Annotated in this window: 57 protein-coding genes and 1 tRNA gene (2 of these 58 cut by a window edge); 33 read left to right on the forward strand and 25 right to left on the reverse strand. The window is 60.1% G+C overall.

The window, feature by feature from the left end; genetic code table 11:
• The 3 genes from RLW55_RS19265 to RLW55_RS19275 all read right to left on the reverse strand — a co-directional run.
• Positions 1-708, reverse strand: the start of a protein-coding gene (locus RLW55_RS19265) for a molybdopterin cofactor-binding domain-containing protein (protein ID WP_423415103.1). The gene continues 1,443 nt to the left of window position 1, outside the view; only the first 708 of its 2,151 coding nucleotides appear in the window; its start codon is at positions 706-708; its stop codon lies beyond the left edge, outside the window.
• A gap of 11 nt (positions 709-719) precedes the next feature.
• Entirely contained in the window at positions 720-1,172 is a 453-nt protein-coding gene (locus RLW55_RS19270) for a (2Fe-2S)-binding protein (protein WP_013946796.1), read from the reverse strand.
• Positions 1,173-1,341: 169 nt separating this feature from the next.
• Positions 1,342-2,265 (reverse strand): alpha/beta hydrolase, encoded by a 924-nt coding sequence (locus RLW55_RS19275; protein WP_409562744.1) that lies wholly within the window; start codon positions 2,263-2,265, stop codon positions 1,342-1,344.
• 317 nt (positions 2,266-2,582) lie between these two features.
• Here RLW55_RS19275 and RLW55_RS19280 point away from each other — a divergent pair, with 317 nt between their 5' ends.
• From RLW55_RS19280 to RLW55_RS19295, 4 genes are all read left to right on the forward strand, one after another.
• Complete coding sequence (locus tag RLW55_RS19280) at positions 2,583-3,233, forward strand: DedA family protein (RefSeq protein ID WP_409562743.1); 651 nt, start codon at positions 2,583-2,585, stop codon at positions 3,231-3,233.
• A gap of 270 nt (positions 3,234-3,503) precedes the next feature.
• Positions 3,504-4,937, forward strand: coding sequence for a phenylacetate--CoA ligase family protein (locus RLW55_RS19285; RefSeq protein ID WP_423415104.1), 1,434 nt, complete (start codon positions 3,504-3,506; stop codon positions 4,935-4,937).
• 344 nt (positions 4,938-5,281) lie between these two features.
• On the forward strand, positions 5,282-6,742 hold the full coding sequence (locus RLW55_RS19290) for a two-component system sensor histidine kinase NtrB (protein WP_423415105.1): 1,461 nt from the start codon (positions 5,282-5,284) through the stop codon (positions 6,740-6,742).
• On the forward strand, positions 6,739-7,389 hold the full coding sequence (locus RLW55_RS19295) for a response regulator transcription factor (RefSeq protein WP_409562740.1): 651 nt from the start codon (positions 6,739-6,741) through the stop codon (positions 7,387-7,389). The genes RLW55_RS19290 and RLW55_RS19295 overlap by 4 nt, the downstream gene beginning before the upstream one ends.
• 328 nt (positions 7,390-7,717) lie before the next feature.
• Here RLW55_RS19295 and RLW55_RS19300 read toward each other — a convergent pair whose 3' ends face one another.
• Together RLW55_RS19300 and RLW55_RS19305 are read right to left on the reverse strand one after the other, a co-directional pair.
• Positions 7,718-8,062: a hypothetical protein gene (locus RLW55_RS19300; protein WP_024275563.1), complete on the reverse strand. Its 345-nt coding sequence runs from the start codon at positions 8,060-8,062 to the stop codon at positions 7,718-7,720.
• Between the two features lie 239 nt (positions 8,063-8,301).
• Positions 8,302-8,394: transfer RNA gene (locus RLW55_RS19305), tRNA-Ser, on the reverse strand.
• A 158-nt stretch (positions 8,395-8,552) separates the two neighbouring features.
• Here RLW55_RS19305 and RLW55_RS19310 point away from each other — a divergent pair.
• Positions 8,553-9,191, forward strand: coding sequence for a hypothetical protein (locus RLW55_RS19310; RefSeq protein ID WP_423415106.1), 639 nt, complete (start codon positions 8,553-8,555; stop codon positions 9,189-9,191).
• Positions 9,192-9,232: 41 nt separating this feature from the next.
• Here the strand turns inward: RLW55_RS19310 and RLW55_RS19315 are convergent, their stop codons facing one another.
• A complete protein-coding gene (locus tag RLW55_RS19315) occupies positions 9,233-9,505 on the reverse strand; it encodes a sel1 repeat family protein (protein ID WP_013946786.1) in 273 nt (90 codons plus the stop codon).
• A 423-nt stretch (positions 9,506-9,928) separates the two neighbouring features.
• Here RLW55_RS19315 and RLW55_RS19320 point away from each other — a divergent pair, with 423 nt between their 5' ends.
• Positions 9,929-10,201, forward strand: coding sequence for a hypothetical protein (locus RLW55_RS19320; RefSeq protein ID WP_013946785.1), 273 nt, complete (start codon positions 9,929-9,931; stop codon positions 10,199-10,201).
• A gap of 37 nt (positions 10,202-10,238) precedes the next feature.
• Here RLW55_RS19320 and RLW55_RS19325 read toward each other — a convergent pair whose 3' ends face one another.
• Positions 10,239-10,883 carry a glutathione S-transferase family protein gene (locus RLW55_RS19325; protein ID WP_423415107.1) on the reverse strand — a complete coding sequence of 215 codons (645 nt, stop codon included), beginning with the start codon at positions 10,881-10,883 and terminating at the stop codon, positions 10,239-10,241.
• An 8-nt stretch (positions 10,884-10,891) separates the two neighbouring features.
• On the reverse strand, positions 10,892-11,860 hold the full coding sequence (locus tag RLW55_RS19330) for a quinone oxidoreductase family protein (RefSeq protein ID WP_423415108.1): 969 nt from the start codon (positions 11,858-11,860) through the stop codon (positions 10,892-10,894).
• A gap of 157 nt (positions 11,861-12,017) precedes the next feature.
• Here RLW55_RS19330 and RLW55_RS19335 point away from each other — a divergent pair, with 157 nt between their 5' ends.
• From RLW55_RS19335 to RLW55_RS19355, 5 genes are all read left to right on the forward strand, one after another.
• Positions 12,018-12,476: a hypothetical protein gene (locus tag RLW55_RS19335; protein ID WP_414462120.1), complete on the forward strand. Its 459-nt coding sequence runs from the start codon at positions 12,018-12,020 to the stop codon at positions 12,474-12,476.
• 96 nt (positions 12,477-12,572) lie between these two features.
• Positions 12,573-13,127 (forward strand): DedA family protein, encoded by a 555-nt coding sequence (locus tag RLW55_RS19340; protein ID WP_414462119.1) that lies wholly within the window; start codon positions 12,573-12,575, stop codon positions 13,125-13,127.
• A 111-nt stretch (positions 13,128-13,238) separates the two neighbouring features.
• Positions 13,239-13,403: a hypothetical protein gene (locus RLW55_RS19345; protein ID WP_013946780.1), complete on the forward strand. Its 165-nt coding sequence runs from the start codon at positions 13,239-13,241 to the stop codon at positions 13,401-13,403.
• Positions 13,404-13,475: 72 nt separating this feature from the next.
• A complete protein-coding gene (locus tag RLW55_RS19350; protein WP_423415109.1) occupies positions 13,476-14,840 on the forward strand; it encodes a cytochrome P450 in 1,365 nt (454 codons plus the stop codon).
• A 161-nt stretch (positions 14,841-15,001) separates the two neighbouring features.
• Positions 15,002-15,160, forward strand: coding sequence for a hypothetical protein (locus RLW55_RS19355; RefSeq protein WP_409562629.1), 159 nt, complete (start codon positions 15,002-15,004; stop codon positions 15,158-15,160).
• Here RLW55_RS19355 and gatB read toward each other — a convergent pair.
• The 6 genes from gatB to gatC are packed head-to-tail and all read right to left on the reverse strand — an operon-like array spanning position 15,157 to position 19,495.
• Positions 15,157-16,638, reverse strand: coding sequence for an Asp-tRNA(Asn)/Glu-tRNA(Gln) amidotransferase subunit GatB (gatB, locus tag RLW55_RS19360; RefSeq protein WP_423415110.1), 1,482 nt, complete (start codon positions 16,636-16,638; stop codon positions 15,157-15,159). The two genes, RLW55_RS19355 and gatB, sit on opposite strands and share 4 nt — an antisense overlap.
• A complete protein-coding gene (locus RLW55_RS19365; protein WP_409562627.1) occupies positions 16,635-16,946 on the reverse strand; it encodes a hypothetical protein in 312 nt (103 codons plus the stop codon). Before RLW55_RS19365 ends, gatB begins: the two co-directional genes overlap by 4 nt.
• Positions 16,936-17,286, reverse strand: a complete 351-nt coding sequence (locus RLW55_RS19370) for a chorismate mutase (protein WP_409562626.1) — start codon at positions 17,284-17,286, stop codon at positions 16,936-16,938. Before RLW55_RS19370 ends, RLW55_RS19365 begins: the two co-directional genes overlap by 11 nt.
• 4 nt (positions 17,287-17,290) lie before the next feature.
• Positions 17,291-18,790 (reverse strand): Asp-tRNA(Asn)/Glu-tRNA(Gln) amidotransferase subunit GatA, encoded by a 1,500-nt coding sequence (gene gatA / locus RLW55_RS19375; protein ID WP_423415111.1) that lies wholly within the window; start codon positions 18,788-18,790, stop codon positions 17,291-17,293.
• On the reverse strand, positions 18,787-19,203 hold the full coding sequence (locus tag RLW55_RS19380) for a hypothetical protein (protein WP_414462115.1): 417 nt from the start codon (positions 19,201-19,203) through the stop codon (positions 18,787-18,789). The genes gatA and RLW55_RS19380 overlap by 4 nt, the downstream gene beginning before the upstream one ends.
• Positions 19,204-19,207: 4 nt before the next feature.
• Positions 19,208-19,495: an Asp-tRNA(Asn)/Glu-tRNA(Gln) amidotransferase subunit GatC gene (gene gatC, locus RLW55_RS19385; protein ID WP_013946772.1), complete on the reverse strand. Its 288-nt coding sequence runs from the start codon at positions 19,493-19,495 to the stop codon at positions 19,208-19,210.
• Between the two features lie 208 nt (positions 19,496-19,703).
• Between gatC and ruvX the strand changes: the two genes are divergently transcribed.
• From ruvX to rpmG, 10 genes are all read left to right on the forward strand, one after another.
• A complete protein-coding gene (gene ruvX / locus RLW55_RS19390; RefSeq protein WP_024275552.1) occupies positions 19,704-20,204 on the forward strand; it encodes a Holliday junction resolvase RuvX in 501 nt (166 codons plus the stop codon).
• 211 nt (positions 20,205-20,415) lie between these two features.
• Entirely contained in the window at positions 20,416-21,390 is a 975-nt protein-coding gene (locus tag RLW55_RS19395) for an aspartate carbamoyltransferase catalytic subunit (protein WP_013946769.1), read from the forward strand.
• Positions 21,387-22,718, forward strand: coding sequence for a dihydroorotase (locus RLW55_RS19400; RefSeq protein WP_414462114.1), 1,332 nt, complete (start codon positions 21,387-21,389; stop codon positions 22,716-22,718). Before RLW55_RS19395 ends, RLW55_RS19400 begins: the two co-directional genes overlap by 4 nt.
• A gap of 50 nt (positions 22,719-22,768) precedes the next feature.
• Complete coding sequence (gene plsY / locus RLW55_RS19405; protein ID WP_414462113.1) at positions 22,769-23,401, forward strand: glycerol-3-phosphate 1-O-acyltransferase PlsY; 633 nt, start codon at positions 22,769-22,771, stop codon at positions 23,399-23,401.
• Positions 23,385-24,572: a DNA-processing protein DprA gene (dprA, locus tag RLW55_RS19410; RefSeq protein ID WP_423415112.1), complete on the forward strand. Its 1,188-nt coding sequence runs from the start codon at positions 23,385-23,387 to the stop codon at positions 24,570-24,572. Before plsY ends, dprA begins: the two co-directional genes overlap by 17 nt.
• Before the next feature lie 434 nt (positions 24,573-25,006).
• Positions 25,007-27,799, forward strand: coding sequence for a type I DNA topoisomerase (gene topA, locus RLW55_RS19415; protein WP_423415113.1), 2,793 nt, complete (start codon positions 25,007-25,009; stop codon positions 27,797-27,799).
• 23 nt (positions 27,800-27,822) lie between these two features.
• Positions 27,823-30,099: a ribonuclease R gene (rnr, locus tag RLW55_RS19420; RefSeq protein WP_423415114.1), complete on the forward strand. Its 2,277-nt coding sequence runs from the start codon at positions 27,823-27,825 to the stop codon at positions 30,097-30,099.
• Positions 30,100-30,156: 57 nt separating this feature from the next.
• On the forward strand, positions 30,157-30,615 hold the full coding sequence (locus tag RLW55_RS19425) for a DUF983 domain-containing protein (protein ID WP_423415115.1): 459 nt from the start codon (positions 30,157-30,159) through the stop codon (positions 30,613-30,615).
• 6 nt (positions 30,616-30,621) lie between these two features.
• On the forward strand, positions 30,622-31,326 hold the full coding sequence (locus RLW55_RS19430) for an NUDIX hydrolase (protein WP_423415116.1): 705 nt from the start codon (positions 30,622-30,624) through the stop codon (positions 31,324-31,326).
• Positions 31,327-31,402: 76 nt separating this feature from the next.
• Positions 31,403-31,570, forward strand: a complete 168-nt coding sequence (rpmG, locus tag RLW55_RS19435) for a 50S ribosomal protein L33 (RefSeq protein ID WP_013946760.1) — start codon at positions 31,403-31,405, stop codon at positions 31,568-31,570.
• Between the two features lie 578 nt (positions 31,571-32,148).
• On the opposite strand, the gene RLW55_RS19440 is transcribed toward rpmG, so the two are convergent.
• Together RLW55_RS19440 and RLW55_RS19445 are read right to left on the reverse strand one after the other, a co-directional pair.
• On the reverse strand, positions 32,149-33,519 hold the full coding sequence (locus RLW55_RS19440) for a PleD family two-component system response regulator (RefSeq protein WP_409562617.1): 1,371 nt from the start codon (positions 33,517-33,519) through the stop codon (positions 32,149-32,151).
• Positions 33,520-33,543: 24 nt separating this feature from the next.
• Positions 33,544-33,978, reverse strand: coding sequence for a response regulator (locus RLW55_RS19445; protein ID WP_409562616.1), 435 nt, complete (start codon positions 33,976-33,978; stop codon positions 33,544-33,546).
• Between the two features lie 143 nt (positions 33,979-34,121).
• On the opposite strand from RLW55_RS19445, the gene RLW55_RS19450 reads away from it, so the two are divergent.
• Positions 34,122-34,391 carry a DUF3572 domain-containing protein gene (locus RLW55_RS19450; RefSeq protein ID WP_409562615.1) on the forward strand — a complete coding sequence of 90 codons (270 nt, stop codon included), beginning with the start codon at positions 34,122-34,124 and terminating at the stop codon, positions 34,389-34,391.
• Positions 34,392-34,398: 7 nt separating this feature from the next.
• Here the strand turns inward: RLW55_RS19450 and RLW55_RS19455 are convergent, their stop codons facing one another.
• Positions 34,399-35,283, reverse strand: a complete 885-nt coding sequence (locus RLW55_RS19455; RefSeq protein ID WP_013946756.1) for a cell envelope integrity EipB family protein — start codon at positions 35,281-35,283, stop codon at positions 34,399-34,401.
• A 130-nt stretch (positions 35,284-35,413) separates the two neighbouring features.
• Between RLW55_RS19455 and RLW55_RS19460 the strand changes: the two genes are divergently transcribed.
• The 5 genes from RLW55_RS19460 to RLW55_RS19480 all read left to right on the forward strand — a co-directional run bounded on the left by RLW55_RS19460 (position 35,414) and on the right by RLW55_RS19480 (position 39,112).
• Positions 35,414-35,875 carry a RidA family protein gene (locus RLW55_RS19460; protein ID WP_423415117.1) on the forward strand — a complete coding sequence of 154 codons (462 nt, stop codon included), beginning with the start codon at positions 35,414-35,416 and terminating at the stop codon, positions 35,873-35,875.
• A 4-nt stretch (positions 35,876-35,879) separates the two neighbouring features.
• Positions 35,880-36,632 (forward strand): glycerophosphodiester phosphodiesterase family protein, encoded by a 753-nt coding sequence (locus RLW55_RS19465; RefSeq protein ID WP_423415118.1) that lies wholly within the window; start codon positions 35,880-35,882, stop codon positions 36,630-36,632.
• Positions 36,633-36,749: 117 nt separating this feature from the next.
• On the forward strand, positions 36,750-37,922 hold the full coding sequence (locus RLW55_RS19470; RefSeq protein ID WP_423415119.1) for a GNAT family N-acetyltransferase: 1,173 nt from the start codon (positions 36,750-36,752) through the stop codon (positions 37,920-37,922).
• 44 nt (positions 37,923-37,966) lie between these two features.
• Positions 37,967-38,386, forward strand: coding sequence for an HIT family protein (locus RLW55_RS19475; RefSeq protein WP_414462106.1), 420 nt, complete (start codon positions 37,967-37,969; stop codon positions 38,384-38,386).
• 84 nt (positions 38,387-38,470) lie between these two features.
• Positions 38,471-39,112: an NAD(P)-dependent oxidoreductase gene (locus tag RLW55_RS19480; protein WP_423415120.1), complete on the forward strand. Its 642-nt coding sequence runs from the start codon at positions 38,471-38,473 to the stop codon at positions 39,110-39,112.
• Between the two features lie 71 nt (positions 39,113-39,183).
• On the opposite strand, the gene clpA is transcribed toward RLW55_RS19480, so the two are convergent.
• Positions 39,184-41,637, reverse strand: coding sequence for an ATP-dependent Clp protease ATP-binding subunit ClpA (clpA, locus tag RLW55_RS19485; protein WP_013946750.1), 2,454 nt, complete (start codon positions 41,635-41,637; stop codon positions 39,184-39,186).
• 7 nt (positions 41,638-41,644) lie between these two features.
• Positions 41,645-41,992, reverse strand: coding sequence for an ATP-dependent Clp protease adapter ClpS (gene clpS, locus RLW55_RS19490; protein WP_029670871.1), 348 nt, complete (start codon positions 41,990-41,992; stop codon positions 41,645-41,647).
• A gap of 661 nt (positions 41,993-42,653) precedes the next feature.
• Between clpS and RLW55_RS19495 the strand changes: the two genes are divergently transcribed.
• Positions 42,654-44,315 carry a serine hydrolase gene (locus RLW55_RS19495; RefSeq protein WP_423415121.1) on the forward strand — a complete coding sequence of 554 codons (1,662 nt, stop codon included), beginning with the start codon at positions 42,654-42,656 and terminating at the stop codon, positions 44,313-44,315.
• Between the two features lie 65 nt (positions 44,316-44,380).
• A complete protein-coding gene (locus RLW55_RS19500) occupies positions 44,381-44,746 on the forward strand; it encodes a cupin domain-containing protein (protein ID WP_423415122.1) in 366 nt (121 codons plus the stop codon).
• A 9-nt stretch (positions 44,747-44,755) separates the two neighbouring features.
• Here RLW55_RS19500 and putA read toward each other — a convergent pair whose 3' ends face one another.
• The gene (putA, locus tag RLW55_RS19505) at positions 44,756-47,938 is read right to left on the reverse strand and encodes a bifunctional proline dehydrogenase/L-glutamate gamma-semialdehyde dehydrogenase PutA (RefSeq protein WP_423415123.1); all 3,183 of its coding nucleotides are present in this window, start codon (positions 47,936-47,938) and stop codon (positions 44,756-44,758) included.
• Positions 47,939-48,107: 169 nt separating this feature from the next.
• On the opposite strand from putA, the gene panC reads away from it, so the two are divergent.
• Entirely contained in the window at positions 48,108-48,959 is an 852-nt protein-coding gene (gene panC, locus RLW55_RS19510; RefSeq protein ID WP_423415124.1) for a pantoate--beta-alanine ligase, read from the forward strand.
• Positions 48,960-49,130: 171 nt separating this feature from the next.
• Entirely contained in the window at positions 49,131-51,137 is a 2,007-nt protein-coding gene (gene parE / locus RLW55_RS19515; RefSeq protein WP_013946743.1) for a DNA topoisomerase IV subunit B, read from the forward strand.
• 78 nt (positions 51,138-51,215) lie between these two features.
• Here parE and RLW55_RS19520 read toward each other — a convergent pair whose 3' ends face one another.
• Positions 51,216-52,619, reverse strand: coding sequence for a fatty acid desaturase family protein (locus tag RLW55_RS19520; RefSeq protein WP_423415125.1), 1,404 nt, complete (start codon positions 52,617-52,619; stop codon positions 51,216-51,218).
• 366 nt (positions 52,620-52,985) lie between these two features.
• Between RLW55_RS19520 and RLW55_RS19525 the strand changes: the two genes are divergently transcribed.
• Positions 52,986-53,657 (forward strand): aquaporin, encoded by a 672-nt coding sequence (locus RLW55_RS19525; protein WP_013946741.1) that lies wholly within the window; start codon positions 52,986-52,988, stop codon positions 53,655-53,657.
• Positions 53,658-53,958: 301 nt separating this feature from the next.
• Positions 53,959-55,581, forward strand: coding sequence for a DEAD/DEAH box helicase (locus tag RLW55_RS19530; RefSeq protein WP_423415126.1), 1,623 nt, complete (start codon positions 53,959-53,961; stop codon positions 55,579-55,581).
• Positions 55,582-55,733: 152 nt separating this feature from the next.
• Here RLW55_RS19530 and RLW55_RS19535 read toward each other — a convergent pair whose 3' ends face one another.
• The 4 genes from RLW55_RS19535 to RLW55_RS19550 form a co-directional block, all read right to left on the reverse strand.
• On the reverse strand, positions 55,734-56,147 hold the full coding sequence (locus RLW55_RS19535) for a TfoX/Sxy family protein (protein WP_423415127.1): 414 nt from the start codon (positions 56,145-56,147) through the stop codon (positions 55,734-55,736).
• A gap of 33 nt (positions 56,148-56,180) precedes the next feature.
• Positions 56,181-56,534: a HesB/IscA family protein gene (locus RLW55_RS19540; protein ID WP_041300732.1), complete on the reverse strand. Its 354-nt coding sequence runs from the start codon at positions 56,532-56,534 to the stop codon at positions 56,181-56,183.
• 98 nt (positions 56,535-56,632) lie between these two features.
• The gene (locus tag RLW55_RS19545) at positions 56,633-57,115 is read right to left on the reverse strand and encodes an SUF system Fe-S cluster assembly protein (RefSeq protein ID WP_409562601.1); all 483 of its coding nucleotides are present in this window, start codon (positions 57,113-57,115) and stop codon (positions 56,633-56,635) included.
• Positions 57,116-57,127: 12 nt separating this feature from the next.
• Positions 57,128-57,465 carry the final stretch of a cysteine desulfurase gene (locus RLW55_RS19550; protein ID WP_423415128.1) on the reverse strand. 946 nt of this gene lie beyond the right edge of the window, so only the last 338 of its 1,284 coding nucleotides appear in the window; its start codon lies off the right edge, out of view; its stop codon occupies positions 57,128-57,130.

Here is a 57,465-nt window from a genome sequence, read left to right on the forward strand (position 1 = left end):
GACCTTTCCGCCGAACACCGGGCACTGCGCGATGGCCGCAAACTTGACGCCTGCCGGCATCGCATCGATACCGTACTTCGAGGCGCCAGTTGTCTTGTCCGGCGTGTCTTTGCGCTTCACCGGCTTGCCGATAAGCGTGTAATCCTTGGCATCCTTGAGCTTCGGATCTGTAACAGGCTTCATCGTGGCCGCCTGCGCCGCGATCGCGCCATAACTGACCTTGCGGTTGCTGGCGTCGTGAATGACTTCGTTGTTCGACGTCCGGCATGACGAAGGGTCGACACCCCATTGTTGCGCAGCCGCTTCGACCAGCATGCCACGCGCCGAGGCGCCCGCTTTGCGCAGCGGATCCCAGAAGGCCCGAACCGACGTCGATCCGCCGGTGGCCTGCACGCCAAAAATTGGATTGATATAGGCCTTGTCCGGCGGCGCGTGCTGCAGAACGACCTTGTTGAAGTCAGCATCCATCTCATCGGCAAGGATCATGGCGACGGTCGTGTAGATGCCCTGCCCCATTTCGACCTGAGGCATGACCAGCGTCACGACATCGTCGTCACCGACGCGAATGAACGCATTGGGCGCAAACGTGTCGCTCGCCGCACGGGCGACGGGCACCCTGAAGCTGACAAGCAGAAAACCAGCGGCACCGGCCTTCAACAGGTCGCGCCGCGAAAGGCCGGGTGTCTCGGCCATGACATTTGTTCGCATGAACGCCTCCCTTACGCCGCAGCGGCTTTTTTGATGGCAGCTCGAATGCGGACATAGGTGCCACAGCGGCAAATATTGCCGGCCATCGCCGCATCGATATCGTCGTCAGTCGGGTTCGGCTTGTGCGCCAGAAGCGCAGCCGCAGACATAATCTGTCCGGACTGGCAATAGCCGCATTGAATGACTTCAAGGTCGAGCCATGCCTTCTGAATTTTAGCACCTGTTTCCGTCGCGCTGACGCCCTCGATGGTCGTGATCGGGCGATCACCGACCGATCCGACCGACAATTGGCATGAGCGAACCGCCTGACCGTCGAGATGGACTGTGCAGGCACCGCATTGCGCGATACCGCAACCGAATTTCGTTCCGGTCATGCCAAGCACGTCGCGCAAGGCCCACAGCAATGGCGTTTCGGGCGAAACGTCCACCTCGTGCGACTGACCATTAACTTGAAGGGTGATCATCGAGAGCTCCCGGCACAAAATGATCGACGTTAGACCGACGACCTTTATCGCAGTCTGAGAAGGCTCTTATATTACTTCTATCATTCCTTCGTTCAATGTCGCGGGAATGTCGGAATTCATGCGATTTCCGACATGCGATATAGTCAAACAACTATATAGAATTGCCGTTTCAGTCCGAATCTCCGATTGCCATCGCAGTCGTCGCTCCGCGATCCGCTCGAGAAAGATATGAGACAATCGCACGCATCACCGGCGGTGCGAACAAGATGTTTCGATGACCGAAACCCTGAAACGGCAGCAACTCCGCTGCGGCGACGTTATTGGCGATCTCTTCAGCCGCCTCGAACGTGACGTCACGGTCATCCCGATCGTGGACGACGAGCGCTTTCGCGCCGATAGCCGGCAAAAGCTTAGTGATCGCGAAACAGCGAAGCGCACGGCCGCCGACGCGTTCCAGCCGATGCTCGAAGGCCTGTTGCCCGCCAAGTGTCAGGCCCCAATGCGCGGAAAAATCGGCGGTGACTTGCAATAGACGGTTCGGACAGGCAATCAACACGAAACGCGAAATATCGAGCTTGCACGGCATCGGCATGCGCCCCTCCGCCGCAACGAGCGAGATCATGCCGCCGAAGGAATGTGCGACGACCGCGCTGATCGGACCAAAATGCGCGGCCACTGCCGCCGTAGCGCGCGCGCAGTCGATCAGGTTCGTCGAATGAGCGCCGCTCAAGCCATGCGCCGGCAAATCGAGCAGGACGACGCGATATCCCGCTCTCCGAATCGGCTCGGCAATCGCGGTCATGAAAGAGGCTTCGGCCGTCCAGCCGTGAACGACGAGAATCGTGCCCCTCGGCACATCGGTGTCTGGATCGAACGTGTACGTTTGAATATTGGCGACCGGCGTCGGAATACGAGCCCAAGACGCATTGCGCAAATGAAACCGCGCCCGCTCGACGAGCTGATAATGATTTGACGCACGATATTGCGATAATACCGGCGTACAAAAAATCCTGAATGCCGTATCGCCCGCAATTCCCGGAGGAAGCGCGGAAAGTCGCTGCCCATTCAGCAATGTCTTGGGAATCCAAATCATCGGTTATCTCTGAATTCCGATATTCAATTCCGCAAGGCGCAGCCTGCGACGATGGTTGATGCACCGTTTATTGCGCCACGTTTGCGCCAAGTCCGCAATTAAGAACCACGAGTTCGATTATCTTGCCAGCCAAGAGATATACGGAAATGCCGCCTATTGCATTTCGCTGGATGGTGCCGCCGCGAACGGGCGGGCCGCCGACCGACGTGAACAATGCAATCCACTCCCGCGAGTTCGATTGACATTAAAATGACAGCACAATTAGTGGTGCTGACGGGCGTTGCGTCTTTGCTGCGCCATCGCAGAGAGGGATACGCTTGCTTTCTCCAGAACAGCTCCATCACCTGTTCCAAACCTATGGCGTCTGGACAGTTGCCTTGATCGTCGCACTCGAAAGCCTAGGTATCCCGCTGCCCGGCGAAGCCGTGCTGATCCTGGCGTCGGTCTATGCCGCAACCCATGACGGCAATATCGCGATGGTCATCGCCGCGGCCACGATCGGCGCTATCGTTGGCGACAACATCGGCTACATGATCGGCCGTGAATTCGGCTATCGCCTCGTTCTGAAATTCGGTGCTTACCTCGGGTTGACCGAAGGACGCATCAAACTCGGACAATACCTTTTCCAGAAGTATGGCGGTACGGTCGTTTTCTTCGGCCGCTTCTTTGCCGTGTTGCGATTTCTTGCCGCGTTCCTCGCCGGCGTCAATCAATTGGCGTGGCCGCGTTTTCTTGTCGCCAACGCTTTGGGAGCACTCGTCTGGGCGAGCATTGTCGGCATCTCTGCCTACACGTTCGGACGGAGCATACACGCGGTTCAGGGGCCGGCAGGAATCATCGGCATCACGATCGCTCTGGTCATCCTGTTTGCGATCTTTATCTATTTGAAACGCCATGAAGCGGAACTTCAGGCCCGGGCGGAAGCTTCTCTTCCAGGACATCTTCCCGGCTTTGAACCCCGCGATTGAGTTGCGTCACCATCTGAACCATCTGAGCAAGATCGCCGTTTGCTGGCACTCTTCAATAAGTGGCAATGGAAACGTCTTCGTTTGGATTGAACCGGCGGTGTAAAAACATGCTGATCGCAGTTTTCGCTGCCAATTTGTCCGCCGTTGCCATACTTAAGCCGCGTCGAGGGCGGTCATGCCGCTGATGCAAGTTTGCTCGGGTTCTGCCCCTAACAATTATCGTCGTATCTCAAAGGCTTATATCTGATGAGAGGATTTCTCCGGGCAGTCGTGGATCAAGTGAAATTGGCGCTCGCCATTCGCTCGCTTTTGCCACCCCGCCCCGAAGACATGGAAGCCCGCGCCGCGGCGCGGGAAGCCAGGTTTCGCAAACTCCTGAACTACGCCAACGAAAACTCACCGTATTATCGCAAGCGGTTTCAGGGCATCGACTTGAATACCTGCGCCATCACAGATCTGCCCACCCTCACGAAGGCGCAGATGATGGAGAACCTCGACGATATCCTGACCGATCGGGCCGTTCGGCGCGAAGGTCTGGAACGCTTCATGTCCGATCCTTCAAACGTCGGCTCGTATTACAAAGACAATTACGCCGTCTGCCATACATCCGGCAGTCAGGGACAGCCGGCAATTATCGTCCAGGACAAACCCGCGATCTTGACGACCTTCGCAGCGCAATTTGCGCGCGGCACACCGGTTTCGCGGCGCTTTCTGCCGTTCCTGCAGAAGCTCTTCAATCCGGCCCGATTTGCGATCATCACGCAGAAACCCGGTTTCTATCCGAGCAGCACGTTCTTCAACTATTTCCCCGAGCGTGCGCGCCGGTACATCAAGTTGCAGCGCCTTTCCGTTTTCGATCCGCCAGAGGTGCTGGTCGAAAAGCTGAATAGCTTTCAGCCGAACTTCATCACCGGCTACACGAGCGCGCTCGAAACGATCACGCATGAACTCCACGCCGGCCGCTTGAAGCTCAACGGCGATCTCCAGCAGATGACGAACATCAGCGAGCCATTGCCGGAAGCCATCGCCCAGCGCGTCGAGAAAGCCTTCGGCGTTCACATCACCAACGTCTACAGCATGGCGGAATGCATGGCTCTGACATGCGGCTGCCAAGCCACGCACGGCAGCCACCTGAACGACGAGCTGGCCTTCCTTGAGATCGTCGATGCTAACAACCGTCCGGTCCCCAAAGGGACCGCGGGAAGCAAAGTGCTGCTTACGAACCTCTACAATCTCGCCCAGCCGATCATCCGCTATGAGATCGACGACGTCGTCACGATCAGCGCAGAGCCTTGCGAATGCGGCAGCCTGCTGCCCTTGGTCAAGGCTGTCGAAGGCCGCGCCAAAGATCAGTTCTGGGTCGACGTCAATGGCGAGATCCGCGACTTGCCGTATTATGTGTTCCTGCTCGCACTCCATACCGAGACCGATCTCGCTGAGCATCAGTTTCTGCAAACCGGCGTCAACAAGTTCGTCTTGCGAGCCGCGCCGCTCGCTGGCCGCACGTTATCCGCCGAAAAACTGCGCGAACTCATTCAGCGGTCGGTGACGGCTGAGGGCCTTGCCGACGTGATTACGTTCGACATCGAAATTGTCGATAAAATTACGCCGGAACACTCGGGCAAAGTTCGCCGCGCCAAGAACGTTTTCGGCCCACCGCCATCGGCGCCCAACCCGGCGCACGAACTAGCAAGCGAGCCCTGAGCTGCAGCGAAACCGCACAAATCGAGAATGCCATCTGACCGGAATGAACGACGTCACTACACGTCGTTCATTCCCGACGTACGGCATTCTCCTGCCGCCGCCACCAAGCTCATCAAATTCGACCCAGATATCCGGCAGACATATTGAATTAAGCCTACTCATCAGAAGTCATAAATTTTCCTAATCAATTCAAGCGTCCGTGGACTACCATTTGTCCCATGGCGCATCGAATAGGGCGCGTGCTTACCACTTACGGCGAGCCGCGTTGCACGAACGTCGAATGCGGCCGCACCGAGAGCGCCGGGCTACTTTCGGAAAGCCTGCATAAGACGAGTACGGACCGAATGTTGAAAAATACAAACTTGCCTTCCACTCTGCAGTCAAATTCCCATCTCAATTCCACACTTGCCCTTCTCGGCGCGACGGCGATTTTTCTGATCGATACATTCACGCCGCTCGATATCGCGGTCGCGGTGCTCTACGTGGCCGTCATCATGCTGTCGGCGACATTCCTCAGCCGCACAGGACTGCTCGCCATCGCTGCCACATGCGTGTTCCTGACGATCTCATCGTTTATTATCGCGCACTGGTCTGATCTGGAATCCAGCGCTCTCATCCGTTGCCTTGTTAGCCTGAGCGCAATCATCGTCACGACGCTGCTGGCGCTTAAAAACAATCAGGCGACCCACGATCTACGCGATCAAGCTGCCCTCCTCGATCTCACCCACGACGCGATCTACGTGCGCGACAACCACGACGTCATCACGTATTGGAACGCTGGCGCGGAACAGCTCTATGGCTGGCCCCGCGAAGACGCGATCGGCAAGGTCGCTATCGACCTGCTGAAATCGAAGTTTCCCAAACCGCTAGCGGAAATCACGAGAGACCTTACGGCCGAAGGTCGTTGGCAGGGCGAAATCACCCATACCAAGCGTGACGGCAGCAGCGTGGTTGTCGCCAGCCGCTGGTCGCAGCAGCGCGACGATAAAGGCCGGCCCGTCGCCACGATGGTCACGAACAACGACATAACCGATCAGCAGCTTGCCGAAACGGCGCTGCACAAAGCAGAGTCCGAACTTGCCCACGTCACACGCTTGACGACGCTCGGCGAACTGATGGCCTCGATCGCCCACGAAGTGAACCAGCCGCTCGCAGCGGTCGTCACGAACGGCGAAGCCGCATTGCGCTGGTTGAAGCGTGATGTCCCTGATCTCACTGAGGTCAATAACTCGCTCGAACGAATGATCAGCAACGGCCGCCGGGCGAGTGACGTCATTGCGCGGCTGCGGGCGCTGACGCGAAAAACCGATCTCATCCGCGCGCCGCTCGACGCCAACGAATTGTTGGAGGATGTCCTGCTCCTCGTTGAACGGGAGCTCATTGCCCGGGACGTTGCCCTGCGGCTGGACCTCGCGGCGACCCCGTTGCCGCTACTCGGAGACCGCGTTCAGCTCCAGCAGGCCGTCATCAATCTGGCATTGAATGCCGTCCAGGCGATGTCGTCTGTCACCGATCGGCCGCGCACCCTCCGCATCTCGACCAGACTCGAACAGGACGACAAGGCAGAACCGCCGCAGAAAAACGCGATTATCGAAATTGCCGACAACGGCCCCGGCATCGATCCGGCTGTTATTAGCAAGCTTTTCACGGCATTCTACACGACGAAGTCCGAAGGCATGGGTATGGGACTATCTATTTGCCGTTCGATCATTGAAAGCCACGGTGGCACGATCGTCGCGACGTCCGAACTCGGACATGGCGCGACGTTCACGATCCACTTGCCAGTCCGGGAGGACGCAGCGTGAAAAGCAACCCTACTTCAGATCGTTCGACCGGCGGCCGCGCCGTCTACGTCGTCGACGACGATCCCGCGCTTCGCGATGCGCTCAGCAGCTTGTTCAGATCCGTCGGCCTGCAAGTTGAGGTGTTCGGCTCCGCCGCAGAATTCCTGGAAAAGAAGCTGCCGGAAATTCCGAGCTGCCTCGTTCTCGATATCCGCTTGCCCGGCGTCAGCGGCTTGGATTTCCAGGCCCAGCTCGCGAAGGCCGGCATTCGGATGCCCGTGATATTCATGACCGGGCATGGTGATATTCCAATGTCCGTCCGCGCCATGAAGGCCGGCGCCATCGACTTCCTGACCAAACCCTTCCGCGATCAGGATATGCTCGACGCCGTCTTTTCGGCGCTGGAGACTGACCGCAAGCAGCTCGAATCCGATCAAAGCATCGCGGATTTATCGGCTCACTACGAAAGCCTGACGGCCCGCGAGAAAGAAGTCATGGCCTACGTCACGAAGGGGCTCATGAATAAACAGATCGCGGGCGAGATGGGTCTAAGCGAGATCACCGTCAAAATCCATCGCGGTCATGTGATGCGCAAAATGGCTGTAAGGTCTCTCGCCGATCTCGTGCGCGCGGCCGAGAAACTGGGGCTCTCAAGCGTCAGCGCCTGACCGCTCCGATTGCACAAATCATCTGTCTTCAAAATAGGGGGCGGCGCCTCGAAGACGGGAGTATTCGAAGGCCTTCGGGGACCAAGGGGGATTGGCTCCGCAGACGACTCGCCGCCCGCCCATAGTTCGTCTAGCCCAAGAAAACGCTTATCGAACCGCGAATTTAGAAGGTCTGCCAAGCATCCCGGACATCCCGCCGGCCATTGAAATTCTGCGCACCGTCACGCCATGCCAAATAGTATAAGAGCATCCCGCAGCGATCGATGCTCAGCCCCTTGGAGCTCATGCTTTGCGCATTCGAACGTGCGGAAACGAAACGGCTACGCTATCAGCATTTGATATGAAGCTGATAGGTGCGCTCGGCACTCCCAAACAGATCCGATCCGGAATGGACGACGAACTCTTTGACGATCTGCGGCGCCTCGCATTGATTTTTCAGCGCCAGGAGCGCCATACGATCACGGGCCAACTGATTATCGGCGTTGATGCCTAAATCCTTCCCGTTCTTGATCGTGACGAGATAGTCGTATTCAGGCGATGGCGATCGCTCGACGCGGAAATTTTCCGACATCGGAAGTCCTGTCTTCACGACGCCGCTGTTGGATGTGCCCGTGCTGGCGCAAGCGGATAGCCCGGCGGAAACAACGAGTGAGCTTAGCTTGATCCAGTCCATAATACGCCCACGCAGGCTCGACGCGTCTCGCCTGATCTGACAAATCCATTCTTGTGGAAGCCCCGACCCAAGGCGCCGGAGCGACGCTCCGGCCTGCCCCGAAGCAAGCCCCCTGAGCTTCACGATCTGGAACGCCATTGTGAACAAAAAACGGAAACGCCGTCGTCCATCCACGATGGCATCAAGTTCCGGTGCCTGTGCACTGCCTGTTATCTCGGGGTGGGGTGAAGCAAGGGTACTGGCGGAGACGGAGGGATTCGAACCCTCGATACGCCTTTAAAGCGTATGACGATTTAGCAAACCGTTGCCTTCAGCCACTCGGCCACGTCTCCCCAAATCAATGGGCAATGGCCCCCTATAGAGGGCACGCCACGGCAATGCAAGACGCGTTGGATGAAGCAGCAAAAGGATACGGCCTTGTCTGGCTACTGCCGCAAAGTCGTCCTAGTCTCTTGGGAGCAATATTGCTCCATCGAAACGGGTACTGGCTGTGAATTATCGGCCATATTTTCTGACGGGCATGGCCCTCCTGGCGCTTTCAGCCGCAGCATCGGCGGGGGCGACGGAACTCTGCGTCAAATGCACCGGCCCCGACGCGAACTACGCTTGCGTTGTAGGCAACACTTCGAACCCGACACTCGACACCGTATCGAAATTCTATTGCATCACGAGCCTCGCTAAAGCTGGCTCGCATGCAAGTTGCGCGATCGATCGTAACGTGACTGCGCCCTGCCCTGGCGAGCGCCGGAACTTGCCGATTCCGGCTTTCCTCAATGGCGGCGACGATGGCGCTCCACCGGGCGACGTTCCCGCAGCGAAGCAGGATCACTCCAGCTTACAGACCCAAGACGCAGCCGCTACCCCGCCGGTCGCCCCGGATGGCGCCGCAGGCGTACCGCCCAAGCCGCCTGTAGAGGACGCGCCCGCCCAGGAAGCGCCGCCGAAGACGGTGCAGGAAATGGTGGAAAAAAGCGGCCTGTCGGCGAGCAACGGCCTCAGCCAGACACAAAAAACTGCTGGCGAAGCCGCAAAATCCGCAAGCACGGCGCTCGAAAAAGCTGGCTCCGCCGTCGGCGGCGCCGCCAAGAGCTCGTGGAAATGCCTCTCGTCGTTTTTCTCAAAGTGCTGAAGCCGATCATAGTGGCTACGCACGGCGCCCGTGAAATGGCCTCAGTGCACTGAAGCCAACCACTCGCGCGCCAACCGCTGCGCCCGCATGATCTCGGCCTTGCTCATGTCGCCAGCAAGTTCCGACCGATAGCGCTTTGCATCGTCGTTGCCGCGGATCGCTGCGATGTTGAACCACTTATGAGCCTGAACAAGATCGATCACTCCGTCACGTCCCGAGCAATAGCTGAGACCGAGTTCGAAAAGAGCGTCCGACTGCTCACCTTGAGCGGCGTACTCCGCAGTCTGGCGGAACAACACGTCCACACGTGCCATAACTGAATACTCCCAAACCTGACCGCCCAAACGGACTTGATGTCGAAGCACGGCCTGTTACGCGCGCCTTCAAATCGCTGACATAAGGCGCAATCGAACAATCTCAGTCCTTGGATGAAATCTCGTAAAAACCCGCACAAAATTACTGTAAATGCCGGGTAAACTTGCTTTATTTCGAGTTATGCGCCGTCACGCGGTGACCCATTTTTTCCACAACATTACGATCGGTGACAGGGCGTTAAGCCGGGTTGCCATCATTTGCTAACCATGCTTGAAAAAAGCCCTCTGACGGCCGGTTACGCGGACGGGGCGCAACGGCGTTCAGATGGGGTTCAGCGAAATGCTGGTAACCATAATATCCGGGCCGTAACCGTGCCCGGACAGCAGGAGGGTTCAAGCTGCCAGGCAGCTTGATGAGGGATAATGGATCACGCGATGGTCTGCCGCGTGCTGGCGGCGACAGCATTGTTGGCGCTCGCGGGTTGCGCCCAGGAAGGCGTGCGCCCGTCTTATCTCGGCCTGTCGGATCTTGCCGGGAACAGCCCTGCTTTGAAGCAGCCGTCGCCCTCGACCGGCGACGTGCCGGATATCCTTCGTCACGTTCAATCGAACAAAGTCCTCGGGGCCATGGCGTTCCAACGCATGACGGGCCGGACGGTCGATCCTGACAGCCTCGTCCGCGGCGACAGCGAGTAAAAAGCTCGCAGTAACAGGCCATCTGAACTGACGAGATTTAGGGCTTCTTGACTGCAAGACCTTTGATCACCGCCGGCCGTGCCTCGATATCGGCGATCCACCGCGCAAGGTTCGCAAACTTGCTGATGTCCTGGTCGAGTGTCTTCCAGTTGTGCATCCATGGAAAACACGCGATGTCGGCGATCGAATACTCGCCCGCGAGATACGGCCTATCGGCGAGCCGTTTGTTCATCACCGAAAACAGCCGCTCGACCTCTTTCTGATAGCGATTGATCGCGTAGGGAATTTTCTCCGGGGCGTAGTGGGCAAAGTGATTGTATTGCCCCGCCATCGGACTAAGACCGCCAACCTGCCAGAACAGCCATTCGTCCACGTCCGCCTTGACACGCTCGTTCGCGGGATAAAACGCATCGAACTTGCGCGCGAGGTGACGCAGGATGGCGCCCGATTCAAAAATCGCGAGCGGATTGCCGTCCGGTCCATCGGGATCGACGATGGCCGGAATCTTGTTGTTCGGCGAAATAGCGAGAAACTCCGGCTCGAACTGCTCGCCCTTGGTCAGATCGACAAACCGCACGTCATACGGCACGCCGAGTTCTTCGAGCATAATCGAAATTTTATATCCATTCGGCGTCGTCCAGAAATAGAGAATGATCGGCTCGTCTTCGAGATCGTCCAGCATCTTCCTCCTCAGGGAACGAGAATGACCGAGCCCGTCGTTCTTCGAGCCTCAAGATCGCGATGAGCATCGGCAGCACGAGCGAGCGGATATCGATGGTTGATCGAGATCCGAATTTTTCCGCTCAGCACCATCTCGAATACGTCTGCGGCGTTTTCTTCCAAATCCTGAGTTGTCGCCGTATAGGCTAAAATCGACGGTCGCGTGGCGAACAGCGAACCTTTAAGCGCCGTGAGCTCAAAAGGGGGTACCGGTCCCGACGCATTGCCGAACGAGGCCCACAAGCCTCTCGGCCTGAGGCAATCGAGTGATCGCGGGAACGTATCCTTGCCGATGGAATCGTAAACGACGTCGCATCCCTTTCCCGCCGTTAACGCTCGAACGCGCTCGACGAAGTCTTCGCGGGCGGTGTTGATCACGTGCATACAGCCGTTTTCGCGGGCCAGTTCCGCTTTCTCATCGCTGCCCACCGTGCCGATCATCGTCGCGCCGAGCGACCGAACCCATTGGCAGGCGATGAGGCCGACGCCTCCTGCCGCAGCGTGAAACAACAGTGTCGTGCTTGCATCGACCCGATAGACGTCGCGAAGCAGGCAACGTACCGTCATCCCTCGAAGCAGCATCCCCGCTGCCGTCTCGTAGTCGATCCCGTCCGGAATTTTGACGAGGCGGTCGGCCCGCACGGTGCGCACCTCCGCGTAGCCGCCGATCGCCCCCGCATAGGCGACACGATCGCCGACCTTCAATCGCGCCACTTCGGGCCCCAAGGCGATCACCTCGCCCGCGCCTTCCGAGCCGATCGTCATCGGATATTCAGGAAGCTTGTAGAGACCACTCCGATGATAGATATCGATGAAATTGACGCCGATGGCGTGCTGACGAAGAAGCGCCTCGCCTGGTCCCGGGACCGGCATTGCGACTTCTTCGTAAACAAGAGCCTCGGGACCTCCGATAGAATGCACGCGGACCGAATGTGGCATCGAATGTTCCTTCCGATCGAACTTGTGGACCAAGTGATGCCGTTTCACAGCGAATCCCGCTAGTGGCTTGGCAAGGGTCACATCTTAGACTGCCCTCTGCCACGAGCCTGCCACGCTGACTTTCTACCCGCAGGGGGCAACGACAACGGAATATATCTTGCGAAGCCCGCCGACTGTGCAGCGCCCCGAAAAGCCGCGTACCGCCTTGATGCTCGTCTTGGCGTCGTTGGCCGTTGGCGGCTGCGCGGGCAACCAGGCCGCTCTCGGCGATCCGGCGCGCGGCCTGAAATGTGTTGATGACAGCCACGTCTGCATCAGCCAACGCAAGATGGTCTACGATTCCTACATGGCGGATTCGACCCGCTCTTGGATCAATCAGCCCGCAGGTCCCCACGAATACGCATCCGGCGTACGCCTCATGGCCCTCAGCAAGAAGCGCAAGGAACTCTCCTGCGCCGAGTTGCAACACGGCAAAGAAGAGGCAGACCGTGGGCCAACCGTGTTGACGGGAGGCGCCTATGTCGGGATTACGTCAACTCAGGTCGCGCGCGGCGCGATGCTGTCCCGTGAAGTCTCGAAAGAACTCGCGAAGGAAATTGCGCGCCGATGCAGGTGAGGCTTGACGCGGCCCGTCGGCTCCCCATTTTGCCGGGAGGGCGTTTACGCCGTGCACGCCAACAAACAATAATAACACCAGCGCGAAAGCTTCAGAATGAGCGTGCATGACTTCGTCGATGCAATCGTCACTTTCGTAAGAGCGAACGAAAACTGGGCCGTGCCCGTCGCGTTCGCCGTAGCCTTTCTCGAAAGCTTCTGCTTTCTGTCCATTCTCTGGCCCGGCACTGCAATTCTCGTTGGAATTTCCGCGCTGCTCGCCAAAAGCGGTGTGGAATTAAGCGTGCTTTGGCCGGCCATCGTGGCAGCAGCCGTGGGCGGATCGTTTGGCTACGCGCTCTCCTATTGGATTGGCCTCTATTTCAAAGATGGCATCCGCGAGATGTGGCCCTTCAATCGCAACCCCGCGATGGTCGAGAGCGGACAGGCGTTCTTCGATAAGTGGGGTGCGCTAAGCGTGTTCTTCGGCCACTTCTTCGGGCCGATCCGGGCGGTCATTCCTGTCGTGGCCGGCATGTACGCTTTGCCGCAGTGGCAATTTCAACTCGCCAATATTGTATCAGCGTTCATTTGGGCGGCCGGCATTATTGCCCCATCCTATTTCGGCTTTGGCTATCTTCTGGGCACAGAATCCCCGCCCCCGACCCCATAACGCAGCCTGAGCTTGCGCGACGCAGCGCGATCCCTTAGAGGAACGCCCAATGCTGCGCTTCGATGCGCGGCCTTCTCATCCACCCCTTTCCTGGCATCGAGGCCGTTTTTCATGTCTAAGACGTCGTTGAAGAATATTCAGAAGCAGAAGAAGAAAGCCCGCCGCACCATCGACCGTCCGGCTCAGTCGCGGATCCAGGGCAACACGGCCGCCGCTCGCAAGCGCCTCAAGAAGCTTTCCGGTATCGCCCGCGCGAAAAAGGCAGTGGCCGCCTAGACATCGGGCCGCCGCTACCTAGCTATACTCCGTCAACGCCGGCGCATCGTGACGACGTGAGCAAGAAGCCTTATGACACCTGCGCTCTATCCGCCGACGGTGACACCGCCGGCGCAGCCTTTGCCGCTGCTTCCCTTCCTGAGGCGTTTCATCCGCAATCCACTGCGGGCAATTCCTCAGGCGGTCTATGAAGAGCCGGTCGTTACCTATGGCAAGAAGCGTCCGCTGCTTGCCTGGGTGACAAACCCGACGCTCATCGAAAACATTCTCGTCAAAAACGCCGAGCAGTTCCCCAAGACGCGCCTCGATCTGCGCGTCCTGCGGCCCATCGTCGGCGACGGCCTGCTGACCGCCCAGAACGAGAGCTGGCGCTGGCAGCGTAAGATTGCGAGCCCGCCGTTCCGTCACGCCGAGCTTTTGACGTATGTGCCGACGATGGTCGACGCGGCCGACGAATGCATCGCGCAATGGCGTCAGCGCGGTTCTGCGCCGTTCACGACCGACGTCGAAGCCGCCATGACCGATGCGACGTTCGCCGTCGTAGCGCGCACCGTCCTCGCCGGCATCAACACCGCCGAGGGCGATCGCATCAAGGCTTCGAGCCGTTCCTATCTCGATCCGATATCGTGGGAAGTTGCCGCGTCGATGCTGCAATATCCCGAAACCTATTGGCATCCCGGCAAAGCCCGCATGCGTCGTTCCGCAGACGAGCTGAGGGCAATCATGCGCCGCCTCGTCGCGCATCGCCGTAGTGGCGGAGCATCAGGCAACGATCTTGTCGCCCGCATGCTGGCTGCAAAAGATCCCGACACCGGCCAACCGATGTCCGACGACATGCTCGCCGACAATCTGGCAACCTTCCTGTTTGCCGGACATGAGACGACCGCGAAGGCCCTAACCTGGACACTCTATCTTCTCGCCCGTGCGCCCGAGTGGCAGGACCGTCTTCGCGACGAAATTTCGGCCGTCGCAAGTTCGTCGCCGATCACGCCTGAAACCGTCACCAAATTGCCGACCGTGTCGCGCGTGCTGAAAGAGGCGATGCGCCTCTATCCGCCGGCTCCTGTCATGACGCGCGTCACGGCAGCGGAGATGGACATCGGCGGCAAGACGCTGCCGAAATCGACACTGATCGTCATGCCGATCTTCATCATCCATCGCCATCACGCATTGTGGGAAGACCCCAATCGCTTCGATCCGGATCGCTTTCTTCCCGAGAAGGAAGCTCGGTATGCGCGCACCCAATTCATGCCCTTTGGCTATGGTCAGCGCATTTGCATCGGCTCGTCGTTCGCGATCCTCGAAGCGACCGCCATCCTGGCAACGCTTCTGCGCCACGCCCGTTTCGAATGGGACGGCAGGCTCGCGCCAGAACCCGTCAGCCGCGTAACGCTCCGGCCGAAAGGCGGCATGCCGCTGACCGTCCGCCCACTGTGAAGTTGCTCCACGCGGGCACCAGCGACGTTAGGAAAGCATTTACTCCGCGTTAGCGAAGTCCAAATTTTACTGTCGCAATTGCAGGCTTGGCGTGAGCGCGGCTGAAAACAGTCAGTGCTATGATTTGTCGCATCATAAGAACCGCCTCCAAGGAGAGGCCAATGACGATGACAAAAATAGCCTACCTGATCGCAGCAATCGCACCGGGCGGACTGATCCTACTGGCGTGCCTCGGCATCGCTCACGTCGCAATGACCGGCCTGAAAGACAGAAGGGCCAGACTGGCCCTTCAAAGGGTGCCGGTCAAAGCCGGACGTTAAATCCCGAGCTTGCCTTTCAGGATCTCGTTGACAGCGGCCGGGTTCGCCTTGCCGCCAGTCGACTTCATCACCTGACCGACGAACCAGCCGAGCATCGAGGGCTTTGCCTTCGCCTGCTCAACCTTGTCGGGGTTGGCTGCAATGATGGCATCGACGGCCTTCTCGATGGCGCCCGTGTCCGTCACCTGCTTCATGCCACGCTTTTCGACGATCTCCGCCGGATCGCCACCCTCGGTCCATACGATCTCGAACAAATCCTTCGCGATCTTGCCCGAGATGGCGTTGGAGCCGATCAAATCGACGATGCCGCCGAGTTGCGCCGCCGAGACGGGGCTTTCCTCGATCGGCTTGCCTTCCTTGTTCAAGCGCCCGAACAGCTCATTGATAACCCAGTTGGCAGCGAGCTTGCCGTCGCGGCCCTTGGCAACCGTCTCGAAGTAATCGGCCGATGACCGCTCGGCGACGAGCACGTCCGCGTCGTAGCCCGACAACCCGAAGCTCTTCATGAAGCGCGCACGCTTCTCATCGGGAAGCTCCGGCAGCCCCGTTTTCAAATCGTCAACGAAACCTTGTGTCAGCTCCAGCGGCAGCAGATCGGGATCGGGGAAATAGCGATAGTCGTGCGCTTCTTCCTTCGAACGCATCGACCGCGTTTCGCCTTTGCCGGAATCGAACAGTCGCGTTTCCTGATCGATCTTGCCGCCATCTTCGATGATGTCGATCTGACGGCGCGCTTCGTACTCGATCGCCTGGCCGATGAAGCGGATCGAATTGACGTTCTTGATCTCGCAGCGCGTTCCGAGCTCGTCGCCCGGCTTCCTCACCGACACGTTGACGTCGGCGCGCAGGTTGCCCTTCTCCATGTCGCCGTCGGACGTGCCGAGGTAACGCAGAATGGTACGCAGCTTCGTGATGTAAGCCTGCGCCTGCTTCGACGAACGAAGATCTGGCCGCGAGACGATCTCCATCAGCGCGACGCCTGAGCGGTTGAGATCGACGTAGGAATAATCCGGATGCTGGTCGTGCAGCGACTTGCCCGCATCCTGTTCGAGATGCAGACGCTCAACTCCGATCTTCAGCATCTCGCCATCCACTTCGATCTCGATCGCTCCTTCGCCAACGATCGGCTGCTTGAACTGCGAGATCTGATAGCCCTGCGGCAAATCCGGATAGAAGTAGTTCTTGCGGTCGAACACGCTCTTCAGATTGATCTGAGCCTTGAGACCCAATCCCGTGCGGATCGCCTGCGCCACGCATTCGCGATTGATGACCGGCAGCATGCCGGGCATCGCCGCATCGACGAGCGACACATGGCTGTTCGGATCCGCGCCGAAGCCGGTCGAAGCGCCAGAAAACAGTTTCGACTTTGAGGCGACCTGGGCGTGGACTTCCATGCCGATCACCACTTCCCAGTCGCCGGTCGCGCCTGCGATGAAGTTTTTCGCCTTCGGCTTTTCAGCGACCTTCTGAGAACTCATTTTCCGCCTCCAGTCCGGGCCTTCATGGCGTAGCCGATAGCTGCATAGATAAAGCCGAAAATAAGGGACACGATGAACACACCCGCCGCAGCCCGGCCCAGGTTTGGCGCGTCCCAGATGCGCAGCAACGTCACGATGTAAAGCAGTGCCGCGCCGGCCGCCGCGCCGCCAAATCCGGCGATCAAAATCTTGGATTTATCATCAGCGCGCTGGCCGAGCATATACGCCACGATGATCGTTGCCGGATTGAAGATGCCGTAAAGCAGAACCTCTGTCAGCGGCACGTCCGGCTGAAAGTCAGGCCCCACCGTTTGCCCCCGGCTTGTCACTGCTGTCTTGCACCTGACGAAGCTTCTCTTCCTCGTACTGCACGAACCAACCGATCATGTTGCGCCACTGGGCGCCGACCATCTCGATCATCTCAGGCGGCATCCCCTTTTCGGCGGCCCGCGCTTTGACCCGATCGATGACCTGTTGAATGCGCCACTGAACGACGGCGCCTTCCCGCGTCGACATCTTGAGTTGCCACGCCCTGTCGACGTAGCCGTAGCGCTCGGTGATCAGATCGACGAGCGCATTATCGATCCGATCAATCTCGCTGCGCACCTGGGACATGTCTGCGCATTCCCACGGACGTTTTGGGTCCATGATCTTAGCCCTTCATCCACCATGCGTCCGGCACGGCAAACCGTCCGGCAGCGTCTTCAATAACCTGTGCGGTCCGAAACAGCGTTTCCTCGTCGAACGGCTTGCCGATGAGCTGCAGCCCAAGCGGCGTGCCCTGCGAGGAAAGTCCGCCCGGAATGGACATGCCCGGCAGACCGGCCATGTTCACCGTCACAGTAAATATGTCCTCTAGATACATCGCCAAGGGATCGCCAGACTTTTCGCCGAATGCGAACGCGGGCGACGGCGTCGTCGGCGTCAGCACGACATCGACCGAATTCCAAGCGTCGTCGAAGTCCTTCTTGATGAGAGTGCGGACCTTCTGCGCCTTGAGATAATAGGCGTCGTAATAGCCCGCAGAGAGCACATACGTGCCGATCAGGATGCGGCGGCGCACTTCCTTGCCGAAACCGGCAGCGCGCGTCTTCTCGTACGTGTCGATCAGATTGTCGCCGCTAACGCGCAGGCCGTACCGCATACCGTCATAACGCGCGAGGTTCGACGAGCATTCCGCGGGCGCCACGATGTAATACGCGGGCAGCGCATATTTCGTGTGCGGCAGTGAGATGTCATGGATCGTCGCTCCGGCCGATTTCAGCCACGCGATGCCATCGTCCCAGAGCTTCTGAATTTCGGCCGACATGCCATCGACGCGATACTCTTTCGGAATGCCGACGCGCAGGCCTTTGACGCCCTTGCCAAGCGCCGCCTCGTAATCGGGAACCGGCGCATCGACCGACGTTGTATCCTTCGGATCGTGGCTCGCCATGGCTTTCAGCATCATGGCACTGTCGCGAACCGTCTTTGCGATCGGCCCGGCCTGATCGAGCGACGAGGCAAACGCCACGATGCCCCAGCGCGAGCAGCGGCCGTACGTCGGCTTGATGCCCACCGTACCCGTTAGCGCTGCGGGCTGGCGGATCGAACCGCCCGTATCCGTTGCCGTTGCCGCCAGGCAAAGGTTGGCCGCAACCGCCGACGACGAACCGCCCGACGAGCCACCGGGAACGAGCTTATCGGCCGACGTCTTGCCGTCCGAGCCTTTGCGCCGCCACGGGTTGACGACGTTGCCGAACGCGCTCGTCTCGTTCGACGATCCCATCGCAAACTCGTCGTTGTTGAGCTTGCCGAGCATGACCGCACCGGCGTCCCACAAATTCTGCCCGACCGTCGACTCATACGTCGGCTTGAAATCGTCGAGGATTTTCGAGCATGCCGTGGTGCGTATGCCGTTCGTGCAGAACAGATCCTTGTTGCCGATCGGCAAGCCTTCAAGCGGACGCGCATTGCCTGCTGCGATCCGATTGTCGCTTTCTTTCGCCTGTGCGCGCGCGTGTTCCGGCGTCGGCAAGACGTAAGCATTCAGGGCGCCATTGCCCTTGTCGATTGCCGACAGAAAGGCATCCGTCAGCTCAAGCGCCGTGAATGACTTCTTCTGAAGTCCGTCGCGGGCTTCAGCCATGGTGAGTTTGGTAAGATCGGTCACCGCTCGACTTTCCCTTTCAAACCTTTGCAGCGCTCATAAACCAGCGCCTCCGTTCCGCTTCTGACCTCGATGCGGTCGGCATCCAGACGCGTGAACGTCACCGTCTGTGCGTATTCTTCTGCGCCTTCTGAGCACTGCATCTTGCCCTCGAAGACGTTCGACTTCACTTCGCGTAGCGCTGCAAAATTGCAGCCGCCTTCCCAACTTCCCGTTCCTTCACGCGTCAACGTCAGCGGATAGGTCGCGATGTTCGGCGCATCCTTGCCGTTCTGGATATCCTCGAGTTTCTTGCATCCGGTTGTCGGCGAGTAGGTCCCGTCGCCGACGAACGCAGCGTCAAGCTTCGTTTCCTCAGCCTGCGCCATCCCGGGAGCCAGCATCACTGCTGCAACAGCAAGCAACGCGTGAAACATTCGGTCACTCCACGACCTTGGGCACCACGAAGAAATTGTCTTCCGCCATCGGCGCATTCGCGGTGATCTGGTCGGCAATCTCGCCGTCCGTCACGACGTCGTCCCGCATCTTGAGCTTTTGATCGACGACCCGCGTCATCGGCTCGACCGCCGACGTATCGACCTCATCGAGTTGCTTGACCCAGTCGAGAATGCCGGAAAGCTCTTTCTCGAGACCCTTGGCCTCCTCGTCGCTCACCTTGATACGGGCGAGGCGCGCGATACGGCGAACGGTCGCTTCATCGACCTGCATGAAAAGTCCCTTCAAGAAATCGGGGGATTGCGCCGCTCTCATAACCGGGCGAACGCCACCAATGCAACCAGCGGCGGCATTCCGCAAGGGGTTCAAGTCACGGAAACGGACCGGGAAAGCCGGATAAGGCCCGTTGGCGATGCCAATTTGTCGCCGGACCTGCTAGAGCGTCGCGTCATGACCCTTTTCAGCCGAGATTAGGCGCCCAGTGACACAACCCACCGTTTCCCCGCCGTCGGGACTAACCACCGAAGATCACCATCACTTTCGCGACGCCACGACCGGCGCGGGCCGGCTGATCGGGATCGATGCCGGAACGAAGACGCTCGGCCTTGCCCTGTCTGACGTACGGCGCACGATAGCGTCCCCCCTCGAAACGATCCGCAGGACAAAGTTCACGGCTGATGCGGCACGACTGTTCGCCATCGTCGCCGAGCACGGCGTCTCGGGGTTTGTGCTTGGCCTGCCGCGAAATCTCGACGGCACTGAAGGCCCACGCGCCCAGGCCACCCGTGCGCTTGCCCGCAACCTCAACAAGTTGTCGCCGCTGCCGATTCTGCTCTGGGACGAACGCCTGACGACCGCCGAAGCCGAACGCATGCTAATTGACGCCGATCAGACCCGCAAACGCCGCGCCGAGGTCATCGACAAGCTCGCCGCCACCATAATCCTGCAAAGCGCCCTAGACCGCCTGAAGCAGGACAACTGAGCGGCAATCGCCCAAATGTCATCCTCGGGCTTGTCCTGAGGATGACAAAAGGCACAGCTGGTGACCCCGTCGAACGGTGCGCCACACTCGCCTTGTCCCCGACTTTCGGTCACACGAACCGTGGCATTTCAGGCTCCGTTAAGAGGTTTGCGATTGATGTCGCGCCCCGACCTTGCGGCCCCGCAAGACTCCCCCTATAGAAGCGCCTTTAATGACAACGAAATCGAATTCCAACGCGCTGAAGGTTTTTCCGCGCCGCCATTTGCTGACCTGCGAAGGTTTGTCAGCCAATGAGATCAATTTTCTTCTCGATCTCGCGGACCGGAACGCTGATCACATCCGCAACAATGGCCGCAAGCGGCAGGTCCTCGCGGGCCGAACGCTGATCAATCTCTTCTTTGAATCGTCGACACGCACGCAGTCGTCATTCGAGATGGCGGGTAAGCGCTTGAGCGCCGACGTCATGAACATGAATGTCGCGACGTCGTCCGTCACGAAGGGTGAAACGCTCGTCGACACGGCCGTGACGCTCAACGCCATGCGGCCGGATATCATCGTCGTGCGCCATCACGCGGCTGGCGCAGTCGAACTTTTGTCTCAGAAAGTCGATTGCTCGGTCATCAACGCTGGCGACGGCGCACATCAGCATCCGACGCAAGCCCTTCTCGACGCGCTGACGATCCGTCGCGCAAAAGGCCGCGTCGCCGGACTGACGGTCGCGATCTGCGGCGACATTCTCCATTCGCGCGTCGCGCGCTCCAACATCAACGTCTTGAACGCGCTCGGCGCTCACGTCCGCCTCATTGCCCCGACGACGCTTCTACCCTCCTCGCCCGAACGGCTCGGCTGCGAAGTTTTCACCGACATGTGGAAAGGCATCGAAGGCGTCGATATCGTCATGATGCTGCGTCTGCAGCGCGAACGGATGGAAGCATCCTACGTTCCCTCCAGCCGCGAATTCTTTCACTTCTTTGGCCTCGATCACGAAAAGCTCGCTCGCGCGAAGCCCGATGCGCTTGTCATGCATCCAGGGCCGATGAACCGCGGCGTCGAGATTGCCTCGACCGTTGCCGATCATTCCAGAAGCGTCATCCGCGAACAGGTAGAAATGGGCGTTGCAGTTCGCATGGCCGTTCTTGAAGCCTTGTCTGCGCACCTTCCCGGCTTCGCGGAGGATGCGCCATGAGAAAACCGATCGAAAAGCCGAAGAGCGTCGGCCCCGCAACCGTCTTCATCAATGCTCGCCTGATCGACCCGGCATCGAACCGCGATGAGCCCGGCGGCCTTCTGGTCAAGGACGGCTTGATCGCCGATCTCGGCAGCCATCTGCGCCGCAACGCACCGGAAGGCGCGTCGGTCATCGACTGCAAAGGTCACGTCCTGGCTCCTGGTTTGATCGACGCACAGGTGTTCACCGGCGAACCCGGCTACGAACATCGCGAAACGCTCAAGACTGCGAGCCACGCTGCCGCGGCAGGCGGCGTTACGACCATCGTTGTCATGCCGGATACCAATCCGGTGATCGACCAAGTTGCGCTCGTCGATTTCATTCAGCGCCGTGCCCGCGACAACGCCCTCGTCCACGTCCACACCATGGCTGCGATGACGAAAGGCCTGCAGGGCGAGGAAATGACCGAAATCGGTCTGTTGAAACGCGCCGGCGCCATTGCCTTCTCGAACGGCAAAGCGAGCGTGGTCAACACCCGCGTAATGCGCAACGTCCTGAGCTACTCCAAGGACTTTAGCGCGCTCGTCGTGCACCACACCGAAGATCCCTATCTCTCCACTGGCGCGATGAATTCCGGTGAAGTCGCCGCGCGTCTTGGCCTCTCCGGCTCATCGAAGATCGCCGAAACCATTATCTTGGAACGTGACGTCCGCCTCGTCGAAATGACCGGCGGCCGATATCACGCGGCGACGATCAGCTGCCAGGAAAGCCTCGACGTCATCAAGGCCGCCAAGGCAAAAAAACTGCCTGTCAGCTGCGGTGTCTCGATCAATCATCTGACGTTAAACGAGAACGACATCGGCCCGTACCGCACGTTCTTCAAGGTGCGTCCGCCTCTGCGGCGTGAGGAAGACCGCGTCGCCATGGTCCAAGGCGTCGCCAACGGCGATATCGACATCATCGTATCGAGCCACGACCCACAGGACGCCGACACCAAGCGGCGACCATTTTCGGAAGCCGCCGACGGCGCCGTAGGCCTCGAAACGCTGCTCTCTGCCGCGCTCCGGCTCGTTCACTCCGGCGACATGACGCTGTCGGCCATGCTGAAAGCGCTGACCATCAACCCCGCGCGACTGCTCGGTCTGCACTCCGGCCGACTTGCGAAGGGCTCCATTGCCGACCTCGTCCTGTTCGACCCCGGCGAGCCGTGGGTTGTGAACAAGGACTTGCTCCGGTCCCGATCTAAAAACACGCCCTTCGACGAGGCCAAGATGCAAGGCCGCGTCTTGAGAACGATGGTCGCGGGCCAGACCGTCTATGAATACGCTGGCGTCGAACGCACCTAAGCATTACCTCTCTCGGCGACGCTCCATTTCGCACACGAGAGATTCCACTCATGAGCTTGTTGTCACCCTTGGCTTTGCTGACGGACAACGGCTCATGGCAGCCGCACGCTGTGGCGGCACTTCTAGGTTATCTGCTCGGCTCCATTCCGTTCGGCCTACTGCTGACACGCGCCGCCGGACTGGGCGACATCCGCAGCATCGGCTCGGGCAATATCGGTGCGACCAACGTCCTCCGCACGGGCAATAAAAGGCTCGCCGCCGCGACGCTTCTGCTTGATGCCGCCAAAGGCGCCGCCGCCGTCCTGATCGCACGCGCCTGGCTCGGCGAAACCGCCGCGATGGTGGCCGGTCTCGCAGCCTTCCTCGGACACATCTATCCGGTTTGGCTTGGCTTCAAAGGCGGCAAGGGCGTCGCGACGTACCTCGGCGTTCTCATTGCCCTCGCTTGGCAACTCGCACTGCTTTTTGCCGTGCTTTGGCTTGCAGTTGCGAAAGTCGGCAAGATATCCTCGCTTGCGGCCATCGTTGCGACGATTGCCGTTCCCGTCGCCGCCTGGATATGGGGAGAACGCGCGCTCGCCATCACCGTCACGTTGATGAGCATCGTGGTGCTCATCAAACATCGCGCCAATATCGAACGTCTGATGGCTGGGGAGGAGCCGCGGATTGGCTCCAAAACCTGATCAGCCCGAGCTTTTCAATCCATCGCCGCCTCCTTCCGAACTCTCCGACGAAGAACGGATCGCCTGCCTGCGCCTGATCCGCTCGGAGAATGTCGGCCCTGTCACCTTTCGCGATCTGATCAATTATTACGGCGGAGCGGCAAAAGCGCTGGAGATCCTGCCGACGCTGTCACGGCGTGGCGGCTCAGGGCGGCCGATCCGAATTTGCCCAAAAGCCGACGCCGAACGCGAATTCGCGACTGCTGCACGCATCGGCGCAATGCCGTTCTTCACCGTGGAGCGCGACTATCCGCAGGTTCTGGCGGGCATCGAAGCTCCCCCGCCTATGCTTTATGTGAAAGGTGATCTGGACCTGTTGAAACGGCCGTCCATAGCGATCGTTGGCTCGCGCCAATCCTCAGCGGCAGGCATGCAACTAACCAGATTGTTTGCGAGCCAATTGGCGGAAGCAGGCTTCGTCATCGTGTCCGGCCTTGCCCGCGGCATCGACAAAGCCGCACACGAAGCGTCTTTGGGCAGCGGAACGATCGCTGTGGTCGCAGGAGGCATCGACTGGGTCTATCCGCCGGAACACGCCGAGCTTCAGGCGCGCATCGGTTCGGAAGGCTGCCTCGTCACGGAACGCCCTCCCGGATTGAAACCCCGCGATAGGGACTTCCCCCGCCGCAATCGCATAATTGCGGGCCTCGTCTACGGCGTCGTCATCGTTGAAGCCGCCGCCCGCTCAGGCACGCTCGTCACCGCTCGCTACGCGAACGAGCTCGGCCGCGAGGTCTTCGCGGTCCCCGGCCACCCACTCGACCCGCGCGCGGAAGGCACCAATCGATTAATCAAACAAGGCGCGACCCTGGTCACCGACGTCTCTGATATCATCGAAGTCCTCCAACCGATCCTGGGGCTCGAAGACCGCCGGAGCGATTTGGCGAGCCAGACGCCCGCGCCGGCGCCCGCTCAGCCATTGCCTGCCCCCACCCTGGAAATGGCATCCGAAGATGTTCTGAATGCCGTTCTGACGGCTCTAGGACCTGCGCCCGTCGCCACTGACGCCATCGCCCGCCAAACGGGCCTTAACGTCCAAGCCGTCCAGGTTGCCCTCCTGGAACTCGATCTGGCGGGGCGCATCGAGCGGCAGGGGCAAAGCCTGGTCGCCCTGAAGGCGACTGCGATTTGAGCCCTACGACCGCTCCTTACGCTCGTTAGGAGCCTCGCCTGAGCGTCTCGCGCTGTGCCTCGGCGTGCGATATCGCGAGCATGCGAGACAGCTTCCGGCACCCATGCTGGTCCGCCATTTGCTGCAATTGTCCCAGCAAATCAGCGAGATACTCAAGCCGTTCCCGCCGGTCATCCCTCGAACAGCCGGAAAGCCGATTATGATGCAAATCGTCCATTGTGCTTGCGATCATTCCCACCGCCATCCATATCCCGAGAACATCTTACTCGCCAAATGGTGGCAATATCAACAAAAATACAATCAAAAATAGAAAGACCGGGCATTTGACAGCGCCGCGACGATCAACCATGTTCCCGGCCCGCCGGGCGGCAGAGATGAAGCCCGCCAATCCGCAGCAATTGCGGGTTTAACGGCGTGAGGAGCGAAATCGCCAGATGAACGTCGTCATCGTCGAATCCGCCGCTAAGGCCAAGACGATCAATAAATATTTGGGCTCGGGTTACAAGGTCATCGCGTCCTACGGGCACGTGCGCGACCTGCCGGCCAAAGATGGCTCTGTGGAGCCCGATCATGATTTCAACATGCACTGGGAAGTCGATACGAAATCCCAGAAGATCATGCGCGAAATCGCCGAAGCGGTAAAAAAAGCCGACAAGCTGATCCTCGCGACCGACCCTGATCGCGAAGGCGAAGCCATCTCCTGGCACATCCTGCAAATTCTCAATCAGAAGAAGGCGCTCGGCAAAGACACCGAAGTCGAGCGCGTGGCGTTCAATGCCATTACCAAGCAGTCGATCCTCGCCGCGCTGAAAGAGCCGCGCAAGATCGACGAACCGCTGGTTGACGCCTACCTCGCCCGCCGGGCGCTGGATTATCTCGTTGGTTTTACGCTGTCTCCCGTCCTATGGCGCAAGCTTCCGGGCTCGCGTTCGGCGGGCCGCGTCCAATCGGTGGCGCTTCGCTTGGTTTGCGACCGCGAGGCCGAGATCGAGGCGTTCAAGACCGAAGAATACTGGACGATCGAGGCGCTCCTTTCGACCGCCAAGAACGAAGACGTCCGCTCACGCCTCGTCGCCATCGACGGCACGGTGCTGAAGAAGCTCGATATTAAAGACGAGGCGACCGCGACGGCGATCCGCAAGGCGCTGCTCGGACAGGATTTCCGCATCGCGTCCGTTGAGAAGAAGGCGACCAAGCGCAACCCGTATGCGCCGTTCACGACATCGACGTTGCAGATGGATGCTTCCCGTAAGCTCGGCTTCTCAGCCAAGCAGACGATGCAGATCGCCCAGCGCCTGTATGAAGGCGTCGACATCGGCGGCGAGACCGTCGGTCTCATTACTTATATGCGAACCGACGGCGTGCAGATCGTGCCGGAAGCCGTCAGCCAGATCCGCGATGTGATCTCGGCCGAATACGGCAAAAACTACACGCCCTTTGCGCGCGAATACAAAACCAAAGCCAAGAATGCCCAGGAAGCGCACGAAGCGATCCGCCCGACGGATCCGCGCCGCAAGCCTGATCAAGTCCGCAAGCATCTCGAAAAAGATCAGGCCGCGCTTTACGATCTGATCTGGAAACGCACCATCGCTAGCCAGATGGCCGCCGCCGACATCGAGCAGACAACGGCGGAAATCGACGTCAAAGGTTCGGACGGCAAAGCCTACGGCCTGCGCGCCAACGGCTCGGTCCTGATGTTCGACGGCTTCCTCAAGGTCTACGAGGAAGGCCGCGACGACCGCGTCCGCACTATCGAAAAGGGCAAGGACGACACCTCCGACGAGGATGATGATAACCGTCGTCTTCCGCCGCTCGCAGTGGGCGATCGCCTGAAAGACAAAGAGATCAGCGCCGACCAGCATTTCACGCAGCCGCCGCCGCGTTTCTCGGAGGCAACGCTGGTGAAGCGCATGGAAGAGCTCGGCATCGGCCGCCCGTCGACCTATGCTTCGACGATGGCCGTGCTCGTCGACCGCGATTACGTCCGCATCGAGAAGAAGCGTCTGATCCCGGAAGATAAGGGCCGCCTCGTCATCGCGTTCCTCGAAAGCTTCTTCAAGCGCTACGTCGAATACGATTTCACCGCCGACCTCGAAGAAAAGCTCGACCTCATCTCCAACGACGAGCTGGAATACAAGCAAGTGCTGCGCGACTTCTGGCGCGACTTCATGGCTGCCGTCGGCGAGATCAAGGATCTGCGCGTCGGCGACGTCCTCGAAGCGCTGAACGAGATGCTTGGACCGCACGTCTTCCCCGATAAGGGCGACGGTAGCGATCCGCGCCTCTGTCCGAAGTGCGGCACAGGACGCCTGAGCCTGAAAATCTCAGGTAAATACGGCGCCTTCATCGGCTGCGGAAATTACCCTGAGTGCAACTATACCCGTCAGTTGACGCAAAGCTCCGACGGCGACGCCGCCGCGCTCGACGGCAAAATCCTCGGCTACAACGATGACGGTCTTGCCGTCACGATGAAGACGGGCCGCTTCGGACCTTACATCCAGCTCGGCGAAGCCGAAGGCGACGAGAAGCCGAAGCGCTCGAGCATTCCGCGCGGCATCGACGCTGCGACCCTCGATTTCGAACGCGCGATGCAGCTTCTGTCGCTGCCGCGCGATGTTGGCGAGCATCCCGACGAAGGCGGCATGATTACAGCCGGTCTCGGCCGTTTTGGGCCGTTCATCGTACATGAGAAGGACGGCGCGAAAACGTACGTCAACCTCGAAAGCCTGGAAGACGTCTTCACGATTGGCCTCAATCGCGCTGTCACGCTCATCGCTGAAAAGCGCGCAGGCGGCGGCAAGAGCCGCTTCCAGCGTAACGCACCGAAGGTCGTTAAGGACCTCGGCGTGCACCCGAGCGAAGGCGGAGCAGTGCAGGTGCTCGAAGGCCGTTATGGTCCCTACGTCACGCACAACAAAGTCAACGCCACCGTTCCCAAGGCGAAGAACCCCGCCGAGCTGACGATGGACGAAGCCGTCGCTCTCATCAACGAGCGCATCGCCAACGGCGGTGGCAAGAAGGGCAAGCCCGCGCGCGGTGCCAAGGCAAAAGCCGCGAAGGACGACAAACCCGCGAAAGCGCCAAAAGCTGACAAGGCCGCCGCACCGAAAGCCGCGAAGAAGCCAGCTGCGACGAAAACCGCAGCGGCCAAAGCCGAAAAAGCGCCAGCCAAGAAAGCGCCGGCAACGGCCGCTGGAGCCAAGAAACTCGCGAGGGCAAAGGCCTGACCGCAAAACGACGAGGCGCAAAGGTGGCCCGCAAATCGAGCCCGGCGCGAGCCCCGGCCGATGGCGGTCTGCCGAGCAAGGAGCAGATTCTCGAATTCCTGAATTCCGCTCCGGGCAAAGCCGGCAAGCGCGAGATCGCTCGCGCCTTCGGCGTATCAGGCGGCGCGAAGATTGCGTTGAAGCGCCTGCTCGCCGAAATGACGGACGAAGGCGCCCTCTCAGGCGACAAGAAGCACCTGCGCGAAAAGGGCAAGCTGCCGCCCGTCACGACGCTTGAAGTCACCGGCCGCGATGACGACGGCGACCTTCTTGCTAAACCTCTTCAGTGGGAAGAGTCCGACGGCAAGCGCCCAGTCGTTCGCGTTGTCGCGACCCGCGATGGACGCGACGCGGAGATCGGCATCGGCGATCACATTCTGGCGCGCCTACAAAAGTTGCCCCGCGGCAGCGGGCAGGCGTCTTACGAAGCGACGCCGATCAAGAAGCTGCCACGCGAGAAGCGCCGGCTGCTCGGCATCTTTCGTGCTGCCAAGCGCGGCGGCGGAACCATTGAACCGATCGACCGCAAGGAATTGAAGAGCTGGCCGATCCTGCCCGACGACATGGGTAGCGCGGAAGACGGCGACCTCGTGCGCTTCCAGCTCAATCGCCGCGGCCGCTTCGCAACGCCGCGCGCAGAGATCGTCGAAAGCCTGGGCAATCCCGACGATCAACGCAAGATTTCGCTCATCGCCATTCACGCCCACGGCATCCCAGAGGACTTTCCTGAATCCGTCCTGCAAGAGTGCGAGACGCTCCCGCCTCCGACGATGGACAGGCGCACGGACCTCAGAAACGTCCCGCTGCTGACTATCGACCCCATCGACGCCCGCGACCATGACGACGCCGTCCATGCCGAGCCCGACAGCGATCCGAAAAATTCCGGTGGCTTCATCGTCACCGTCGCCATCGCTGATGTCGCCCACTACATTCGTCCTGGCTCGAAGCTCGACCGCGAGGCGCAACTGCGCGGCAACTCGGTCTACTTCCCAGATCGCGTCGTGCCGATGCTGCCGGAGAAAATCTCGAACGATCTGTGTTCGCTACGTGAGCTTGAGGAACGCCCCTGCCTCGCCGTTCGCATGATCTTCGACAAGCATGGCGAGAAGCGAAAGCACACGTTCCTTCGCGCCATGATGAAGTCGGCTGCGAAGCTCTCCTACCAGGAAGCGCAGGCCGCCATCGATGGTAAACCCTCCGACAAATGCCAACCGCTAATGGAGCGCGCGCTGCTCCCGCTGTGGGCTGCCTATCGCGCCGTCGCGAAAGCCCGCGAAAACCGCGGCCCGCTCGACCTCGATCTGCCCGAGCGCCGTATCGTGCTCGACGAGGAAGGCAAGGTTGCGCGCGTCGTCACACCGGAACGACTCGAAGCCCATCGCCTGATCGAAGAGTTCATGATCCAGGCGAACGTCGCTGCCGCCGAGACGCTCGAAGAAAAGCGCCTGCCGCTCGTCTATCGCGTTCACGATCAGCCCAGCCCCGAGAAGCTCAAAGGCCTGCGCGACTTCCTCGAAACGCTCGATATGAAAATTCCGCACGCGGGCGCACTGAAGCCGGAAGCCTTCAATCGCGTGCTTGAGCAGGCGAAAGACCTTCCCGTACCGGATCTCATCAGCGAAGTGATCCTGCGTTCGCAATCGCAAGCCGAATACAATCCGAAGAACATCGGCCACTTCGGCCTGAACCTCGTCCGCTATGCACACTTCACGTCGCCGATCCGCCGCTACGCCGACTTGATCGTCCATCGCGCGCTGATCCGCGCATTGAGCCTCGGCCCCGACGGATTGACCGATGATGAAATTCCGCATCTCGCGAGCGTCGCCAAGGCCATCTCAGATACCGAGCGCCGCGCCATGTCCGCCGAGCGCGAGACGACCGACCGTCTGATCGCCGCTCACTTGGCCGATCGCATCGGAGTGACGTTCACGGCGCGCATCGCGGGCGTGACGCGCTCGGGTCTTTTCGTGCGCTTGAAGGACACTGGCGCCGACGGCTACATCCCGATTAGCAGCCTCGGCAACGACTACTATCACCACGTTGAAGCTGCCCACGCGCTGATCGGCGCCCGATCCGGCGAAGGCTATCGCCTCGGCGACACCGTCGAGGTCCGCCTGCTTGAAGCCATCCCATCGGCGGGGGCATTGCGCTTCGAAATGCTGACGGAGCCCTCACCCGGCAATTTCGGCTCGGGAAAGACATTGCGGCGCAACACGGGTGGTAAACGAAAATTCGGAAAGTTCCGCGGGCAACGACGCTGACGCCGCAGGCCGGCGCCTGATCTTGACCTGAAAGATGAGAGGCCCCATCACGGAGTCATGGCAAATTTGGCCGACAAGATCATCGATGCTGATGCCCAGACGGACCGTAATGTCTGGCAGGCCATGAGGCGCGGCTGGCGACAGCGCTGCCCGAACTGCGAGACCGGCCGGATCTACGGCAAATATCTCAAAGTCAACGATGTCTGCTCCGATTGCGGCACGGAACTGTTTCATCAGCGCGCCGACGACGCCCCGCCCTACTTCGTCATGACGATCACCGCGCACGTCATCGTCGCCGGCATTCTCATCACCGAACAGCTCTATTCTCCGCCAACCTGGGTTCAGCTTTCGATCTGGATGCCGGCGCTGGTGATCTTAAGCCTCTGGCTGCTGCCGCGCGTCAAAGGCGCATTGATAGGGTATCAGTGGGCGCTGCGGATGCACGGCTTCGGTGATCCGAGCCTCGACGAGCCTGAGAAATGGCCGCCGCCTCCGGCCGAGACGGACACGCGGTAACGAGCCGTGTCCGCGGAACCTCTCGAAAATTCTACGTCCGATGTTCCCGTTCGCGACGCCGCGTGCCTACTCGTCGCCGACCTCAGCAACGCTGAACCCAAACTGCTGATGGGACGCCGTCATTCCAATCAAGTCTTCCTGCCCAACAAATGGGTCTTCCCCGGTGGCCGCGTCGAAGACGAAGATCGCCACTTCGCAAAGCAGTTCACAGGACAATTCTCGCCTGCCGATCTGGCCGATGAGATCAAACCTTTTGCGCTTGCAGGCATCCGCGAGCTTTTCGAGGAGACAGGGCTGCTGATCGGCAAAGAAGGCGCGCTGCCCGAAACATTGCCTGCCTGGCAGACGTTTGCCGCATCAGGGCACGCCCCTGCTCCCGCGAACCTTATTCCGTTTGCGCGCGCGATAACGCCGCCTGGCCGCGTTCGCCGTTACGACACCTGGTTCTTCCTTGCAGTTTCCGAAGCGGTCTCTGCCGATCGCTCTGCGACGGACGACGAGCTGCTCGATCTTGGGTGGTTTACGTTATCGGAAGCCGCGGCGCTCGATTTGCCAAACATCACGCGGCTTGTGCTTAATGACGTGGCCGAACTTCTCGAAGCCGCGCCGGTATTTCGCAACAGCGCCGAACGCCTGCCTTTCTATTATTCCGCAGGCTCATCCTTCCACCGCGACCTGATATCGTGTAAAGTCGCACCTCCGATGCCTTGACACGGCAAAGTTGACGCGTATGTTGCGCGCTCCCTGGCCAAGGTTTCTTGGCATTTTTCACTTAAGGCCACGATCCATGGCAAAGCCAGTCACGCAGAAAATCAAATTGTTGTCGTCCGCCGGAACCGGTTTCTTCTACGTCACGAAGAAAAATCCGCGCACGGCAACCGAAAAGCTTGTTTTCAAGAAGTACGACCCCGTTGCGCGTAAGCACGTGGAATTCAAAGAAACAAAAATTAAATAAACCGTGCTGCTGCTCAGCCGATTACGGCTGAACTTGACGGATATCAATCGTGTTGAGGAAGCTCTGGCTGATGATGTGGCCAGGGCTTAAAGCAAACTCGGCAGCGGGGTAAATCGTTCCGAGACAGCTTCGCAACCCTGGCCACGACCGGGCGAGGTTCAAAGAGGGCGTTGTTCCCCACCCAGCTTCGCGATCGATCCTCCGCAACCGTTCGAGGAGGCCACTCGTGTGGTCGCTTGGTTCGATCATACCCACTCTACCAGGCTTTGCGGCGGGCCCGATAGCGCGGGATTTTATAGGCGTCACCTAGCGGCGAGTGCACGCAAGGCCGACGTCAAAATCGTAAGAATTCCTATTTATCCCCACTTAGACGCGTAGATTGGTGCCAGATTACGACGCGGAAAGCAACAACTGCTTTACTGTGTCGCCGGCGCTACGATTCACGCAAGCTTGCTTGTATGGCGTTCACGACTAACCGCCAGAAAAGCATAGCTATTTTCTGACATCTGCGTGACGGTTGCGTTGTTCTCAAATTGCGGCTTGCCCGCAAGCAACGTGACTTTCGGCTAAAGTCTCATTTACGCGGCGTCGACCACAACGCGGTTCCGGCCGCGTCTCTTGGCGATGTAAAGGGCGCTATCCGCCCGCTTGAACATCGTCTCCGGCGTGTCGTCTGCCGTCTCCAACGTGCCGATCCCGACGCTCGCCGTCACCCGGATATTCTGACCATCACCGATCCGGAATTCATCGGAGGCAACGCATGCGCGCAGGCGCTCGCCGACCTGATAAGCGTGCGTTAGATCAGTGTCCGGCATAATGATCACGAACTCCTCGCCGCCGAACCGGCAGGCAAGATCGATCCCGCGCGTATTGCGCCGCAAGCGCACGGAAAACTCCCTTAGCACTTCATCACCGACATCGTGCCCGTAGGTATCGTTGACGTTCTTGAAGTGATCGATGTCGGCAACCAGCATCGACAGGCTGCGCCCGGTCCGGACCGCTTCCGAAACAAGCGTCCGCAAATGGCCTTCCATGTAGCGACGGTTATGTAGCCCAGTCAGCGAATCCGTAATCGACAGCTCGACGCTTTCCGCGAGCCGATGGCGAAGAAAATCCGAATGCCGCTTCCGCTTGATCTGGGTTTTGACACGCGCCAGCAGTTCATGGCGATCGATCGGCCGCATCAGGTAGTCGTTGACGCCCATATCGAGGCCGCGCAGCAATCGTGCTTCATCGCCGGGTTCGACCAGCATGATAACCGGTAGATGCCGCGTCCGTTCGAGCGATCTGACCTGCGAGCAAAGCCGCAAGCCGTCCGAGCCGCTCAATGAAAGACTGACGATGAGCAGATCAAATCCGCCCTCCGCGAGCCGAACGAGCGCAGTCTGCGCATCCCGTTCGAGATGCGCGTCGTTCGCGCGCGATAGCACTTCGAGCAGACGCGTCGCCGACCGCTCATGATCGTCGACCAGCAGAACACGCCCCGTCCTCGCCGACAGCGCCCGCGCGAGCGAACCGTCGTCGGGAATGCCCATGGTACGGCCCGTCGACGCGCGCATCATCATTTCGTCGTTGAGCATTTTGAGGCGTGCAAGGTTCCGCACGCGCGTCACGAGCGCGATGTCGTCGACCGGCTTGGTGAGGAAATCGTCCGCACCGCTCTCCAGCCCGAGAACCTTGTCGGACGGCTGATCGAGGGCGGTGACCATGACGACGGGAATATGGTGCGTGAGATGACTGCCTTTGATGCGTCGGCACGTTTCGAAGCCATCCATGCCCGGCATCATGACGTCGAGAAGCACGACGTCAACGCTCTCATGCTCAAGGATATCCAGCGCCTGCTGCCCGCTGTTCGCCGTGAGAACTTCGAAATATTCCGCCTGAAGCCTCGCTTCGAGAAGCTTCACGTTTGCCAGAATATCGTCGACGACGAGAACGCGCGCGGTCATGAGCTGAAAAATCTTTGAAGAATACTAGGCCTTCGATGCACCGATGAACTTCCGGACGGTTTCGAGGAAAGACGTGACGGAGATCGGTTTCGAGATGTACGCTTCGCAACCGCCTGAACGGATGCGTTCTTCATCGCCTTTCATCGCGAAGGCCGTGACCGCGACGATGGGAATTTGGCAAAGCGTATCGTCGTCCTTTAGCCAGCGCGTGACCTCTAGCCCGGATACCTCCGGCAGCTGAATGTCCATCAAGATGAGATCGGGACGATGCTTGCGCGCAAGTTCGAGAGCCTCGAAACCATTGCGCGTCTGAATTGTCTGATAACCGTGCGCAACAAGGAGATCATTGAAGAGCTTCATATTGAGCTCGTTGTCTTCAACGATCAGGACAGATTGCGCACCGAGCCGCGGCTCGGGCGAACGACGCTCGACGCTCATTCCCGTTTCCTGATACGTCATAGCAACCGCCTAGGCTCCTTGCGGCCGTTGTGCACCGATTCTCGGTTGAATTGGCGCTCGACTTTGCCCCTGAAAGCGGTAACCAACAGTTAACGACACCTCGACGATTAGGTAACCATATGTTCCGATCGAAGCCCGCGCGATTGACCGAGGAACGAGCAGAAGCACTCGCGTTGCAGATACTGACGTACGTGCTCGCCGACCCCAAGCAGATTTCGCGCTTTCTGGCGCTGACCGGAAGCGACCCGCACGACCTTCGCAACATCGCCTCTTCGCGCGAGATGCAGCTGGCGACGCTCGAGTTTCTATTGTCCGATGAAGGGCTTCTTCTGGCATTTTGCCAGGAGAACGGGATTGACCCGGCGCTGATTGCACCGGCCCATCAGCTACTCGCCAGCCCGATCGACGACTGAAGTAAATTTATTTCGTCGGCGCCGCCGTGGCTGGGCACTTACCGGGTTCAAGGAACGTCAGCTCCTTGAGATCGCCCCTGATCGAAAACTCACCGTAATCGATCTTGAGATCGCTCGTGACGCCATTCTCGAAATAGCGGAACGACAGCTCGTAAGCGGGCGTCTGATCTTCGTGCTCTTTGCCGGCGTCGAAATAGCTGATCGTCATCGGCCAGGATTCGACCTTCGCCAGCTGATCGGCACCCTTGAATGTGCCGACAGACGCATCCGGACCAGTCCCGAACTTTTTGCCGATGATCGTGTTGGTTAGGTAGTATTTCTCGCCCTTCTCCGAACCGTCGTAGAGATTGGCGGTGAACATCTTGACGCCGCTCTTGGCGGCTTGAACCAAGGTCGAAGCGTGCTGCATAGGGAAATAAATGTCGGTCGGCAGCGATAACCGCTTCTTGGCGGGCTTCACGAGATCGACACCGACGACCGGCGTCGCGCCCTTCGTCCTTAGCGCATCGCCTTGGCTCGAATCCGCTAGCTCATCGTTCTGATATTGCGTCGATGAAAAACGGAGCTTCTTGGCGTCTGCCTCTTCCCAGCTCGAATTTCTAAGATCGCTGACCGTCTCGACGCCGTCCTGGTTCGTCATCACAGTGACGAAGCGCATGTTCTGCGTATAACCCTCGCACGGCGAGCCCTTCAGCTCATAAACCATCCGGCCTACGATTCCGGTCACGCCCGAGCCCGCCGAAGCATCACCCAACGACAGATCGTATACGGCGCGATGCGGCGAAAACGGCACAAGCTCTGCAGCTGCCGCAGAATGGCTCGCCATTCCCGATGCAAGGCCCGCTACCAGGGTCGAAAGCGCTACCAAAGCGTAGCCAAAACGCGTCGTCATCGAACTTAGCTCGCTCTCCGGGCGGAAAAGGCTATAGGTACCGCAAACAAGATGGCAGATAAAGCATTTACAAAAGGGCGTTGCGACGGCCACAAGCTACTGAACAACCTAAACATCGAGTAATCTTTCAATGACCTCCATCGAACAGCGGCTGGCCGAATTGGGCTTAAAACTCCCCGAGGCTCCGCAACCCGTCGCCAACTACGTGCCGTTTCTTCTTTCAGGCGATCAACTCTTCATCTCAGGCCAGATCGCCAAGGACGGCGCCGGCCGCATTCTCACGGGAACGCTCGGCGCCGGTGTCTTGATCGAGGAAGGCCAGGAGGCCGCTCGCCACTGCGCACTCAACCTGCTGGCTCAGGCCAAGGCCGCCCTCGGCGATCTCGGCCGCATCGTGCAGGTCCTGCGGCTCACAGGCTTCGTCGCCTCCGCGCCCGACTTCTACGACCAGCCGAAAGTCATCGACGGCGCATCCGACTTGATGGTCGCCGCCCTGGGCGATGCAGGCCGCCACACCCGTTCCGCCGTTGGCGTCGCGAGCCTGCCGTTGAACGCCTGCGTCGAGATCGACGCCATCTTCAAGGTGCGCTGACGTCATGGCCGATCATGCCGCGTTTTTCCGGCCCGTCGCGCACCGTGGGCTGCACGACAGCAAACGCGGCATCATCGAAAACACCGGCCCCGCATTCGAAGCGGCCATTGCTGCCGGTTACGGCATCGAATGCGATATCCGTCCGATCAAACGCGGCGTTCCGGTCGTTTTTCATGACGAGACATTGCAAAGGCTCGTCGGGGGCCGCGGCCTCGTCGCTGACCTGAAGGAAAGCGACCTCAAAACGCTGCGCCACCGCGACAGCAACGCGCCCATTCTCACGCTCGCCGCACTGCTCGATCTGGTCGCCGGACGCGTGCCACTTCTGATCGAGATCAAAAGCGAGTGGGAGCCGCCGAACAAAACGTTCATCGCTAATATCGCAGCGGCAGCCGCGGCGTACCCAGGCCCCATCGCGTTGATGTCATTCGACCCCGCCGTGATGGTCGCGATAAGGACGGCCGCCCCTGAGATCCTGCGCGGTATGGTCTCCGGCAGCTATGAGGGACCGAGCTGGTGGCCGCGCAAAATCAGCAAGTCCCGGGCCAAGGATCTTCGCGATCTGCTCGAATCGGGCGCCGTCGCACCTGATTTCTACGCCTACGAAGTCGATGCGCTGCCAACGCCCGTCACCCAATTCGCGCGCCGGACGTTAGGTCTTCCCGTTTTCACCTGGACGGTCCGTACCGCCAAACAGCGCCGCATCGCCGAAACATGGGCAGATGCCATGATCTTCGAGGGTTTCCGACCCGAGTAGCCGCAGCCCGCGACATTGCGTGCCTCCCGCGCCGCGCCCGACAGCCCTGCCGTGTAATCGCTTTGATCCTATATCAAGGCGTTGCATAGACTTTGCGCAGGCGCGACAAACGACCGAATGCCGATATTTTCCGACACCGCCGTCCATCTCGTTCCTTCGATCGCGACGCTCGACGCCGCGCAGTGGGACGCATGCGCCAACCCCGATCCCGCAACCTTCAACCCGTTCGTCAGTCACGCCTTCCTGAAAGCATTGGAGGATTCGCATACTGTTGGCCGGCAGACCGGCTGGCTGCCGCGCCACCTCGTCATCAATGACGATGATGGAAACATCGCTGCTGTTGCCCCCGCCTACGTCAAATCCCACAGTCAGGGCGAATACGTTTTCGATCACGGCTGGGCCGATGCTTATGAGCGCGCAGGCGGGCGCTACTATCCAAAGCTTCAGATTGCCGTCCCGTTCACGCCGGTTCCCGGCCCACGCCTCCTCGTCAAACCGGGCGAGAAAGCGCTCGCCGACGAACAGGTGCTGGCAGCCGCCGCAATTGAAGTCGCGCGCCAGGGCGGACTGTCATCCGTACACCTGACCTTCCTGAATGCCGAAACGGCCGAACGTTTGAAAGAGCTCGGCTTCCTAACGCGTGTCGGCCAACAGTTCCATTGGCAGAACGACGGCTACGTATCATTCGATGATTTTCTGGCGTCGCTCGCCTCGCGCAAACGCAAGGCCGTAAAAAAGGAACGGCAGGCCGCCCTGGCACCCGGTATCGAGATCGAGCAAATCTCGGGCAAAGACATCACCGAAGACCATTGGGACGCGATGTTCACGTTCTACATGGACACTGGCAATCGCAAATGGGGCCGCCCCTACCTCAACCGCACGTTCTTTTCGCTGCTGGGCGACACGATAGCCGAACACTGCCTCCTCGTATTCGCCAAGCGCGACGGGCGCTACATCGCAGGCGCTCTCAACATGATCGGCGGCGATTGTTTGTACGGCCGCTACTGGGGCGCCACGGAGCACCATCCGGCCCTGCATTTCGAGGTCTGCTATTACCAAGCCATCGACTATGCCATCGCCAACAAGCTGCCGCGCGTCGAAGCGGGCGCCCAGGGCGAGCACAAGCTCGCGCGCGGCTACTTGCCGGTCGAAACCTATTCGGCTCACTGGATCGCCGACCCGTCGTTCCGCCGCGCCGTCGAGCGTTTCCTGACGCAAGAGCGTGAGGCCGTCGCTCAGATGAATGCCGACTTGACCGAAATGGGTCCCTATCGCAAAGACGAGGCCTGAAGCGGCCCCGGCCGGGTGCCGCGATACCGGGCCGAGCGAACACCATGTCCTACGACAATTCCAATATCTTCGCGAAAATCCTGCGCGGCGAAATCCCGTGCCACAAAGTCTATGAGGATGCTGACGCCATCGTCTTTATGGACGTGATGCCCCAGACGTCGGGCCACACGCTCGTTGTGCCGAAAACGCCGTCGCGCAACCTGCTCGATGCCGATCCGGCTGTGCTCGCAAAGATCATCCCGCTGGTGCAGAAGGTCGCCATCGCCGCCAAAGCCGCCTTCAACGCCGACGGCATCAGCATCGCCCAATTCAATGAACCGGCTGGCGGACAGACAGTGTTTCACCTGCATTTCCACGTCATGCCGCGCTACGAGGGCAAACCCCTTCAGCTGCATGCGCGCCAAATGGAAGATGCCGCCATTCTTGCAGCCAACGCCGAGAAGCTGAAAGCAGCGCTGGCGTAACCTAACTAGGTGACGAGCCGGGCGTGCTCCCCTTCACGGCACGCCCTCGGAAGCCCACTTCTACACTCCATAAGGAGGTGCGCCATGTCCGTTGTCCTTATTATCGGCGCTAGCAGCGGGATCGGCTACGAAACTGTGAAAGCCGCTCTCTCTGCTGGTCACGAAGTTCGCGCATTCTCGCGCTCGGCAAAGAACATATCGATTAGCCACCCTAAACTCGTGAAGCTCAACGGTGATGCGCGCTCGAGCGCAGATGTCAATGCCGCGATGCAAGGCGTGGACGCTGTCATTCAATCACTTGGCGTCAAAACGCTAACCGAGCTTGCCTTTGGCACAACGATCTTTTCCGAAGCAACGCGCATCATGGTCGAGCGGATGCAGCAGACTGGCGTTCACCGCCTTATCATGGTGACTGGTATCGGCGCCGGGAACAGCCGCGGCAGAACCAACTTCCTCTACGACTACATGCTGTTCCCATTGTTTCTGCAGCGCGTCTATTCCGACAAAGACATCGCCGAAGATATCGTTCAGAAAAGCAACCTCGACTGGACTATCGTCCGGCCGGGATTGCTGACAAATGCGCCGGCCAAGAAGCGCTATAAGGTTCTAAATGACATGAAAGATTGGCGCGGAGGCGCAATATCCCGCGCCGATGTCGCGGACTTCATGGTCAAGAGCCTCGCTGATCCAACCACGTACGGCGAGACGCCGATCCTCGTCGACTGACTTTGCTCCAAACAAAAAAGCACGGGAGTTTGCTCCCGTGCTTTTGTATTTCTTCGCGGCAGGAGCTGCGATTACTCGTCCTTCTTCTTCCGCGGCACGCTCGGCACCGCACCCGATCCGTTGGGCTTGTCACCCTTCTCCTTCGGACCGGGAAGTGCCTTCTTTGGCGTCGCGTCGGCCAGGACCGGCTGCGGGCCATCGTCTTCGTCGGTTTCTTCGTCGTCCGGCGTCTTCACCTTCTTCGAAGGATCGAGCGGCAGGAAGTCGAACGTCAGCGTCCGATCCGGCCCTTTGCCGGCGACCAGCACCTTCACCGTGCCGCCGTTTTCGAGCTTGCCGAACAGCAACTCTTCTGCCAGCGGCTTCTTGATGTACTCCTGGATGACGCGCGCCAGCGGACGAGCACCGAACTTCTCGTCGTAACCCTTCTCCGCAAGCCAGCGCGTCGCCTCATCCGACAGCTCGATCGAAACGCCGCGATCTGCGAGCTGCGCTTCGAGCTGGAAGATGAACTTCTCGACGACCTGCGCGATGATCTCGGGCGACAACCCGGCGAACGGCACGACGGCATCAAGACGGTTGCGGAACTCAGGCGTGAACAGCTTGGCCACGGCTTCCGTATCCTCGCCTTCGCGCTTCGTCCGATTGAAGCCCATCGGCGGCTTGGCCATGTCGGACGCGCCCGCGTTCGTCGTCATGATCAGCACGACGTTGCGGAAATCGACCGACTTACCATTATGGTCCGTCAGCTTACCGTGATCCATGACCTGCAACAGAATGTTGAACAGGTCCGGATGCGCCTTCTCGATCTCATCGAGCAGCAGCACGCAATGCGGATGCTGATCGATGCCATCAGTCAGAAGGCCACCCTGATCGAAACCGACATAGCCCGGAGGGGCGCCGATCAAACGGGAAACCGTATGCTTCTCCATGTATTCTGACATGTCGAAGCGCAGCAGTTCGACGCCCATCAGGTTCGCAAGCTGCTTGGCAACTTCCGTCTTGCCGACGCCAGTCGGACCGGAGAACAGGTAGCAGCCGATCGGCTTCTCGGGCTCGCGCAAACCGGCACGCGCCAGCTTGATCGCGCTCGAAAGCGCTTCGATCGCCTTGTCCTGACCGAACACCAGCCGCTTCAGGTCGCGCCCGATGTGCGCAATGACTTCAGCGTCGCTCTTCGTGACGGTCTTCGGCGGAATGCGCGCCATCGTTGCGACTGTCGCTTCGATCTCCTTAGTGGTGATCTTTTTCTTCCGCTTGCTTTCGGGAAGCAGCATCTGCGACGCGCCGGTTTCGTCGATCACGTCGATCGCCTTGTCCGGCAGCTTACGGTCGTGGATGTACTTCGCCGACAGTTCGACCGCGGCCTTAATGGCCTCGTTCGTGTACTTGATCTTGTGATAGTCCTCGAAGACCGACTTCAGACCCTTCAAGATCTCGATGGCATCCTCGACGGACGGCTCCTTGACGTCGATTTTCTGGAATCGACGGACGAGAGCGCGATCCTTCTCGAAGTGCTGGCGATACTCCTTGTAGGTCGTCGAGCCGATGCAACGCAGCGCGCCCGACTGAAGCGCCGGCTTCAGCAAGTTCGAAGCATCCATCGCGCCGCCCGACGTCGCACCCGCACCGATAACGGTGTGGATCTCGTCGATGAACAGCACGGCTCCCGGGAAAGCTTCGACCTCCTTCATCACGGCTTTGAGCCGCTCTTCGAAGTCGCCGCGATAGCGCGTGCCGGCAAGCAACGCGCCCATATCGAGCGAGAAGATCGTCGCGCCCTTGAGAACGTCGGGAACTTGCCCCTGCACGATCTTGCGCGCCAAGCCTTCAGCGATGGCCGTCTTGCCGACGCCCGGATCGCCAACCAGCAGCGGGTTGTTCTTCTGCCGGCGGCAGAGAACCTGAATCGTGCGCAGCACCTCTTGCTCGCGCCCGATCAGCGGATCGATCTTGCCGTCACGGGCCTTTTTATTGAGGTTGACGCAGTAAGTATTGAGCGCGTCGCCGGGCTTCTTCTCTTCGCTCTCTGTCGAATTGACTTCCTCGTCGACGCCGCGAACCGTCCGCGGCTCGAACATGCCCGGCCGCTTCGCGATGCCATGTGCGATATACTGCACCGCATCGAAGCGCGTCATTTCCTGCTCCTGAAGGAAGTAGGCGGCATGGCTTTCGCGTTCCGAGAAAATCCCGACCAGAACGTTCGCGCCCGTCACCTCTTCGCGTCCGGATGTCTGCACATGCACGATCGCCCGCTGAACGACGCGCTGGAACGAATTCGTCGGATGCGCATCCCTGGCCGACTTGGATACGATCGGCTTCAGTTCCGTATCCAGATATTCGATCAGGCGCGCCCGGAGCTGCTCGAGATCAACCGAGCAGGCACGCATCACGGCGGCCGCATCTCGGTCGTCAACGAGCGCTAGAAGCAGGTGCTCCAGCGTCGCAAATTCGTGGTGACGGACGTTTGCATACTGCACCGCCCGGTGCAGCGAGGCTTCAAGATTTTTGGAGAGCGATGTCAATCGAGTCCTACTCTTTCTCCATGGTGCATTGAAGAGGATGGCCATGCTGCCGCGAGAAGTCCATGACCTGCGTCACCTTGGTTTCAGCAACCTCGTACGTATACACGCCGCAAATACCGACACCTTTATGGTGGACATGAAGCATGATGCGGGTGGCATCTTCCTGTCCCTTGTTGAAGAAACGCTGCAGCACGAGAACGACGAACTCCATCGGAGTGAAGTCGTCGTTCAGCAGAAGAACTTTATATAGGTTCGGCTTCTTCGTTTTGGGACGGGTCTTCGTGACAATACCCGTCTTGGAGTCACCATCGCCGTCATCACGGCGCGGACCATCGGGCGGCTCATTCGCTGCCATGCGGGCAGCGTGCACCAGGGAGTGGATGTCCACCTTCTTCATCGCGTGCCTCGGGCAAACCCCGAATCCATCGGATCTCCTAAAGCTATCCCGCAACCTTCAACCGTTGGAGGCAGAAAAGTTACGCTTTCACTGCAAACGCATGCCCGCAGGGACAACTGTCTCTCTCGCCAAATGTTCAAGCTAAACACCCGTGTTCATCAAGCCTGTAATATAGGCACGCTGACGAGCAAAAAATAGAACGAGCCATGCGGCGCTTCAGACAGGCTCGAAGCATGGGACAATGTCGTTTCAACAGATGCTCGCCACCCTCATGCCCCCCCTCTTGGCCCTTCCGCAGATGCCGCGGCGGCCAACAGTCCGGTCTCGCCCCGCGCGTCGTCATGCGGGCCATAATCAAGACCTTAGCGCCCAATAATGGGACATCCAAAGGGGTAAATTTTACCTTGCTCCTTAACGCTAACGAAGTCCTTCAGCTCCTACAGTGACGCTGGCACCTGGAAAGCGCCGAAAGCCTCTTTGACGCCAAAAAGGTGCCCAAAAACAATGCTCTTCTTGCCGATATCGGCGGGTGGGGCGCCAGTGGGAGCCGGTCGGCAATCCCACGAACAGGGTGTCAGTCATTGCCGCTTTTCGAGGGCGGCCAGAGGGATAGAGCGTCGTGTTGCGACGAGTATTTGCGTACGCATCAGCTTTTCTCATCGTTTTCGCCGTTGGCCTGACGAGCGCGGAAGCTCGGGGCAACCGCCACGCTGCGTTCATCCTGGACGCCAACACCGGCGCTGTTCTCCACAATGAAGACGGCGACGCGCCGCGTCATCCCGCGTCTCTCACCAAGATGATGACGCTGTATCTGACATTTGAGACGCTCCAGACCGGGCGTCTGCGTATGTCCGACAGGATTACGATCTCCGAGCATGCTGCCGATCAGGCGCCCTCGAAGCTCGACCTCAAACCGGGCGATCAGATCACAGTCGAAAACGCCATCAAGGCGATCGTCACCAAGTCCGCCAACGACATCGCCGTGGCGCTTGCAGAAAAAATCGGCGGCTCCGAAACCAATTTTGCGCGCCTAATGAATGCCCGCGCCCGCACATTCGGCATGTCAGGTACCCACTACGAGAACGCCTCGGGCCTCCCGAACGACGAGCAGATTACCACGGCACGCGACATGGCGACCCTGGCGCTGCGCCTGCAGGACGATTTTCCGCAGTACTACCCGTTCTTTTCCACCCGGGTATTTTCGTATGGCGGCAAGTCCTACCGCAACCACAACACCATGCTGAACACCTTCGCAGGTATCGACGGCATCAAAACCGGATACACGCGCGCTTCCGGCTTCAACCTCGTGACGTCCCTTCATCGCGGCGAGAAACATTTGGTCGGCGTTGTCTTCGGCGGCCGCACCGCGGCGACGCGCAATGCCGAGATGCGCGCGCTGCTGACGCGGATGCTGTCGCGCGCCTCCCGCAACAAAACCCGCAAGCCGCTGCTGCTCGCCCGTCTAAGAAGCGAGCCGAAGATCGCGCAACGCCCCATAAAGCGCGCGCCGGCCCGCGCGGAAGCTCCACAACCGGCTGTCCAGGCCGACGCCGATGAAACGCCGGTCCGTATATTCAAAGTCCGTGCAGTGCCGATCTCGACGAAGGCCCGCGCGCCCTCGTCCGACGACACGACCGACATGGAGGACACAAGCCCCGACGAAGCCCCGGCCCGAGCCGTTCCGCCGATCCAGGCAACGCCCGGCTTCACGCGCGTCGGCAACGCTTCCCCGGCGACGGGAGCCCAAGTCGCGCCAATTCGCCCATTCGCTCCGGCGAACCTTGCCAGCTCCAGCACCTCGTCGATAACCGCACCGCCTCGCCCTCTGCAGCGCGTCGCGGCCTATGAACCGCCGCCGCCAGCGCTTGCCCCAAGGCCGCAGCGGCGTCAGCAGCCGCAAGAGACCGAACTGCACGACCCGCCGGTTATCCGTGGCATGCCGCCGTCTACGCTCGGCGCCCAAGCCCGCGCGTTAGGTGACGCGTCAGGCGATCGGTTTGAACCGCGCCGGGACACGGCTCGGACGGCAAATGGCGGTCGCTATGCCGTTCAGATCGGCGCCTATAGCTCCATCGACGACGCCCAGCGCGCCTTGAGCAACGTCCAGGATCGTGCCGGACGCCTTCTCGCCGGCGTTTCCTCCGTCACCAACCCGGCGATGAAGAACGGCCACCAGATCTTCCGGGCCCGCTTCACCGGCTTCAACGCCAATCGTGCCGCCTCGACGTGCAACGCACTACGTCGCCAGTCGGTCGATTGCTTCGTCATGGCGGGCGAGTAACGCCTTGCACTGGAAAGCGGCGCGGACGTAGCATCGCAACCCAGCTTGCAATGTAAGGCCCGCCCGTGACCGCCAACAGCGAAATTCCCAAGCTCGTCGTCTTCCAAGGCGTCCTTCCGCCCGGCGACGTTTATCACCCAGCAGCCGATCGCATCGTCTCCGGGAACCCGGTGCAGTGCGCACAAAACCTGTTTCAAAGCCCCGATGGCCATTTCAGCTCGGGCATTTGGAGCGGCGATCCAGGAGCATGGCGCGTCGTCTTCACCGAAACCGAGTTCTGCTACATCTTGGAGGGCCTCATCGTCGTCCGCGGCGATGATGCTTCCGAGGCGACCTTCCGCGCTGGAGACGCCTTCCTGACGCCCGCAGGCTTCACCGGAACCTGGGAAGTCATCGAACCTGCCAAGAAGTTCTACGCGGTTTATGAGTGACGAAGCCTCCTAACTCTTCCCACTCAGCAGTGTGTAATTGCCGCCGGTCGCGGTGATATCGGTCGAACACGTCCGCTCGGTCGCAAAGCGCGCAAGATAGTTCGGTCCGCCAGCTTTCGGTCCGGTGCCGGAAAGCCCCTCGCCGCCGAACGGCTGGACGCCGACGACCGCCCCGATCTGATTGCGGTTGACGTAGAGATTACCGACGTGGGCGTTCTCCGCCACGTAATCGGCGACGCTCTCGATGCGGCTGTGCAGCCCAAGCGTCAGGCCGTACCCAGTCGCATTGAGCGCAGCAACGACCTTGTCGATATGCCCGCGCTCATAGCGGACCATGTGAAGGATCGGCCCGAACACTTCATGATCGAGCCTGTCGAGCCGGTCGATCTCGTAAAGCGCCGGTGTCACATAAGTCCCGGCGCGGCAGGCTTCCGGCATCGCAAGGTCAATGATCTCGCGCCCCTCACGCTGCATCAAAACCTTGTGGCTTTCGAGATTGTCCTGCGCCGCTTCGTCGATCACCGGGCCGATATCGGTCGCGTAATCCAGCGGGTCGCCGACATCAAGCGCTTCGATGGCGCCAGCGAGCAGCGCACGGATACGCGGCGCATTATCGTCTTGAACGAAGAGAATGCGAGCCGCCGAGCAGCGCTGACCGGCGCTATCGTAGGCCGACCGCACAGCATCGCGCACCACCTGCTCAGGCAACGCCGATGAATCCGCGATCATCGCGTTGATTCCGCCCGTCTCGGCGATGAATGGCACGATGGCCGAGCGCCGATCCGCCAGCGCCCGCTGAATGGCCCAGGCTGTTTCGTTCGATCCCGTGAATGCAATTCCTTGCAGGCGCGCATCTTTCACCATCGCTTCGCCGAGCTTGCCGCCACCCGTCACGAGTTGCAGCGCCTCGCGCGGGACGCCCGCTTCGTGCAGCAGCCTAACGGCCAAAAAGCCTGAGATCGGCGATTGCTCGGCAGGCTTTGCAATGACGGCATTCCCCGCCGCCAGTGCTGCCGCCACTTGGCCGGTGAAAATTGCAATCGGAAAGTTCCACGGCGAAATGCAGCCGAACACACCGCGCCCGCGCAGCGTCAGCGTGTTTTCCTCGCCCGTCGGGCCCCGTAGCACGACCGGATCGGAAAAAAGCCGCCGCGCTTCGACGGCGTAATAGCGCAGGTAATCGACAGCTTCCCGCACCTCGGCCTGCGCCGCTTCGATGGTCTTCCCGGCCTCGCGGATCAGCGCCGCCATCAGCGCTGCACGATCTCGCTCGAACAGGTCCGCAGCAACTTCGATAATGCGCGCACGCTCGGCAGCGTCGGTTTTTTCCCATAACGGCGCTGCGTTTTTCGCCGACGCAACCGCGTCTTCGAGGTGCTGCGGCGTTGCAAGCCGCACCGTTCCGATCCGATCGCGATGGTCGTGCGGTGACGCGACAACGCCTGCTGCCTCGCCCCCCGCCGTCACAACGCCGTTGATGATCGGCCCCGCCGCGAATGGCGTTTTCAGGACTTTCGCAATCTCGGTTTGCAGCGCCTCGCGCACACCGGTCTCGGTCAGTGCCAACCCAGCGCTGTTCTTGCGTTCGGGCAGAAAAATATCGCGCGGGCGCGCAATCAGCTTCGGCCGCTCGCCCGAGCTGAATTCCCGATCCGCGATCTCGACCGGATCGGCGATGATCTCGGAAATCGGCGTTTCTTCATCGCCCAACCGATTAACAAACGATGTGTTGGCTCCGTTTTCGAGCAGTCTCCGCACGAGATAGCCGAGTAGATCCTCATGCCCGCCGACCGGCGCGTAGACGCGGCAGGCGCGATTGAACTTACCTTCGCCGACAACCTGCTCGTAAAGCGCTTCGCCCATGCCATGCAGGCGCTGATATTCGAATTCGACGGCTCCTCCCGCCACGGCCGCTGCCGCAATCGTATGCGCGTTATGCGTCGCAATCTGCGGATAGAATGCGACGGGATCGGAAATCAGCAGCCGCATCGCGGCCAGATAGGAAACATCCGTGTGCAGCTTGCGCGAGAATACCGGGTAATCTTCCAGAGCACGCTCTTGCGCCCATTTGATCTCGCTGTCCCAGTACGCGCCTTTGACAAGCCGCACCGGAATGCGCTTGCCCGTCTGCTCACTCAGCCGCCGGAGCCAGCGAAGCATCGGAATCGCGCGCTTCCCATAGGCTTGCACGGCTATCCCAAGCCCATTCCAGCCTTCGAGCTGTGAACTGACGAATGTGTCGCCGAAAAGCTGCGCCGTGAGATCGAGTCTGTCCTGTTCTTCGGCATCGACCGTCAGCCCGAGACCCTTCGCGCGCGCCGCGCGCGCCAGCGTCAACAGTCGGGGGCCGAGTTCCGCACGCAGTCGTTTTTCTTTCCCCGGCTCGAACCGCGGATGCAGCGCTGAGAGCTTCACCGAGATCGAAGGGCGCCCAAAGATCGCGTCGGCATGCTGCGTCGTGAATGGCCGGGCGTCGGCCCCGACAGCATCAATCGCCGCCATGTAGCGCTGGAAATAACGCTCGGCATCCTGTTCCGACCGCGCCGTCTCGCCCAGCATGTCGTAGGAAAACCGGTAGCCCTTCTCCTCATAAAAGCGCGCTCGCGCCAACGCGCTCTCGATCGTCGAGCCCAGCACGAATTGCTCGCCGAGCAGCTTCACGGCGTGGCGGATGGCCAGCCGGATCGTTCCTTCACCCGAACGCGCGACGAGCCGCTTCATCGCCTGAAACGGATTGGCGCCTTTCGCTTCCTTGAGCCGCATGATGCGGCCGGTCAGCATCAGGCCCCAGGTCGAGGCGTTGACGAACAGATTATCGGAATGGCCGCGATGCTTCTCCCAGGCGCCGCCGGAAATCTTGTCGGCAATGAAGGCGTTGGCCGTTTCGGCATCCGGGATGCGCAGCAGCGCCTCAGCGAGGCACATCAGGATGACGCCCTCATCGGTCGCCAGCCCATACTCGTGCATGAAAGCATCAATGCCCGCATGGCTTGCTTTGTCGGCGCGCGCGGTATGAACGAGGCGCCGCGCGATGTCGGCCGTGCGCCGGCGTTCGTCTTCAGTGAAAAACGCCCGCTCGATCAAAGCCCCGACGAGACGCGGCTCGTCCATAAGATACTGGGCGGCGAATTCGTCCCGTGGTGGGAGAGCCCGCTGTGTCACGCTGTCCTCACGCCGCAATGTCGCGACCATGTCCTACCCGCTGATATAGGGCGGCCGATACGATTCGCCCGTTAAGGAATACTAGCAGATCGTTAAACCGCCGCCTCCCCCGGCTGTCGGCCGCCCACCGTGTCCCCTTGACGGTTCGCCTCTATTCCCGGCACCTCTGGCCGAAATTTAAGCTCGGGGGGCTTCGCCTGTGTCCGATAAAATCAAGATCGTCCGCACCGTCCACGACCTCAGAAAGGCGGTCGCCAAATGGCGCGGCCGCGACCAGACGGTTGGCCTTGTACCGACGATGGGCGCTCTCCACGCCGGGCATATTTCCCTGGTGAAACTGGCGAAAAAGAAAGCCGACAAGGCCGTCGTCTCGATTTTCGTCAACCCCACGCAGTTCGCCGCCAACGAAGACCTGTCGCGTTACCCGCGCGATGAAGCGGGCGACCTCGCCAAGCTCGCTGCTGCCGACGCCGACCTCGTCTGGTCACCTGGTGTTGAAGAGATGTACCCAGACGGTTTTTCCACAGGCGTCCGCGCCGGGAGCGCTGCCAAGGACCTGGAGGGCGCATTTCGTCCCGGTCATTTCGATGGCGTCGCAACCGTGTGCGCCAAGCTTTTCAATCAGGTGACGCCCGACATCGCAGTTTTCGGCGAAAAGGATTTTCAGCAGCTTGCCGTGCTGCGCCAGATGGTCCGCGACCTGAACATGCCGCTGAAATTGATCGGCTCACCGACGAAACGCGACGCCGACGGACTGGCGCTTTCTTCGCGCAATGCCTATCTCTCGGAAGCCGAACGCAAGATCGCGCCGGCTCTTTACGCAGCAATTTCCGCACTTGCCAAAGATGTCGCCAACGGTGCCGACATTCCGGCGGGCGTGGCTGATGCCAAACGCAAAGTCACCGCGGCAGGCTTCACGAAAATCGACTATATCGAGGTCCGGGATGCCGAAACACTCGAACCGGCATCAACCGCAAGTGGGCGGCCGATGCGCGTTCTCGCCGCCTGCTGGCTGGGCCAAACCCGGCTGATCGATAACGTCGCAGCCTGATCCAGCCCGCGAGTTGCCGGACCGACACAGAACCGAAACGCCATGGTAGCCCCGGCCCGGCTCGGGCTATAAGAAGCTCTCTGAGATTCGCTTCAGCGGCCCAGCTGTCAGGCGTCCCCGCCGCTTCTTTCCGAATGCGTGGTTATGCCATGGCACGATTGGGGGCCGCTAATGAGCCGATCGCAAACTGACCTTTTTCCGGAATTCGAAAGCGAAATGACTGAGAAATCGTCGCGTGCCCGCAAGCCTGTCGAAAGCGCCTACAGCGAAGAGCACATCGAGGTCCTCGAAGGCCTCGAACCCGTGCGCCGTCGCCCCGGCATGTACATCGGCGGCACCGACGAAAAGGCCATGCATCACCTTTTCGCCGAGGTCATCGACAACTCCATGGACGAGGCCGTTGCGGGCCACGCCACCTGGATCGAGGTCGAGCTTTCGGCAGACGGCTTTCTGACGGTCACCGACAATGGCCGCGGTATTCCGATCGGCCCGCATCCCAAGTACAAGAATAAGAGCGCGCTCGAAGTTGTGATGACCGTTCTGCACGCGGGCGGCAAATTCGATTCCAAGGCCTATAACACCTCAGGCGGTCTGCACGGCGTCGGCGTGTCGGTCGTCAACGCGCTGTCCGAAACGCTCGAGGTTCAGGTCGCACGCGACCAGCAGCTTTATCGCATGGTGTTCTCGCGCGGCGAGCCGCAGACCAAGCTCGAAAAGCTCGGGTCCATCATGAACCGGCGCGGCACGAAAACGCGCTTCAAGCCAGACGAGAAAATCTTCGGCAAAGGCGCTGCGTTCAAGCCTGCGCGCCTGATGAAAATGGCCCGCTCGAAGGCCTACCTGTTTGGCGGCGTCGAAATCCGCTGGAAGTGTGCACCGGAGCTCATCAAAGACGACACGCCCGCCGAAGCGACTTTCCACTTCCCCGGCGGCTTGAGCGACTATCTCACGTCATCGATCGACGGCCGCACCCGCGTCACCAAGGAAATCTTTTCAGGTCGCGTCGAGAAGGACGAAGGCCACGGTTCAGTTGAATGGGCCGTCGCCTGGATCTCCGACGAAGACGGTTTCTCATCGTCCTACTGCAACACGATCCCGACGCCAGAAGGCGGCACGCACGAAAACGGCCTGCGCCAAGCGCTCTATAAGGCGCTCCGCGCCTATGGCGAACTCGTCGGCGTAAAGAAAGCCCAGCAGATCACGTCCGAAGACGTGATGGGAACGGCCGCTTCGATGCTGTCCGTCTTCATTCGAGAGCCGGAATTCCAGGGCCAGACCAAAGACAAGCTCGCGACCGTCGAGGCGACGAAGATCGTCGAAACCGCTGTGCGCGACGCCTTCGATCATTGGCTGGCAGACTCTCCGCAGCAGGCAACGAAACTGCTCGAATGGACGATCGACCAGTCCGAAGAACGCCTGAAGCGTCGCCGCGAAAAAGAGGTCGGCCGCCAATCGGCAACGCGCAAGCTGCGCCTTCCCGGCAAACTTGCCGACTGTTCGATCCAGCAGGCCGCCGGCACCGAAATCTTCATCGTCGAGGGCGACTCGGCCGGCGGCAGCGCCAAGAGCGCCCGCGACCGCGAAACCCAGGCAGTGCTGCCTTTGCGCGGCAAGATCCTGAACGTCGCCAACGCCTCGTCGGCGAAGCTGTCGCAGAACCAGCTTCTAGCCGATTTGATCCAGGCGCTCGGCGTGGGCACCGGCACCAAGTATCGCGACGACGACCTGCGCTACGAGCGCGTAATCGTCATGACCGACGCCGACGTCGACGGCGCGCACATTGCCTCGCTGCTGATCACGTTCTTCTATCAGGAAATGCCGGAACTGGTCGAAAACGGCCACCTCTTCCTGGCGGTGCCGCCGCTCTACAAGATCTCCGACAAGAGCGACGTTGCCTACGCCCGCAACGAGGCGCACCGCGACGAGCTGCTCGCGACGCATTTCAAGAACAAGAAACCGAAGGTCACACGCTTCAAAGGCCTCGGCGAGATGGACTTCAAAGACCTCAAAGAGACGACGATGGACAAGAAGCGCCGCACGCTTCTCCGCGTCGCCATCGATGAAGCCGCGCGCGACGGCCTGTCAGAAGTGGTCAACGCTCTGATGGGTTCGAAGCCTGAAGCGCGCTTCCGTTTCATTCAGGAGAACGCTGCCTTCGCGAAGGACCTAGATATTTAAGGCCTTCGCTCGGCTCAACCTGAAAGCATTCCATTTGCCATCCTCGGGACAAACTCCGAGGATGACAAAATTCACCGATTACTCCCCGCGCGACGAGGCTTCGTTCTCGCGCTGGATGGCCGCCGCATTGCTGACCTTGGCGTATTCGAGCGTATCCGTATCGACGTAAACTTCGCCATCCGGCTTCGGCGCATACTTCTCGCCCAGAACCTCAATCACTGTCGGATTGCGCTCCGGGGTCTCACCATGAGGCGAGTTGAAGTACCCTTCGACGACGATGCCCTCCGCGCGATACTTCGGATCATCCAGCAACAGCTCGTGCAGGTCCTTGAGCTTGTAATGCGGAACCGACGCGTAGATGTGGTGCGGCAAGTGATAGTCCATGCCGAACGGAAACACCGCATAGCGAATGAACGGATTGACCAGGAACACGCGCGTGTTCGTATAGCGCCCGCGATCGGCATTTCCGTGCTGCACCCACTGCCGCATAATCATGAACAACGGGAAAGCGGTGAATAGCGGCAAGATCCACAGCAGGCCGTAATAGCTCCAAGCCGGTCCCCAGCCTGCCACTTCGACTGCTGTCAAAGCCGTGTAGACGATCGCCATGTAAATGATGCGGCTGATGTTGGTCGCCCGATGCGAAATCACCGTCTCGACGTGCGCGTGCGGCAGCTTGTTTTCATCGAGAAAATAGAAATACGCGACGACAGCCGCCGTCATCACGCCGAGCGCCGCAAAGGCCCATGGACCGTGGCCCATCTTGATGAGTGTGATAGCCGCAATCGGCGCCGTAACGGCATAGATGACACCGGCCAGCGTCGGCAGCCGTTCGCCCTTTCGCTCCCGGTCCATGTACGGATTATTGTCCGTCCCGAGCGCGCTGTAACGCGCACGCACGATCATGTAGCGGAAGAGGTTCGGCAGCCAGAGCTGCTTCGCCAGCTCTTTCAGCATGTCGACGTGCGTGATCGGAAAATCAAGATCGTGGCCGCTCTCATTCAACTGCGCCCAATCGGGATCGCGCAGCGGATCGTTGATGAACTGATGATGCGCTAAGTGGTGCAACCGATACTGGAACGTCGATGTGTAAATCGGAAAGCCGCCCAGCCAATCGGACACGGCTTCATTCATGAATTTGTTTTCGAAGAGCGTGAAGTGCGTGCCCTCGTGAATGACGCCGCCGAATTGATGCTGCGAGGCGCCGACCGTCGCAATGCACAGCAGCGTCATCGGGATGTTCCACCACCAGCCAAGACCGGCAGCCGCGACGGCGCTATAGCTCCAGATCGTCAAGCCAATCGCGGTGGCAATCACCAGGTAGACAAACCCGATGTGTGCGAAATTCGTATAATTATCCCGCTTCTTCAATTCGCGTATGACATCGCCACGACGAATGCCGCGTGGCCGGGCTTCTGCGGTTACCGCCGGGGTTTCGCGTGCGGCCACACCGCCAACCGCAGAACCAGCATCGATTGTCATTGCTCGACATCCTTGCGAGGTCGCGAGACGGTTCTCGCGTTCAAAATGGCACACGCGAAACGCCACGCAACAGAGCGCTCTTAACACCGCCCCTATACCCAGACCGTGACAGGCGCCGCCTCGCCGATATCTACGGCACTAAATATCCGCTAAAAAGGCAATTTCGTTGATACGACAAATAAGCTCCTCGGAGCTTGTGGAGGTTCGTTAAGATTTTTTCAACAGGCACGGCAAAAAAGCGCTCGCCGCAATGCCGACCATGTTGCACGGATGCCCCTGTTTCGAATGCTGATTCGCATTCATCATGCCAACGTACGGCGGCAGAATCTGAGCGACCTCAGAATACGGCGCCGGGGGGGAAATATTATGAATATAAGAGCCTTGGCTGCCGAGACATTCGGCACATTTATGCTGATGTCGTCCATTCTTGGATCGGCGTTCTATTCGTTTGGAGCACCGTCCGGCGCGGCGGGCATACTTGGCGTCGCGTTTTGTATCGGCATTACCGTCATGGTGACGGCCTTCGCGATCGGCCACGTCTCCGGTGGGCACTATAATCCCGCTGTCACTCTAGGCTTGGTAGCCGGCGGCCGCTTCGAGTTCGGTCCCGCCATTCTCTACATCATCGCCCAGCTTGTCGGCGCTTGTGCCGCCTGCGGAATCTTCTCCCTCGTCGGCCATACGAGCCCCACGTTCGCCGCCAACGGCTACGGTGACCTCTCGATGCTGAAAGCGACCCTGGGTGAGGTTTTCATCCTGGAAACGGTCCTGACTGCATTTTTCCTTGTCGTCATCATGGGCGTCACGCGGGCGAACCACCCCTCAATGATGGCGCCCATCGCTATCGGCCTCGCCCTGACTGCAATCCACATCATGTCGATCCCGATTTCCAACACCTCGGTTAACCCGGCCCGCAGCTTCGGCCCGGCGATCTATGCCGGTGGCGAGCCGCTGTCGCAGGTCTGGGTGTTTTTCGTCGCGCCGATCCTCGGCGGCATCATCGGCGGCCTGTTCGGCCGTTGGCTGCTTGAAGACTAAACTTGGAGTTTAGGTTTTCTAGGGCCGCTTTTGGCGGCCCTAGAGCTGCCTGTGACACAAGCCCGCGGCTTACGGGCTCAAAACTAGTGGGTTTTCCTTGCGATTTGCCGAGATGTATGCGAGCACGCGATCGTGCCGGAGCGCAGGGGATCGATTTGCGCATTTTTTAATGCTTTTTTGATCCGCACTCCTATTTCGGCTTAGGTCCTTTCGGCACCCGTCCCCCCTGCGCTCTCTTCAAAGACCGTCTGACGCCCTCGCGCCGGACAGCCAGATCCTGTGCAGATGGAGATACCTGCTTTTGGAAACCAAGACGTTCGCTGACCTAGGGCTCTCGCCCAAGGTTCAAGCCGCCATCGCGGCTGCGGGTTACGTCGCGCCAACCCCGATTCAAGCCGCTGCTATTCCCGTCGCAGTTACCGGCCGAGACGTTCTCGGCATTGCTCAGACGGGCACCGGCAAGACCGCCTCCTTCACCCTACCGATGATCACACGCCTCGAAACGGGCCGCGCACGCGCGCGAATGCCCCGCTCATTGATCCTCGCGCCGACACGAGAGCTCGCCGCCCAGGTCGCGCAGAGCTTCGAGAAATACGGCGTCAATCACAAGCTGTCGCTCGCACTGCTGATCGGCGGCGTCTCGATGGACGACCAGGTGAAGAAGCTCGACCGCGGCGTTGACGTTCTCATCGCCACACCCGGCCGGTTGCTCGACCATTTCGGCCGCGGCCGCGTCATGCTGATGGGCGTCGAAATTCTCGTCATCGACGAAGCCGATCGCATGCTCGACATGGGCTTCATTCCCGACATCGAGAAGATCTGCAAGCTGCTGCCGCCGCGCCGCCAGACGCTCTTCTTCTCGGCGACCATGCCGCCCGAGATCACGCGCCTCGTAAATCAGTTCCTGAACAATCCCGAACGCATCGAAGTCGCCAAGCCGGCAACAACGGCAAAGACGATCACGCAGCGGTTCGTCTATTGCCAGAACGGCGAAGACTGGGCCAAACGCGAAGTCCTGCGCGATATGATCCGCGACGGTAACGTCAAGAACGCGATCATCTTCTGCAACCGCAAGCGCGATGTCGCGGTGCTCCATAAATCGCTGACCAAGCACGGCTTCAACGCTGGCGCACTTCATGGCGACATGGACCAGACGAGCCGCATGGAGACGCTCGACAAGTTCCGCAACGGCGAGATCATGCTGCTGGCAGCGTCCGACGTTGCGGCGCGCGGTCTCGATATTCCGGAGGTCTCGCACGTCTTCAACTTCGATCTGCCATGGGCAGCCGATGACTACGTGCATCGCATCGGCCGCACCGGCCGTGCCGGACACGAAGGACATTCCATTTCCCTCGTCAGTCCGGATGATTTGAAATTTGTGAAAGACATCGAAAAGATCACGGGTGAAACGGCCGTCTGGCTTGGCGAACCTCCATCGGAGGAAGACATCGCCGGTGCCGGAAAGCGCCGCCGCGGTCGCGGTGGACGCGGCCAAGCCTCAGGCGGCCGCGAGAAATCGGCCAAGCCGCACCGTGGTTCTGAGCACGGCCGCCGCGAGCAGAAGCCAGCGGCGGACAAGCAGCCGAGAAGCCATGCACCGTCGCGCGACAGCGAAGCCCCGCGTGCTCATGGGCGCGGAGAGCAACCGCCGTCGCCAAGCCGTCAGCATGCGCAGCCGCGCCGCGAACATCCTCAGCGCTCAGCTCATCGCAACGAGCAGCCGACGGTCGATGCCTGGACAGATGAGCCGAAAGCGCCGCGTCGCGCCGAGCGTGCGCCCGAGAAGCGGCAAGCGGCGCAAGAGCAGCCGCGGAGCAAGGCTCCGCCTCCGCAGAAGGGTGGCGAGCGCCTCGGCTTCGCTGAAAACATGCCGGCGTTCATGCGCAAGCCCGCCCGCCCAATAAAGGTCCCGGGCCGCGGCTGATTGATCTTACCTCTCCCTTTGAGAGGCCACAGAGCGAGGGGACCAGCCACTGGCTTGCTTCCTCGCCAGTCATCCTCGGCCTCGTCCCGAGGATCTACCGGCCAGAATCCTCAGCAGAAAAACAATCCTCGGCTTTGTGCCGAGGATGACGTTCAACGGGATGATCGGGCGGCCGATTTTGTCTTTCGCGCTGCTTTGGGCTTTGCGGTTGTCGGCTTCCGCTGTTTGCTAGCAGCGAACTCACGCGCGGCATCAACGGATGCACGCGCCCAATCCCTCAATCCATCGACGTCGTCGAGCAGGCGCTCCGGCAGCCGCCAATAAGACGTAAGCTGCGTCCTTCCGCTTTTGGTCTGGTAGGAGAACGGCTGCGAGCGCTCCGCCTCGAACCGCGCTCGCATTCCTTCAGAGGTCTTCAAATAGATCGTGCCGCCAGTGATGATGGCGAAGAACGTGCCGTCGAAATAAACACCGACGCCCCCGAACATGCGCCCACCGCGTACGAAACCTTCGCGTTCCAGAGCATCTTTCAGGATTTGAAGCAGATCATCATTCGGGGAGGACATGCCAGGGTCCCAAACACGTGCCCGCGGCTTGTGTCAGCCGACCGGTGCGAACCCTTCTGGCGTAGCTGGTTCGAGGTTGACGCTCTCGCCGCAACCACAAGCGCTCTTCTGGTTCGGATTGTTGAAGACGAACTGCGACGACAGCTTGTCGGTCTTGTAGTCCATCTCCGTGCCGATCAGATACATGATCGCTGCCGGATCGATGAGCACGACCGCGCCTTTGTCTTCGATGACCTCGTCGAACTTCCCGATCTCTTCAGCCCAGGTCATGGTGTATTCCATGCCCGCGCAGCCGCCCTTCTTGATCCCGATCTTCAACGCCTTGACGCCCGGCTTCTGCGCGAGCAGAGCAGAAACGCGCGCCGCGGCGGTGTCGGTCAAGGTCATGACTTTTGGCATCATTCTAAGCGAGGGCACGCTGGCCTCCGTAGGTCGTTGCTTCACTGCAAGTATATGGGTATTCGCCGTCCAAAACGATACCCACGTCAGAACATTCCAACCGCAAGCCGCGCTTCGTCCGACATCCGGCTTTGATCCCAGGGCGGATCGAACACGATATTGACCCTCGTTCCAGCGACGCCCGGCACGGCATTCACGGCGTTTTCAACCCAGATCGGCATTTCGCCTGCGACCGGACAGCCCGGCGCCGTCAACGTCATGTTGACCACGACGTTGCGGTCGTCGTCGACCTCGACCTTGTAGATCAAGCCCAGCTCGTAAATGTCAGCCGGAATTTCCGGATCGTAAACCGTCTTGAGCGCGGCGACGATGTCGTTCGTCAGCCGCTCGATCTCTTCCGGCGGCAGTGCCGATGCATTGCCGCCACCCTTGGGGGCCCCATCCGCCGATACGACACCAGCTACCGGATCCGGCGCAACGCCACCGTCCGGCGGCGACGTCGGCGGCGCATCGAGCGCCTCGACCGCCGTCTTCAACGCCTCGCGGTCTTCGATTTGCTTCCCATCCATTCGGAAGCTCCTTTACGCGAAAAGATCATGCGCCTTGGTGAGCGCGGTAACCAGCGCATCAGCCTCGGCTTTTGTGTTGTACAACGCGAAGGACGCGCGGCAAGTTGCAGTCACTCCCAGGCGCTCCATCAAGGGCTGCGCGCAGTGATGCCCCGCCCGGATTGCCACACCCGAACGGTCGATGATGGTCGACACGTCGTGCGGGTGCAGCCCATCCATCGTGAACGAGAAGATCGCGCCTTTGCCCGGCGCCGTGCCGTAAAGTTTGAGCCACGGCAGCTCCGCCAGCCGCTCAGCAGCGTAAGCGCCAAGCTCGGCTTCGTAGCGCGCGATTTTCTCGCGCCCGATCT

Source organism: Hyphomicrobium sp. B1 (assembly GCF_049532635.1).
Classification (GTDB): domain Bacteria; phylum Pseudomonadota; class Alphaproteobacteria; order Rhizobiales; family Hyphomicrobiaceae; genus Hyphomicrobium_B.

Excerpts from the sequence above, each read along its gene's own strand:
- RLW55_RS19425 (WP_423415115.1), top strand. The coding sequence starts at position 30,157 with ATGGCAAATTTGGCCGACAAGATCATCGATGCTGATGCCCAGACGGAC.
- RLW55_RS19455 (WP_013946756.1), bottom strand. The coding sequence starts at position 35,283 with ATGACGACGCGTTTTGGCTACGCTTTGGTAGCGCTTTCGACCCTGGTA.
- gatB (WP_423415110.1), bottom strand. The coding sequence starts at position 16,638 with ATGAGTTCTCAGAAGGTCGCTGAAAAGCCGAAGGCGAAAAACTTCATC.
- RLW55_RS19520 (WP_423415125.1), bottom strand. The coding sequence starts at position 52,619 with ATGACAATCGATGCTGGTTCTGCGGTTGGCGGTGTGGCCGCACGCGAA.
- RLW55_RS19345 (WP_013946780.1), top strand. The coding sequence starts at position 13,239 with ATGTCTAAGACGTCGTTGAAGAATATTCAGAAGCAGAAGAAGAAAGCC.
- RLW55_RS19540 (WP_041300732.1), bottom strand. The coding sequence starts at position 56,534 with ATGACCTTGACCGACACCGCCGCGGCGCGCGTTTCTGCTCTGCTCGCG.
- RLW55_RS19400 (WP_414462114.1), top strand. The coding sequence starts at position 21,387 with ATGAGAAAACCGATCGAAAAGCCGAAGAGCGTCGGCCCCGCAACCGTC.
- RLW55_RS19445 (WP_409562616.1), bottom strand. The coding sequence starts at position 33,978 with ATGACGTATCAGGAAACGGGAATGAGCGTCGAGCGTCGTTCGCCCGAG.
- RLW55_RS19380 (WP_414462115.1), bottom strand. The coding sequence starts at position 19,203 with ATGTTTCACGCGTTGCTTGCTGTTGCAGCAGTGATGCTGGCTCCCGGG.
- gatC (WP_013946772.1), bottom strand. The coding sequence starts at position 19,495 with ATGCAGGTCGATGAAGCGACCGTTCGCCGTATCGCGCGCCTCGCCCGT.
- RLW55_RS19330 (WP_423415108.1), bottom strand. The coding sequence starts at position 11,860 with ATGCCACATTCGGTCCGCGTGCATTCTATCGGAGGTCCCGAGGCTCTT.
- RLW55_RS19545 (WP_409562601.1), bottom strand. The coding sequence starts at position 57,115 with ATGGATGGGAAGCAAATCGAAGACCGCGAGGCGTTGAAGACGGCGGTC.
- RLW55_RS19275 (WP_409562744.1), bottom strand. The coding sequence starts at position 2,265 with ATGATTTGGATTCCCAAGACATTGCTGAATGGGCAGCGACTTTCCGCG.
- RLW55_RS19370 (WP_409562626.1), bottom strand. The coding sequence starts at position 17,286 with ATGGACCCAAAACGTCCGTGGGAATGCGCAGACATGTCCCAGGTGCGC.
- clpS (WP_029670871.1), bottom strand. The coding sequence starts at position 41,992 with ATGGCAGCGAATGAGCCGCCCGATGGTCCGCGCCGTGATGACGGCGAT.
- RLW55_RS19470 (WP_423415119.1), top strand. The coding sequence starts at position 36,750 with ATGCCGATATTTTCCGACACCGCCGTCCATCTCGTTCCTTCGATCGCG.
- putA (WP_423415123.1), bottom strand. The coding sequence starts at position 47,938 with ATGGTCGCGACATTGCGGCGTGAGGACAGCGTGACACAGCGGGCTCTC.
- parE (WP_013946743.1), top strand. The coding sequence starts at position 49,131 with ATGAGCCGATCGCAAACTGACCTTTTTCCGGAATTCGAAAGCGAAATG.
- RLW55_RS19315 (WP_013946786.1), bottom strand. The coding sequence starts at position 9,505 with ATGGCACGTGTGGACGTGTTGTTCCGCCAGACTGCGGAGTACGCCGCT.
- RLW55_RS19290 (WP_423415105.1), top strand. The coding sequence starts at position 5,282 with ATGTTGAAAAATACAAACTTGCCTTCCACTCTGCAGTCAAATTCCCAT.
- topA (WP_423415113.1), top strand. The coding sequence starts at position 25,007 with ATGAACGTCGTCATCGTCGAATCCGCCGCTAAGGCCAAGACGATCAAT.
- RLW55_RS19535 (WP_423415127.1), bottom strand. The coding sequence starts at position 56,147 with ATGTCCTCCCCGAATGATGATCTGCTTCAAATCCTGAAAGATGCTCTG.
- RLW55_RS19525 (WP_013946741.1), top strand. The coding sequence starts at position 52,986 with ATGAATATAAGAGCCTTGGCTGCCGAGACATTCGGCACATTTATGCTG.
- RLW55_RS19340 (WP_414462119.1), top strand. The coding sequence starts at position 12,573 with ATGAGCGTGCATGACTTCGTCGATGCAATCGTCACTTTCGTAAGAGCG.
- RLW55_RS19355 (WP_409562629.1), top strand. The coding sequence starts at position 15,002 with ATGACGATGACAAAAATAGCCTACCTGATCGCAGCAATCGCACCGGGC.
- RLW55_RS19270 (WP_013946796.1), bottom strand. The coding sequence starts at position 1,172 with ATGATCACCCTTCAAGTTAATGGTCAGTCGCACGAGGTGGACGTTTCG.
- RLW55_RS19440 (WP_409562617.1), bottom strand. The coding sequence starts at position 33,519 with ATGACCGCGCGCGTTCTCGTCGTCGACGATATTCTGGCAAACGTGAAG.
- RLW55_RS19465 (WP_423415118.1), top strand. The coding sequence starts at position 35,880 with ATGGCCGATCATGCCGCGTTTTTCCGGCCCGTCGCGCACCGTGGGCTG.
- RLW55_RS19300 (WP_024275563.1), bottom strand. The coding sequence starts at position 8,062 with ATGGACTGGATCAAGCTAAGCTCACTCGTTGTTTCCGCCGGGCTATCC.
- RLW55_RS19325 (WP_423415107.1), bottom strand. The coding sequence starts at position 10,883 with ATGCTGGACGATCTCGAAGACGAGCCGATCATTCTCTATTTCTGGACG.
- RLW55_RS19460 (WP_423415117.1), top strand. The coding sequence starts at position 35,414 with ATGACCTCCATCGAACAGCGGCTGGCCGAATTGGGCTTAAAACTCCCC.
- RLW55_RS19480 (WP_423415120.1), top strand. The coding sequence starts at position 38,471 with ATGTCCGTTGTCCTTATTATCGGCGCTAGCAGCGGGATCGGCTACGAA.
- RLW55_RS19320 (WP_013946785.1), top strand. The coding sequence starts at position 9,929 with ATGGATCACGCGATGGTCTGCCGCGTGCTGGCGGCGACAGCATTGTTG.
- RLW55_RS19395 (WP_013946769.1), top strand. The coding sequence starts at position 20,416 with ATGACAACGAAATCGAATTCCAACGCGCTGAAGGTTTTTCCGCGCCGC.
- rpmG (WP_013946760.1), top strand. The coding sequence starts at position 31,403 with ATGGCAAAGCCAGTCACGCAGAAAATCAAATTGTTGTCGTCCGCCGGA.
- RLW55_RS19350 (WP_423415109.1), top strand. The coding sequence starts at position 13,476 with ATGACACCTGCGCTCTATCCGCCGACGGTGACACCGCCGGCGCAGCCT.
- plsY (WP_414462113.1), top strand. The coding sequence starts at position 22,769 with ATGAGCTTGTTGTCACCCTTGGCTTTGCTGACGGACAACGGCTCATGG.
- RLW55_RS19475 (WP_414462106.1), top strand. The coding sequence starts at position 37,967 with ATGTCCTACGACAATTCCAATATCTTCGCGAAAATCCTGCGCGGCGAA.